The organism is Actinocorallia sp. A-T 12471, from assembly GCF_033875155.1.
Lineage (GTDB): Bacteria > Actinomycetota > Actinomycetes > Streptosporangiales > Streptosporangiaceae > Actinocorallia.
Map to the genome: position 1 here is coordinate 285,334 of NZ_JAWZTE010000008.1, position 46,188 is coordinate 331,521.

Below are 46,188 nucleotides of genomic sequence, written 5' to 3' on the forward strand. Positions count from 1 at the left end.
CCGGTCAGCTCCTCGGGAGGCGGGTTCGTGATCAGTGGTAAGCACCTCTTGTGGGTCGGCGGCGGGTTCGCCGTCATCTACGCGATGCAATCGCCGGGCGGCGCGGCCACGCTGATCAACAGCGCGGCGTCCGGCATCGCGGGCGCGGCCGGGTCGATCGCGACCTTCCTGAACGGGCTCGGCTGATGCGGCTCGTCACGCCGGGAGACTCCGCGCCCACGTCCATCACCCGGTACCTGCTGCCGCAGGAGCAGCAGGTCATCGTCGTGCGCAGGCATCCGGCGATGCTGATGACGCCAGTCCTGTTCGTGCTCGGCGGGCTCATCGTCGCGGGTCTGCTGTCCAACACGGTCAGCGGCGGCGACGACACCGGCCTCGTCGTCAGCGGGATCTGGTGGCTGTGGCTGATCCTGCTCGCGTGGTTCGTCTGGAAAGTGGCCGAATGGTCGGTCGCGTACTTCGTCATCACCAACCAGCGGATGCTGCTGTCGGGCGGACTCATCACCCGCGACGTGGCCATGATGCCGCTGTCGAAGGTGACGGACATGAAATACGAGCGCTCCCCTGCGGGAAGGCTGCTCGGCTATGGCATGTTCATCGCCGAATCGGCCGGCCAGGACCAGGCGCTGCGCAAGGTGAACTACCTGCCTTACCCCGACCACCTCTACACCGAGGTGTGCCAGATGATCTTCCCGGGCGGCAAGCCGTCGCCGCTGGAAGAGCGGCTGCGCGACATGATCGACGCCATTCCGAAGATGCGCACCGAACTCGCCGCCGCCGTCACCACCGGGACCGACGGCGACCTGGACGAACGCCGGCTCAAGCTGGAAGGCGTCCAGGCGCAGCTCGACCAGCTCGTCGCCGAGAGCGGCGAATGGCACAGGCAGGCCGCCGAGATCCACCGGCAGCTCGCCGAGCGGCTCCCGCCGGGCGAAACACCGGAACTCTGACCCGTTACGACAGTGGCCCGTACCCCTGGGGTACGGGCCACTGTCATATCCACAGGTTTGACCCGTTCCGCGACACCGATCCTGACCCGCTATGTCACAGGTGAGATACGGCGCGGCTCAAGGACCACTCCTCCGGTTACGCTGGCGAATGCACCGAGCCGGTTTATTTGCGCACCGGCGCGAAGGCACGGTGCGTACAAAACATCGGCACCCCCGCCGCGTCGAATCGCGTCGCTTCCCCCGTTGAGAGAGTCGTCATGCCGGGTCCTGGCAGTGTTGGAGAACGCGTCCGTGATCTGCGGCTGACCCGCCGCATGTCGCAGGCACAACTGGCCGGGCACGACCTTTCCGACAGCTATATCTCACTCATCGAGTCAGGCAAGCGCACGCCGACGCCCGCGGTGCTGAAGCTGCTGTCGGAACGGCTCGGCTGCACGCCGGAGTACCTGTCGGAGGGCATCGAGCCCGAGCAGCGCGCGCACATCGAGGTGCTGGCCAGGCACTGCGAACTCGCCCTGCACGCCGGACGCCCCGACGACGCCCTGCGCGGCTTCGACGACGTCATAGCCGCCGACGACAACCCCGACCTCACCCTGCGCGCGCGCTGGGGACGTGCCCGCGCGCTTGAACAGCTCGGCCGCACGACCGAGGCGATCGCCGGGTTCGAGGAGCTGCGCGAACTCGCCGAACGCGACGCGGGACGCACCAGCTGGCTTCCGTCGGTCATCGCGCTGACCCGCTGCTACCACACGGTCGGCGACCTCGGCCAGGCCGTCTCGCTGGGCGAGCGCGCGCTGGGTCGGCTCACCGGCCTCGGGCTGACCACCGGACCCGACCTCGCCGAGGTCGCGCGCGTCCTGCTGCTCGCACACCTCGACCGCGCCGACGCCGAACGGACGCGTGAGCTCACCGCACTGCTCGGCGACGACCGCGACGTCGCCGAGGCGTACTACGACGCGAGCCGCCGCGCGCTCGGCGAAAGCGCGCTCGGGGACGCCATCTACCTCGCCGAACAGGCGCTGTCGGCCGCCGCGACCCATGGGCGGGACACCTCGCGGGCCCGTCTACGGGTCGCCGGAGCGCGCGCGCTGGTGCGCGGCGACGGGCAGGACAACCTGCGCGCGCTTGAACTGCTCACCTTGGCCGCGCCCGATCTGCACGGAGACGAAGCGACAGTCTGCGTCATCGAGTCGGCGCGCGCGCTCGTCAGGCTCGGGCGGCTTGACGAGGCCGTCGGGCGGCTCAGGGAGACGCTCGCTTCGCTGCCCGGGCAGCTCGATCCGATCGCCGTCCAGGCCCAGCTCGTCCTGGCCTCGGCGCAGCTCGCGCAGCACGACGTCCAGGGCGCGCTCGGGGTGCTGCGGACCACGGCCGCGCAGCTCGAGCGGCTGCCCGCGTCGCGGCACACCGCGTCGCTGTCGCGCGAGCTCGGCGACCTGTTCGACGCCGCGGGCGACGGCGGTGCGGCCACCAACGCCTACCGGCGCGCGCTGGAGTCCGTCGGGCTGCGGCCGACGCAGCGGACCACCCAGTTCGCCGAACGCTGAGGCGTTCAGCCGATCAGGCGGCCCTCGATCTCGACGTCGGGGGAGATCGCGCGCAACCGCGTCGCCAGGGCCTCGCCCGCGGCGTGCAGGCGTTCCAGCGGGTAGGGCTCAAGGCGTTCCAGCAGGAACAGGGCGTCGCGCGTGTCGTCGGTGATGCGGGTGCGCGCGCACTGCCGCCAGTTCCAGCGGCGGCACGTGACGCCGATGTCGTCGCGCCACACGACCTCGCCCGCCACGGGCGGCTCGTCCTCGCCGAACGTCTCCGTGCCTTCGGCGACGGTCAGGACCGCGGCGCCCGCGTAGTGGTCGAGGTCCTCGCCGCCGATCGGGAGCGCGTACTCGACGCTGACGGCGTTGTAGGCGTCGACGACACGGCTGATGGACGGCAGCTTGTCGGCGCGGCGCAGCAGCGCGTCCACCGAAGGACGGGTTCGGTTGGGTTTCGCGCCGAACGCCCGGTATGCCGCACGCCATGCGACGACGTGTGGATCGTCCGGGTCCGCCTCGCGGGCCGCCGCGGCGAGCCAACCGTGCGACTGCGCGTCGCCCGGGCCGTTGGCGAGGCCGCGCGCCGTCATCGCGAGCACGGCGAAGTCCGGACGCAGCGCGCGGACCTGGTCGGTGACGACGATCTTCTCGAGCATCAGCTCAGTATGCCGCGCTGAGCGCGCCCGTCGCCGACTCGCGCCGGTGCGCCGCGTCCTCCGGCACGCCCACGTCGAACCACACGCGGGTGCCGTCCGGGTCGCGGGTGATGCCCCAGCGCGACGCGCACGCGTCGAGCAGCTCGCTGCCCCTCCCCTCGGTCGACTCCGCGCCCACCCGGCAGAAGCACGGGACGGTCTGCGCGCCCGCGTCGGCGACGACCACGCGCGCCCACGTGTCGGTGCGGCTGACCGTCACCGTGAAGAAACCGCCGGGGCCTCCGCTTCCGGTGTGCTCCACCGCGTTCGTCACCGTCTCGCTCACCAGCAGGATCGCGTCCTCCCGTCCGGCGTGCTCCTCACCCAGCGCGCGGCCCACAAAACGGCGGGCCCGACGCACCTGGTCGGCCCTGCCTGGGAAACGCACGCTGCTCACCTGTGCGGCCATACTTGCCCCCACTCGAACTACGGCGAGTAATCACCCGATGTCCGATGGTCTCGTCAAGGACCGGGCTACGCAACCGATTCCGTCGTTTCCCCAGGCCACAGGCGCGCCCTTCGGTGGCGTCGGGGGGCGCTTGTTGGTGACTTTCGGTGATCGTCGGGGCTAGGCGAGGGCGTTGAGGGCGGCGATCTGCTCTGGCGTCAGCTCGAGTTCGGCGGCGGCGAGGTTGGCGGCGAGGTGCTCGGGATCGGCCGTGCCGGGGGTCGGGAGGAGCACCGGCGAGCGGTGCAGCAGCCACGCGAGCGCGACCTGGGCGGGCGTCGCCTCGCAGGCGCGGGCGACCTCGGCGACGCGCTCGTCGGAGGCGGCTTTTCTGGGGGAATCGCCCGCGCAGGGCAGGAACGCGATCGCGCGCTCCTCGCACAGCTCGAGCAGGGCGGTCGCGGAACGGTCGAACATGTGGAAACGCTGCCGGACCGAGACGATCTCGGTGATCTCCAACGCGGCGCGCAACTGCGCCGCGCTGACGCCGTCGAGGCCGATGTGCCGGATCTTGCCCTCCTCGCGCAGCTCGACCAGCGCGCCGAGCTGCTCGGTGAGCGGGACCTGGGGGTCGATGCGGCCGAGGGTGAACAGGTCGATCGTGTCGAGGCGCAGGCGTTCTAGGCTCGCCTCGCAGTCGGCGCGCAGGGCCTGCGGCCTGCCGTCGATGTGCCACTCGGTCGCCGACGTGCGCGCGACGCCGCCCTTCGTCGCGACGATCAGGCCCAGCGGATACGGGTGCAGCGCCTCGGCGACGATCTCCTCGGCGAGCCCCGGGCCGAAATCGCCCGCGGTGTCGATGAGGTCGACGCCCGCCTCGACCGCGCTTTGGAGCAGCCGGACGGCGTCGGCGCGCTCGCCGCGCGGGCCCCAGTGGCCGTCGCCGACGAACCGGGCGGTGCCGAAACCGAGCCGGTGCACCGGAAGATCACGGCCGATGAAGAACAGTCCGAACGACATGACGGCGACTTTACCCCGGTCCCCGACATCCCGCGCCGCACGAGTCAGCCCCGAGTCAGCCCAGCTCAGGCCCACCCGCCCTGCCATAACTGACAATTCGTAGCATTGACTGCTGGCTTTTTCCTTCTTTGCCCCCATATAAGCCCTACCCGGCTGCGACCACACTGGTGCTCGCGGCCGGTTCTGCCGGCAGGTGTCGGGGAGACACCGTTCCGGTGTCGTGTGGTGCGGTCACACGACACCGGAACCACCCCCGTGCGGGGTCAGGTCGAGGGCGCGCGCGACCGCCGCGACCAGCCTGCCGGCGTGGTCGGGAACGTGCCGAGGGGCCCAGTCGGCGACCAGGGCGAGAAAGTCCTTCAAGTCCCGTTCGGCCTGCTCCAGGCCGGTCGCGAGCTCCGCGACCGTCGTCTCGATCACCGGGCTGTCGTCGTGTTCGGCGTCCACAACAAGCCGCACCAGGTCTCCATCACGCTCGGCCCCGGGCGACGGATCGTGCCCGAACCAGCCGCCCACCCCTTCATCCACCACACGCGACCACTCACGCCACTCCTCAAGCCCACAACAGCACCCTGGCAGCAACACCCCGTCCCCCGAATTTCCGCCACGCGTGGGCCGGGTCTAAACGGGGTCGCCGACGAGGGCGCAGAGGTTCCCGATCCGCTGCTTCAGCAGCGGGGTGTCCGGGGTGCGCGCGTCGGCCCACTGGTCCCAGAGGCCGCCGGGGACGAGGAACGCGGCGGCCCGATCGGCGTCAAGCTGCTCGTCCAGGCACAGGAGCGAACCCATCGCCCAGAACTGGTCATACCGACATTCCGGACGGCGAAGATAGCGATCCAGGTACGCGACGAGCAGCTCGGCGTCCTCGTCCGTACCGAACAGGGTCAACGCAATGCAGTAGCCCTGCCCCGCAAAACAGAGTTCGCTCGCCAGCAGAAGCTCCCCAAGGCGCGCCCTGAAGCCCGACCGACGCCCGACACCGATCAGCCAGGCGGCGGTGAGACGCGGCCGCCAGTTCGGCTCAAGCAGAACCGCGAGCTCCCGATCACCGATCTCCCCGGCATCACGCCTGAGCTCCCCGACAAACCGCCCAACCTCCGGCCCATCCGCAAAACCACCATGCAAAAGCCGCATATACCGACTTCCCCTGGGCGGATCAGCACTCGCAACAACATACCGATCAATCAGCTCGGCCTTGGGGTCCGTCGCCATGGCCTCGTCACCCCGTTGCCATGTCTACGAAGCGGCTGTAGTGACCCTGGAAGGCGACGGTTACGGTGGCGGTGGGGCCGTTGCGGTGTTTGGCGACGATGAGGTCGGCTTCGCCGGCGCGGGGGGACTCCTTCTCGTAGGCGTCCTCACGGTGCAGCAGGATCACCATGTCGGCGTCCTGCTCGATGGACCCGGACTCGCGGAGGTCGGAGACCATGGGGCGTTTGTCGGTGCGCTGTTCGGGGCCTCGGTTGAGCTGGGAGAGGGCGATGACGGGGACCTGGAGTTCCTTGGCGAGGAGCTTGAGGGAGCGGGAGAACTCCGAGACCTCCACCTGGCGGCTTTCGACGCGTTTGCCGGAGGACATCAGCTGGAGGTAGTCGATGACGACGAGGCGCAGGTCGTGCTGCTGCTTGAGGCGGCGGCACTTGGCGCGGATCTCCATCATCGACATGTTCGGGGAGTCGTCGATGAACAGGGGGGCCTCGGCGACCTCGCTCATGCGGCGGGCAAGACGGGTCCAGTCGTCGTCGTTCATCGTGCCGGAGCGCATCGCGTGCAGGGCGACGCGGGCCTCGGCCGACAGCAGACGCATCGTGATCTCGTTGCGGCCCATTTCCAGGCTGAAGAACGCCGAGGTGAGGCCGTGCTTGATGGACGCGGCGCGCACGAAGTCGAGGGCGAGGGTCGAGTTGTGCGTCGCGACCATGCGGGGGCCCGCGAGGTAGAGGCGGTCGGCGGCATCCACCTGCACGCACTTGACGGGACGTGAGGCGACCCAGCGTACGGCGACGATCCAGCGCGCGCTGGGCGCGTCCGCGCGGAGCTCCTTGTGGGCGCGCTGCTTGACGGGGTCGCGGAAGACCTCTTCGTCGCACGCGAACGCGATCCCGCCCTCGGGGGTCTTCGTGCAGGAGTAGGCGAGGCTCGCAAGGAGTTCCACGACGCCTTCGGCGAGGCGCGCGGGCAGGGGCGGCAGCGTGATCGTGCCGTCGGGTGCGGGGGTCGCGGCGGCGTCGAGGAGACCGGCGAGCAGGGCGCTGCGCTGGGCGAGTGAGGCGCGCAGGTATCCGGCGGGGATCTCCCCTTCGGACGGCCGCTCGTCGGGGATATCCCCAGCCTGTGGATGGTCGGCGAGGTCGCCCTCGACGCGCATCTCCACCTCGGCGGACAACGCCGCGCCCGTGACGGCGGCGGCGAGGCGCGCGCCGAACGCATAGGGCGGGACCGCGAGCCGCGCGGGCGGCAGCCGCAACGGCTCGTGCAGGGCGACCGCGTGATTGGGCGCGCCCTCGGGGGTGCGTACCTCGGACGCGATCGCCTCAGTCGTCACCACGGCCCGCGTGCCTGCGGCGTCGCGGGTCGTCCACAGGTGCGCGGCGTCGGCGACGATCCGCGCGCCGTCATCGAACTCGACCTCGTAACAGGGACGGTCCGCCATCACCTCGCTGACCGCCATGACGGTGACGGGACCGCCGTCGGAGCCGAGCAGCAGATCGCCCGGCGCGACCGCGCGCATGGTGGTCCATCCCGACGGGGTGGGCAGCGGGGTGTCGAGATCGAGCGCCTTGCCCATCGCGGGACGCGCCGCGATGACGACCATCTGGCCCGCGTGCAGGCCGTTGGTGAGGGCGTCGAGATCGGTGAAGCCGGTGGGGACGCCGACCATCGAGCCGTCGCGGCTGCCGATCGCCTCGATCTCATCGAGCGCGCCGGGCATGATGTCGCTGAGCTGGAGGTAGTCCTCGCCGGAGCGCTTGTCGGCGATCGCGTAGACCTCGGCCTGTGCCTGGTCGAGCAGATCGTCGGCGTCGGCGCCCGCGGAGTAGCCGAGCTGCACGATGCGGGTACCGGCCTCGACGAGGCGGCGCAGCACCGAGCGTTCCTGGACGATCTTCGCGTAGTACCCGGCGTTGGCGGCGGTGGGCACCGAGTTGATGAGCGTGAACAGATACGGCGCGCCGCCCGTGCGGGTGTGCTCGCCGCGCTTGGTGAGCTCGGCCCCGACGGTGACGGCGTCGGCCGGTTCGCCGCGCCCGTAGAGGTCGAGGATGACGTCGTAGATGACCTGGTGGGCGGGGCGGTAGAAATCGGTGGAGCGCAGCTCCTCGACCACGTCGGAGATGGCGTCCGGCGCGAGCATCATGCCGCCGAGCACGCACTGCTCGGCGTTGAGGTCGTGCGGTGGGACCCGCTCGAACTCCGACTCCTGCCTGGGGATCTCGGCGATGCTCACCCCGCAACACCTCCGCTCTCCAGGGCAGACCCGCCCCACTGTTCTAACCCGGCCGTCTGACATTCTCGGACTGAAGTCGGCGGACTCCAACCCGAGCCTGTGGATAACCCTGTGGACGACCTGTGCAGAGACCCCGCCAGCCTGTGGATAACCTGTGGACAACTTGGGGACAACCGCGTTGCCAGATCACGAAATGAGGCCCTGAGCTGCGGAAACACGATCCACACCCTGTGGACGGTGAAATCCGTCGAGAAAACATCGACGGGGAGATCCTGCGGCTCGCCATACCGGCCTTTTTCGCCCTCGTCGCCGAGCCGCTGTTCCTGCTGTCCGACGCCATGATCGTGGGACGGCTCGGCACCGCGCAACAGGCCGGGCTGACCGTCGCGGGGCAGGCGATGTCGACCGTCGTCGGCTGCTGCGTGTTCCTCGCCTACGCCACGACCGCCGCCGTGGCGCGTCAGGTGGGCGCGGGACGGCTCCGTGCCGCGACGCGGCAGGGCGTCGACGGGATCTGGCTCGCGCTCCTGCTCGGCGCGCTCATCGTCGTCGTCGGCCTGCCTACGAGCGACGCGATCGTCGGATTCCTCGGCGGGAACTCCTACGCGACCGAATATCTGCGGGTCGCCCTTCTCGGCGCGCCCGGCATGCTCATAGTCCTCGCCGGGACGGGCATCCTGCGCGGCCTGCAGAACGGGCGCTTCCCCCTCGTCGTCTCCGTCGCGATGTTCGCGGCGAACCTCGTGCTGAACGTGCTGTTCGTGCTCGTGCTCGAGTGGGGCATCGCGGGGTCGGCTTGGGGCACCGTCGCGGCGCAGACCGGGGGCGGACTCGTCTACCTGTACGCAGTCGCGTCCTTGGCGCGGCGTCACGGCTCCGGGTTGCGGCCCGACCTTCGCGGGCTGCGTACGGCGGCCGCCTCCGGCTTCGCGCTCGTCATCCGTACGGTGACGCTCCAGGCAACGCTCGTCATGTCCACCCGTGCGGCCGCGCACCAGGGCACGGATGCAGCGGCCGCGTACGGGATCAGCTCGCGCGTGTGGCTGCTGTCTTCGTTCCTGCTCGACGCCGTCGCCATCGCGGGGCAGTCGCTGCTGGGACGTCATCTGGGGGCCGGTGAAGTCGAGCGCGCGCGTGCCGTCACGCGGCGGATGCTGTGGTGGGGGCTCGGCGCGGCGTGCGCGTTCGGCGCGCTGCTGCTGGCCACCCGTACGTTGATCCCGCCTCTGTTCGACGCCTCCCCCGGCGTAGCCTCCCTGCTGACCAGCGCGCTTGTGGTCGTCGCGCTCATCCAGCCGCTCGGCGGGCTCGTCTTCGTCCTCGACGGCGTGCTCATCGGCGCGGGCGACATGCGCTACCTCGCCTGGGCGGGTGTGGCGACCCTCGCCGCGTTCGTTCCCGCGGTGTGGCTGGCCGCCGATCACGGCATCGTCGCACTGTGGCTCTCCCTCGGCTGGTGGATGCTGGCCAGGCTCGTCACGCTTGGCCTGCGCGCACGCTCCGGGCGCTGGCTCGTGACGGGCGCGGTGCGATAAGGACTGCCCCCGACTCCCGGTTCGAAAACATGCTCGAATTGTCAGTGGGGCACGCTAGACTTCGAACATGCGTTCACCACACGGGGAGAGGCTGGCCCGGCTCAGCCAGGCGATCGACGAGCTGTCGGCGCACGGTCTCGCCGGCCTGCCTCCGGATCTGCTCGCCGAGCGGGTCGAGCACATCTTCACACTGGTGGAAGGCATTGACCCCGAGTCCGCCCGGCGGCGCACCCGTCGGGCCGTCATCGAGAACTGAGGGAGGGCGTCACAGGTCGGTGGAGGCGGGGGCGACCCACAGGCCGCCCTGGAGCAGCAGCGTGAGGACGAGGAACAGCAGCGAGAGGTAGCCGACGACCAGCCCGGCCAGCGCGAGGCCGCGGCCGCGTTCGTCGCGCCTGGCGATCTGGCGGAGGGCGAGGTGGCCGAAGACCACGGCGAGCAGGCTGCCGAGCCAGCACGCCCACAGCAGTCCGCAGACCAGGGCGGCGACGGCGTAGGGGTTCATGCGGCGCATCGGGCAAGTCTCCCCGAGCCGCGCGCGCCGGACCAGACCCGCGCGCGGACGGGCATCGGGCGGATCTGTCGGAAACGGACGAGGCCCGCATCCTCGCGGATACGGGCCTCGTGCGGCTTGCGCGGAGCGTCAGGCGACGTTCAGGTTGACCGTGCCGCTGATCTCCGGGTGGAGGCGGACGGTGACCTGGTGCGCGCCCACGGTCTTGATCGGGTTGCCGATCTCGATGCGGCGCTTGTCGAGGTCAGGGCCACCGGCGGCCTTGACGGCCTCGGCGATGTCCCCGGCGGTCACGGCGCCGAACAGGCGGCCGCTCTTGCCGGACTGGGCCTTGACGACGACCTTGAGGCCCTTGAGGGAGTCGGCGACTTCCTTGGCCTGGTCGAGCGTCGCGATCTCGCGGGCGGCACGCGCCTTCTTGATCACGGCGATCTGCTTCTCGGCGCCCTTGGTCCACTGGATCGCGAACTGGCGCGGGACGAGGTAGTTGCGGCCGTAGCCGTCCTTGACCTCGACGACGTCGCCCGGCGCACCGAGGCCGGCCACCTGCTGGGTGAGGATGAGCTTCATGATGTTCGTCCCCTTCCTAGCGAGCGGTCGAGGTGTACGGGAGCAGCGCCATCTCGCGCGCGTTCTTGATCGCCGTGGCGACGTCACGCTGGTGCTGGGTGCAGTTACCCGTCACCCGGCGAGCACGGATCTTGCCGCGGTCGGAGATGAACTTCCGCAGAAGGGTCGTGTCCTTGTAGTCCACGTAGGAGATCTTCTCCTGGCAGAACAGACAGACCTTCTTCTTCGGCTTGCGGGGCGGTGGCTTGGCCATCGTGGTGCTCCTAGGATGCAGAGCCCTGCGTTACGCAGGAATGGACATTTTGGACAGATTACTTGTTAGAACGGGGGCTCGTCGGAGTAGCCGCCGCCGGACGGGGCGCTGGTGGCCCACGGGTCGTCTGCGGGCTGGCCGCCGCCCTGGCCGCCGGAGGAGTAGTTCCCCCCGCCGCCCTGGTAGCCGCCGCCGCCACCCTGCTGGTAGCCGCCGCCTTGGCCGCCACCGGAGTAGCCGCCTCCGCCGCCGAAGGAACCGCCGCCCTGACGGGAGGTCTTGGTCACCTTGGCCGAGGCGTTCTTCAGGGAGGGGCCGACCTCGTCCGCCTCGATCTCGTAGACGGTGCGCTTCTCGCCCTCGCGCGTCTCGTAGGAACGCTGCTTGAGGCGTCCCTGCACGATGACGCGCATGCCGCGCTGGAGGCTCTCGGCGCAGTTCTCCGCCGCCTGACGCCAGACGTTGACCGTGAGGAAGAGGCTCTCGCCGTCCTTCCACTCGTTGGTCGCCTTGTCCAGGAAACGCGGCGTGGACGCGACCCGGAAGGACGCGACGGCCTGCCCGGACGCGGTGAACCGCAGGTTCGGGTCCTCGACGAGATTGCCGACGAGGGTGATCGTGGTGTCGCCTGCTGCCATGGGTTAACGCTCCCGCCTGGAGTGTGGGGCCGGTCGCCGGAGGACTAGTGGACCTCGGGACGCAGAACCTTGGTGCGCAGCACCGACTCGCTCAGGTTGAGCTGGCGGTCCAGCTCCTTGACCAGCGCGGGCTCAGCGGTGAGGTCGACGACCGCGTAGATGCCTTCGGACTTCTTCTGGATGTCGTACGACAGACGCCGACGACCCCAGACGTCGACCTTCTCAACCGAACCGCCGCCGGTCTTGACGACGTTCAGGAACTGGTCGACCGTGGGGGTGATCGCGCGCTCGTCGAGCGACGGGTCGAGGATCACCATGACTTCGTAGCGACGCATGAGGTCCCTACCTCCTCTGGACTGATGCGGTCACGGCGTGTCCGTGACAGGAGGGCTAGCTGCCTGCCCCGTCCGTGCCCTGCGCACAGTACGGGACCGGACCACACTACCAGCGCGTCACAGGTCGTCATGCCGCGTTGGCACGCCGCCTGTCCAGCTCGGCCATGAGGTCGAACATCCGGGCGCGCATGCGTGCCGTCTGGGTCGTCAAGGTGGACAGCTCGTCGATCAGGGCGTGGTCGTCGAGCTGGGCGAACTCGCTGACCCGCTGCTCGGCTGGGCTGTGCGCCTCATCACTGGGTGCCGGGGTCCGCTGTGCTGGGTTCCTCACTGTCCATCCTCCTCCCTATCGAAGTCGTGTTCGACTCTAGCCGCTGCGGGTGACAAAACGGGGTCCAAGCTGTGGACTCGCCGATAATCTGACTCGTATGCGCATCGGAGCCCACGTCAGAGCAGTCGATCCGATCGAGGCGGCGGCCGAGGTCGGGGCCGAGGTCGTCCAGATCTTCATCGGCGATCCGCAGAGCTTCAAGGCGCCCGTCGCGCCCGAGGGGCTCGCCGAGGCGGTGGCCGCGTCGGACGTCGAGGTGTTCGTGCACGCGCCCTACCGGATCAACGTCGCCACCACCAACAACCGGATCCGCATCCCCAGCCGCAAGCTGCTCCAGCAGCACCTGCACGCGGCCGCGGGGATCGGGGCCAAGGGGCTGATCGTGCACGGCGGCCACCTCGGCGAGGACGACGACCCGCAGGTCGGGTTCGACAACTGGCGCAAGGTGTTCGAGCGTCTGGAATGCCCGATCCCCGTCCTCATCGAGAACACCGCGGGCGGCGGCAACGCGATGGCGCGGCGGTTCGACAGGATCGCCCAGCTCTGGGACACCCTCGACGGCGTCGAGGGGTTCGCCGAGAACGTCGGCTTCTGTCTTGACACCTGCCACGCGCACGCGGGCGGCGAGGCCCTGGTCGACGCCGTTAGCCGGATCAAGGCGATCACCGGCCGGATCGACCTCGTGCACTGCAACGACAGCCGCGACGCGTTCGACTCGGGCGCCGACAGGCACGCCAACCTGCGCAAGGGGCAGATCGACCCCGAGCTGATCCTCGCGGTCTGCCGGGAGGCCGCCGCCCCGATCGTCGTCGAGACGCCGGGGGACGGACAGGCCGAGGACATCGCCTGGCTGCGGGAGTCCCTGTAGCGCGCTAGGAGTCGAGTTGGGGCAGGTCGGGCAGGTCGTCCGGCCCGGCCGGGAGCAGGACGAACATCGGGGTGTCGCTCTCGGCCCAGGCGTCGACGGCGTCGGCGAAGACGTCGAGGGCCGTGGTGAAGGCGTCGGGGTCGGCGGCGTTCAGGTCGCGCCAGCCCGGCCAGACGATCAGGTAGCCGGACCGCGCGGGCAGCCACTCCATGTCGGTGAGCAGGTCGTAGAAGGCGTCCCAGCTCTCGGCGTTGTAGTACTCGGGGAACTCCAGGACCTCGCCCGCGCGCTCCAGGAACGCGTCCTTGCCTTCGGCCGGGCCGAGGCCGAACACCTCCCACCCGGCGTCTTCCGCGGCGATGAGCCACGGCGGCATCTCCACGTCGGAATGCCCGCCGCCCATGGCGAGCGGAAGCGCGAGCCGCCCTTCGGCGGTTCTCTTGGGGGCCGCCGGAGAAGGCGCCTTGCGCACCGTCCGGAACAGCTCCTCCTGGTCGATCTCCCAACGGTAGACGCCGGGCGTCCCATGGCCGGCGATCACGTCTTCGAGCCCCTGCATGCCTTCCTCAGCCGGTGATCCGCAGGAATGTGCGGTAGTGGTCGGGCGAGTAGTAGCGCTCTCCGCCCTCGCCCACGATGATCCGTCTCGGGCCCCTGCCTTCGCGGCCGGGGGTGGCGACGGTGAACTCGCGATAGTACCCGCGTGGGTTGGCCGGGAGGAGCCGCTCCCGGTTGAGGAACACCGAACCGTCCCTGCGGTAGGGGAACGGGCCGCCCGCCGCGATGAGCGTCAGGGTCTTCTGGGCGGCCTTGGGGAGGTCCGCGAAGGCGATCGACGGGTACGCGGTGGTCTCCACCGCCGTCCGTACCGTGGCCGAGTGGGTCCCGCAGGCGGGAGCGGTCAGCGCCAGGAGCACGGGCAGGACCACGCGCATCGCCTTGATCACGTTGCGTGATCCTAGGGCGGCGGTCGGGTCAGACGCCGAAACCCCAGTTCAGCAGGCGGGTGGCGTCGGTGAAACGGCGTCCGGGGGTGGGCGATCCGAGGACCACGCCTATCTGGGTCTTCTTACCGCGCTCGGCGGCGAACAGAAGGCAGTAGCCCGCCTTGGACGTGTATCCCGTCTTGATGCCCAGGCCGCCCTTGTACTTGCCGATGAGGGTGTTGGTGTTCTTCCACGTGTAGGAACGGCCGTTGAGGCTGCGGACCGTCACCTTCTTGGTGGCGATGACCTTCTTGAGCGTCGGGAAGCGCAGCGCGTAACGGCCCAGCTTCACCTGCTCGGCGGCGGTCGAGTACGTCGAGTACTGCGACGGGTAGGGCAGGCCGTCGAAGTTGGCGTACTTGGTGTTCTTCAGGCCGAGGCGCTTGGCCTCGCGGTTCATCTTCTTGACGAACGCGTCGTAGCCGGGGCCGTAGGTGTCGGCGAGCGCGGCGGCGGCGTCGGCTCCCGACTCGAGCATGGTGCCGTACATGAGATCGCGGACCTTGACGCGGTCGCCGACGATGAGCCTCGCCTCGGTCGCGCCCCACTTGTCGCCGTATGTGGTGTATTTCCGCTTGATCTTGACGGGCCGGTCGAGGTTCTTCTCCTCGCGGAGCACAACGACGACCGTCATCACCTTGGCGAGGCTCGCGATGGGACGTCTCGCCGTGGCGTTGGACTTCCAGATCGTCTTGCCGTTGAGGCTGAGCAGGCCCGCCGCGGCCTTGACCGTCGGCGGTTTCGGGCCGGCGGCAGAGGCCGGAGCGGCGGGGACGGCGACGAGGGCGGTTCCCACGGCCACGGAGACGATCAGCTTGCGCACGGCGCTCCCGGATCATGCGTTTTGGGGGACGGTCGACCACCCTGTCAGTCGGCACTGACGTCACGCAAACCACACCTGCCCCGAAAATAGTTATCCACAGATTTGATCGCTGTCCGTTATAGGGCAATTGCGGAGTGCATGATTCAGGCATGACACAGACGAGCTTGTTTCAGAACCCGCACAGCCGGTACGCGTTCGTGAGCCTCGCCGGGGGCATGCGCCGGATCGACCTTCTCGCGCCCGAGGGCGTCCTCAGGCTGCGGACCGCGGCGTGTCTGTGGGGGCTTGAGCTGCCCCGGATGCCCGTCGAGGCCGTGCCGTTGGAGGCGGCGCTTCCCGATCCGCGCGGCGCGCCCATGCCGTCGCGTGACGTCACGGAGAAGGACGGGCGGCTTCTCACGTCGCTCGAGCGGACGGTGTTCGACTGCGCGCGGGAGCTCGCGCGTTATGACGCGCTGGCGGTCGTCGACCAGGGGCTGGCCCGGGGCGTCAGGAGGGAGGCGCTCGCCGCGCGGGCCCGTCGGGCGCGCGGTCCCGGGGCGAGGCAGGCCGTGGCCGTCATCGCGATGGGCGACGCGGGGGCGGAGTCGCCGGGCGAGTCGCTGGTGCGCGGGGTCGTCGTGGACGCCGGGTTCCCGCGCCCGTCATGCCAGGTGCCCGCCCTCCCGACGCGCTACCGGGTCGACCTCGGCCACGCCGGATACCGCTGCGCCCTCGAGTACGACGGGGACGCCTTCCACAGCGGCCGCGTCAACCGGGCCCGCGACGCGGTCCGGCACGCCGCCCTCGCGGCCGCGGGCTGGCGCGTCCTGCCCGTCAACGGCGAGTTCCGGCGCGACCCCGCGCCCTTACCTGGACGCCTGGCTCACCATGCTCCAGAACGCGGGCTGGACCCCCACCCCGGCCCACCTCGCCCGCATCGCCACCCGCATCACCCGCCTGCGCCGCCGAGCGCCCCGCCGTTAGCCGGGCAGGTGGGACGGGCGATGGGGGTCAGCCGGTCCATTGGCCCTGGGTGAAGGAGGCGGTGAAGGCGGCCATGAGCGGGAGGGAGATGGCCAGGTAGAGGCCGAGGAGCCAGCGGTGGCGGGCGAAGAGGTGGCCCAGCAGGATCCAGAGAGGGAACCACAGGAGGGTGGCGCGGCCTATGGAGAGGTAGAAGCTCGAGGTCATGAAGGCGGCGAGCTGGGTGCCGACGTAGACGGTCTCCGGCCACTGGCGCCGGTAGACGAGCCAGATGACGAGGGCGACGCCGACCGCGGCGGCGGCGATCTCGACGCGGAAGGCGTTCGTCCACTCGGACTGGATCTCGAACGCGTTGTACCAGGTCGTCTTGAACGACTCCCACGGCATGACGGTCTGCCGGTTCCAGCCCTTCTCCTGGGCGTGCTGCCAGGCCATCATGTCGCCGGTCCGGTACCACTGGTAGCCCATGTACGCCGCGATCGAGGCGAACGGGGCCGCCAGCAGCGGAAGCTTGCGCCAGTTCCGCGCCTTGGCGCCGTGCTCGCCGACGAAGAACTCGACGACGAGCGCGAGCGCGAGGAACAGGCCGGTGATGCGGACGACCGACGCGGCGGCGGCCAGGAGCGCGGCGTACTCCCAGCGTCCCTTCTTGGCGAGCAGCCAGGCGGGGAGGGCGAGCGCGAGGAACAGCGCCTCGGAGTACGCGGCGAACAGGAACACCGCGCACGGGCTCGTGATGATCGCCAGCACGGCGAGGAACCCGGGATGCCCCCACCAGCTCTCGGTCCTCGCCAGCGTCCCCGTACCCGGCCCCCTGCCGATCCGCTCGGCCGTCCCCACGACGGCTCTCCCCCCAGCCCGCCGCGTACTACCCCCAACAGCCCCAAACCCCCCCGAACCCCTCTCAAAGGAGGCAATCCCCGACACACCAGACCCATTCCCAACCCCAGACGCCCACCCGGCCCCAGCGGCGCGCCCGTCCCTAGCGGCGTGCCCGGCTTCAGAGACCCGTCCGGCCCCAGAAGCGTGCCCGGCCTCGGAGACGTGACCGGTGCCGGAGCCGGACGCCCACCCGGCCTCGGAGACCTGGCCTGACCCGGACGTGCGCCCGGCCTCAGCGGCCTGGCCGGTGCCGGAAGCGTGCCCGGACTGAGCGGCCTGGCCGGTGCCGGAAGCGTGCCCGGACTGAGCGGCCTGGCCGGTGCCGGAAGCGTGCCCGGACTGAGCGGACTGGTCGGGGCCGGACGTGCGCCCGGCCTCAGCGGCCTGGTCGGGGCCGGAGGCGTGCCCGGACTGGGCGGCCTGGTCGGGGCCGGAGCCGTTGGCGGACTCGGAGCCGCGGTCGCCGGGGTCGAACGAGGACCAGGCCGCCGCGCCGCCGCCCCCGGAGCCGCGCGCGGACTCTGACGCCCGCCCGGGCCCGGAGACCTGGCCTGGGCCAGAGGCGTGGCCGGACTCGGAGGCGTGCCCGGACTCGGAGGCGTGGCCGGGGCCGGAGCCGGAGGCGTGCCCGGAGCCGGAGGCGTGCCCGGAGCCGAAGGCTTGGCCGGGGCCAGAGGCGTGGCCGGAGCCGGAGGCGTAGCTGGACTCGGAGGCGTGGCCGGGCCCGGAGACCTGGCCGGGGGCGGGGGCGGGGCCGGAGGCGTGTGCGGGGCCGGGGGCCTGGCGGGGGCCGGAGGCGTAGCTGGACTCGGCGTCGGGGCTGGGGTCGGGGGCGTCTCCGGAGTTGGGGGCTTCGCTGGGGTGGGGTGGCGAGGGGGGTGAGGTGTCGTCGGGTTGGGTGGGGGCGGAGGTCCTGGCGGATTTTGTGGGGTGGGGGGTGCCGTTTGAGGGGTGGGTGGTGGAGGAGGCGGGGGTGGCGGGATTTGGTGGGGTGGGGGGCTTGGTGGGCTTGGGGGGGTGGGGGGTGGGGAGGGTGGGGGGGGTTAGGCGGGAGAGGGTTGTGGCGACTATGGGGCCGGCGAGGAGGGAGATGAGGAGGCCGGCGGCTCGGTAGTCGGAGACGATGAGGCCGACGAAGCGGATGGCGAGGGGGTAGCCGGGGAAGAAGGCGGGCCAGCTTTCCGGGTCGTAGACGCCGGAGGGGCCGCCGCTGTAGCCGTAGGTCGCCAGCCACCAGAAGCGGTCGGCGTCCCAGCGGTTCCAGCGGGTCAGGTAGTCGGGCCAGGCGCCGTCGTGCGGGATCACGCGGATCACGACGATCGAGAACCAGGCGACCGCCAGGGCCGCGCACAGCCACGCGCCCGCCGCAGCGCGGTCGCTCCGCCGAGGGATCAGCCTCTTCATACTGAGGCGTTCTACCACGCTCGCCCTGTGCCCCCGGTAAGCGCCTCCAACACCCCCACCCGTCCCCCTCCGGCTCGGGTGGGGAAAGGGAAAGCCCCGGCCGGGTGGCCGGGGCTTTGTGGGGCTAGGGGGAGGAGCGGTAGCCCTGGTTGTTGTTCTGGTGGTTGGGGACGTTGGGGTCGTAGTCGTTGGGATCCTGGTCCGCGGGGACGCCGTCGCCGTCGTTGTCGGGCTGGCCGTTGGGGTCGCCGTCGCCGTTGTCGTCGTTGTGGCCGCAGGTCGGGTAGTCGTTGTGGGTCATGCAGAACCAGTCCGGCGGGTTGTCCTCGGTGCCCGCGGGCGGCTTGTCGGGGTTGCACGCCGGCGGGAGTTGGCCGATGTTGCAGCCGGGCAGGTTCTGGGGGTTGTCACCCTGGTGGCCGTCGCCCTCACACTGGTTGGTGATCTGCTCCATGAAGCCGCACTTCTCGGTCTTCGTCGGCTTCGGCTTCTGCGTGTCCCACTTCTTCATCTCGCCGGTGTAGGTGGGCGTCGTGAACTGGACGATGCCCTCACCAGCCAGGGCCTTGTCCATGAACGCCTTCCAGATCCGCGCCGGGTAGTGGCCACCGTAGGCGTAGCTCGTGGAGGGGAAGTAGGTCTCCATCGACTTGCTCTTCTGGTGGTAGACCGTCGCGGCGGCAGCGTACTGCGGGGTGTAGCCCGCGAACCAGGTGGCGGCGCCGCCGTCGGTGGTTCCGGTCTTGCCCGCGGCGGGCTGGCCGTTGGCGAGCCGCGCCTCCTTGCCGGTGCCGCTGACGACGACCGCCTTCATCGCCTCGGTGGCCTGGGCCGCCTGGTCCTCGGTGAGCACCTGCTTGCCCGTCTTGTTCCAGGGCAGCTTGACTTCGACCTCTTTGCCGTCCACATTGTGCGTGATCTTGGAGATGATGTGCGGGGTGACCGCGGTGCCGCCGTTGGCGAACGCCGCGTAACCCGCCGCCTGGTACATCGCCGGGATGTTGGAGACACCGAGCGGAAGGCTCGCGATCTTCGCGTCCATGCCCTCGGTCGGGATGCCGAAGTCCTTGGACGTCTCGATCACCTTGTCGAGGCCGACCTTGAGACCGAGCCTGACGAAAGAGGAGTTGATGGACTGCTCGGTCGCCTTGACGAGGGTGATCGCCTGGCCCAGACCGTGCGGCGCACGCATCCAGTAGCCGTTCGGCGCGCCGTTGCACGCTGCCTCGTTGCGCGCGCCAGCGATCACGTCACCGGTCGTGGCGTCGAGGCAGAGGGGGCTGCGGCCCTCGATGAGGGACTTGACGTTGTAGCCCTCCCGCAACGCCGTCGCCAGCACGTACGGCTTGAACGACGAGCCGATCTGCGGGCGGTCGACCAGGGCCGCGTTGGGCAGGCCGCGTTCGGGGTTGCCGCCGTAGAACGCGACGATCGCGCCGTCCTTCGGGTCCACCACGGCGAGGCCGGACCGGATCGTCTTCTGCGCCTTCTTGCTGATCTCGGCGTCGGGCCCGTACTTCTTGACGGCTTCCTCGGCGTAGTCCATCAGCTTCGGGTCGAGGCTCGTGTAGATCTTGTAGCCGCCGGTCGTGGTGACTTCGGTCTCGTTGAAGTCGGGGATCATCGCGAGTTCGGCGAGCACCCGGTCGATGATGTAGGTCTGCTGGTTGTCGCCCTTGGGGGCCGAGGTCTTCTTCGACCTGGGGAACTTCATCTTGTCGCGTTCGGCCTGGCTGAGCCAGCCTTCGCCGACCATGCCGTTGAGGACGTAGTTCCAGCGGTCCTGGAGGGCCTTGTAGCAGGGGGCGTTCTCGTCGCCGTCGGTCGGGTAGCCGCAGAAGTAGCCGGGCTGCTGGATCATCGCGGCGAGGACCGCGCCCTCGGCGATGGAGAGCTTGTTGACGGGCTTCCAGAAGTACGCCTTGGACGCCGCCTGGATGCCGCTGGAGTTACGGCCGAACGGGATCGTGTTGAGATAGTTCTCCATGATCTCGTCCTTGGAGTACTTCCCCTCCAGCTTGAGGGCGGTGAAGATCTCCTTGACCTTGCGGGTGATGCTGCGGTCGGTGCTGAGGGTGTTGAGCCGGTTGCGCGCGAGCTGCTGGGTGATGGTCGAGCCGCCCTCGACGCTGCCGCCGGTCACCGTGCGGAAGACGGCGCGGGACATGCCCTTGATGGAGATGCCGGGGTCGGTCTCGAAGCTGCGCTGCTCAGCGGCCATGACGGCCTGGCGCACATGCAGCGGGACGACGTCGAGCTTCACGTCCTCGCGGTTGGCGGCCATGTTGAACATGACCTTCTCTTTGCCTTTTTTGCCCGCCCAGTAGACCGAGGTGCGCTGCTTGGTGGAGTCGAGGTTCGCGTCTTCGGTGAGGTCGGGGGTCGGGGTCGAGACGTAGCCGACGGCGAACAGGCCGATCGACGCGACGAGCCCGACGCCGCAGACCGCCGCGACGATCTTCCAGCTCGGGATGAACCTCTTCCAGCCCTCCTTGGGCTTCTTGCCGCGCTTGCCGCCTTTGCCGCCCTTGTCGTCGTCGACGTCGACGCCGGGCGGGTTGTCGACGTGGATCGGGCCGCCGTCGAGCATGGTGACGGCGGGGTCGCCGTGCTGGAAGTCGTCGTAACCGTTCTGCTGGGCGGCGTAAGGCTGGTCGTCGTAGCCCTGCGCGCCGTAGGCCGGGTCCGCGTAGGTCTGGTCGCCGTACCCGTACTGGTCGTACCCCTGCTGGTCGTAGCCCTGGTCGTACCCCTGGCCGCCGACGGCGGACGCGTCGAAGGTGGTGTGGTCCTCGTACCCGCCCTGACCCGCGTAAGGCTGCTGTGCGTACCCGCCCTGGTCGCCGTAACCGCTCTGGTCGTACCCGCCCTGGCCGTAGTCGTCGTACGCGCCGTACTGGGGCGGTGGCGCGGAGTTGCCGTACTGGGACTCGCGGTAGATCTGTTCACGCCCCTGGGGGGGCGCTGGCCGGAACCAGTCGTCCTCCGGCAGGTCCCCTGAGGGGCCACCGGATCCATACGGCGGAGTACTCACACGACCTCTTCAGCTGGGGTGCGAGGCCGGGGGACCCCGCACAACGGCACTGCCGGGGCCGGTCTGGCGGGGGGCAAAGCCCAGCAGCGTCAGGTGTCTAACGCGTCATCGTACCGACGGGGTCCAGTCCGCCGGTGCGGTATGGCCCACACCGTTCCTTCACTGTTGCGAGGAATGCTGCTGCTTGCGGAGTTGGTTAACACTACGTATCTTTGCGATGTATCGAAGCGATACATTCATACGATACATCTGGCTGAGCTACCGCGGAGGGGACGCATGGGCGGCAAGAAGGGCGGCGTGTTGGAACTCGCCGTGCTCGGCCTGCTCCACGAGTCCCCTATGCACGGGTATGAGCTGCGCAAGCGGCTCAACACCCTGCTCGGCATGTTCCGCGCGTTCTCCTACGGCACCCTCTATCCCTGCCTCAAGCAGCTCCTCGCACAGGGGCTGATCACCGAGGACGAGGACGAGCAGCCGCCGGCGACGCTGCAGAGCAAGCGGGCCAAGATCGTCTACAAGCTGACCGCCGAAGGCAAGGAGCATCTGCAGAAGCTCCTCACCGAGGCGGGCCCCGCGGCGTGGGAGGACGAAGGGTTCGGCGTGCATTTCGCCTTCTTCGGCCAGACCCGCGCCGACGTGCGGCTGCGCATCCTGGAGGGCAGGCGCAGTCGGCTCGAGGAGCGTCTGGAGCAGGTGCGCACCGCGTTCACCCGCACCAGGGAACGGGTCGACAGCTACACGCTTGAACTCCAGAACCACGGGCTCGAGTCCGTCGAGCGCGAGGTCCGGTGGCTGAACGAGCTTATCGGGCGTGAGCACGCCAAGGCGGCCGACGAGCGGCAGCGGGCAGACGAGACAGATGTACCTGACGTAAACGACAAAGACGCTCCCCGTCAGGGGACGTCTCCCTCATAAGAGCCTGGGGATCTCCCCCAGACCCGGTGAGATAGAGAAAAGGAGCAACCGGATGGGTTCGGTGCGCGTAGCCATCGTTGGAGTGGGCAACTGCGCCTCTTCGCTCGTCCAGGGTGTCGAGTTCTACAAGGACGCGGCACCTGATCAGCGGGTCCCCGGGCTGATGCACGTTCAGTTCGGCGACTACCACGTGGGCGACGTGGAGTTCGTGGCGGCGTTCGACGTTGACGCCAAGAAGGTCGGGCAGGACCTCGCGCACGCCATCCACGCCAGCGAGAACAACACGATCAGGTTCGCCGAGGTCCCGCCGACCGGCGTGACCGTGCAGCGCGGCCCGACCTTCGACGGTCTCGGCGAGTACTACCTCGACACCATCGAGGAGTCCGACGCCGAGCCGGTGGACGTCGTCCAGGCGCTGAAGGACGCGAACGTGGACGTCCTCGTCTCCTACCTCCCGGTGGGTTCGGAGGACGCCGACCGCTTCTACGCGCAGGCCGCGATCGACGCCAAGGTGGCGTTCGTCAACGCGCTGCCGGTGTTCATCGCGTCCGACCCCGAGTGGGCGCAGAAGTTCACCGACGCGGGCGTCCCGATCGTCGGCGACGACATCAAGTCGCAGGTCGGCGCGACGATCACGCACCGCGTGATGGCGAAGCTGTTCGAGGACCGCGGCGTCGAGCTGCTGCGCACGTACCAGCTCAACTTCGGCGGCAACATGGACTTCATGAACATGCTGGAGCGCAAGCGCCTGCAGTCCAAGAAGATCTCCAAGACGCAGTCGGTCACGTCGCAGATCCCGCACGAGATGGCCAAGGCCGACGTGCACATCGGCCCGTCGGACCACGTGCCGTGGCTGGACGACCGCAAGTGGGCGTACGTGCGGCTGGAAGGCAAGTCCTTCGGCGACACGCCGCTCAACCTGGAGTACAAGCTCGAGGTGTGGGACTCCCCCAACTCCGCGGGCGTCATCATCGACGCGGTCCGCGCGGCGAAGATCGCCAAGGACCGGGGCATCGGCGGCCCGATCCTGTCGGCGAGCTCGTACTTCATGAAGTCCCCGCCGGAGCAGTACAACGACGACGAGGCCCGTCTCGCCGTCGAGGCGTTCATCCGCGGTGACGTCGAGCGCTGACCCCGCTCGTCCTCAGGGACACGTCAGGGCCCGGCAGGCACTACGCCTGCCGGGCCTCGTCGTTGTTCAGGACCGGCGTAGCGCGACCCCGATGACGAGTGCGGCAAGCGCGCACACGGCGGCGTTGACGCCCACGGCGGTACGGACTGCCTCGGCGAGCCCGTCGTCGAGGCGGGTGGCCAGGACTGCGGCGAGGAGCGGCGTGCCGAGTGCGATGCCGATCTGCTGGCTCTGCGTGACGAGTCCGGAGGCGAGTCCGTGGTCCTCGGCGGGCAGGCCCGACGTGGCGGTGGCGGTGTAGCCGACGATCGCGACGAGGTTGGCGACGCCGCCCACGAACGCGAGGAGCAGCAGCGGGGCGAGCGCGTCGGGGAAGAGCGCGATGGGCGCGGTCGCGACGGCCTGGGCGGCGAGGCCGAGGACGATCGCGCGGCGCGGCCCGACCCGTCCGATGACGCGCGGGGCGGCGAGCCCCCCGACGACGGTGCCCGCGCCGAGCACCCCGAAGGCCGCGCCGGCCGCGAGGGGGCTGAGGCCGAGGACGTCCTGGAAGTGGAGGGTCAGGACGAAGACGAGCGAGGTCTCGGTGGCGAACGCGAGGAGTCCCGCGGCGTTGCCCCACGCGACGGTCTTGCGGCGCAGCATCTTGAGCGGGACGAGCGGCTGCGGGGCGCGGCGTTCGACCACGGCGAAGACCGCGAGGAGGACCGCGGCGAGGAGGAGTCCTCCCCAAGCGCGCTGGTCGGTCCAGCCTTGTTCGCCGGCCTGGGACGCGCCGAAGACGAGGGCGACAAGTGCGAGCGTCACGAGGACGGCTCCGGCGGCGTCGAGGCGGGGCCGTCTGTCGGCCTTGCTCTCGGTGAGGACGGCGGGGGCGACGGCGAGCACCGCGACGGCGACGACCACGTTGACGAAGAACGCCCACCGCCAGCTCAGCGCCCCGGTGAGGAGGCCGCCGAGCAGCGCGCCCGCGGTGAAGCCCCCGGCCATGAGCGCGCCGTTGAGGCCGAGGACGCGGTCGCGCGCCGGGCCCTCGGCGAACCCGGAGGTGAGCAGGGACAGCGCTGACGGCGTCACCATGGCCGTCGCGACGCCCTGGGCGGCCCGGGCGGCGAGCAGGAGGGCGGGGCCGTCGGCGAGGCCCCCCGCGAGGGACGACACGCCGAGCAGCGCCATGCCCGCGAGGAACAGCCTCCGGCGGCCGACGACGTCGGCGAGCCTGCCGAAGAAGAGGCTGAAGCCCGCCGCGCACAGCGCGAACGCGGTCGCGATCCACGGCAGCCGCGCGGTGGACAGGCCGACGTCGCGGCCGATGACGGGCAGCGCGACGTTGAGGATGGAGAAGTCGACGGCGAGGGTGAACCCGGCGGTCAGCAGGACGGTGACGGCGACGCGCTCACGTCCCGTCATCCGCGCCGGGGAAGGTGCGGTCGTTACGGTCATGGCGGTCACTTTCCGGCGATCCGGAAGGGACAGCCATCCCCCCGCGTTGCCTACCTATCGCAGGGTCAGGCAGAACCCGGCGAACGCCGCGAGGATGGACTTATGACCGATCTCGGGAGTTATCTCAGGGCGCGGCGGGCGGCGATCACGCCGGAGCTCGCGGGGGTGCGCAGCTACGGGGCGCGGAGGGTGCCCGGGCTGCGGCGGGAGGAGCTGGCGCGGCTCGCGGGGGTCTCCGTCGCGTACTACACGCGGTTGGAGCAGGGGCAGTCGGCGAACGCGTCGGATTCGGTCATCGCGTCACTGGCCAGGGCGCTGCGGCTCGATGACGACGAGCGCGCGCATCTGTTCGCGCTGGCCCGTCCCGCCCCGGTCCGGCGCACCCCTCCCCCGGTGGAGGAGGCGACGCCGTCGGCGGTGCGGCTGCTCGCGGCGATGCACGACGTGCCCGCGCTGCTGCTCGGCCGCCGCAACGACGTCCTCGCCTGGAACCGGCTCGGGCACCTGCTGCTCGCCGGGCACCTCGACCCCACCGCGCCCGAGCGGCCCGCCGACCGGCCGAACCTGACCCGGATGCTGTTCCTCGACGCGCACACCCGCGACCTGCACCGCGACTGGGCGGCCGAGGCGGCGCTGGCCGTCGCGTCCCTGCGTTACGTGGCCGCCGAGCACCCCGACGACCCGCTTCTTGCCTCGCTCATCGGCGACCTGTCCATCAACAGCCCCGAGTTCGCCACCTTGTGGCCGCAGCACACCGTCCGCCTGTGCACGGGTGGGACCCGCCTCCTCCACCACCCGGAGGTCGGCCCCCTTGACCTCGACTTCACCCTCCTCCACCTCCCCGACGCCCCCGGCCACCGCCTGATGACCCACACCCCCCAAACCCCCTCCTCCACAACCGCCCTGACCCTCCTGAACCACCCCTAACCCCTCACCCCGCAGTCCCTTCGGGACTGCGGGAAAAAGAGGCCCCCGGCCCCGACCAGGAAACGCCCTCCCGTCGCCGGAACGCGGTCCCGCAGGACCGCGAGCACAAGGGGACGCGGTCCGGCGGGAGAACGCGGTCCCGAAGGGCTGCGGGCGAGACGAGAGGGTGCGGTCCCGAAGGGGGACTCGGAGGGACGCGGTCCCGAGAGGGTGCGGAGGCACGCGGTCCCGAAGGGGTGTGGGCTTGGGCTTGTCGGCTTGTTGTGGTGGGGGTTAGGGGGTTAGGGATTGGTGGGTTAGGGAGAGGCGGGCGGCGACTTGGCGGAGGATGGCGGCGGGGTCTTCGATGTCGGGGGGGACTAGGACCTGGACTGCCGGGTCGGCGGTGTTGACGAGGGTGCCGAGGGGGGTGCGGGTGTGGAGGGTGAAGGTCTGGGTGGGGTGGGCGGTGAGGTGGGCGGCGGCTTGGGGGTAGGAGGGGGCGAGGACCAGGACGCCGTGGGGGACCAGATGCGGGGTGGGGCCGACGCCATCTGGGCGATGGCCGCGCGTTCCCGTTGGACGGACTCCGGCGGCGGCGGGTGCGGGCCCCTTGTACAGGCCATCTTGTGGAGCATCTCGCGCTGCACGGGTTCGGGGCGGCCGAGCGGCACTACAACGGGATGGTCGGCCCGGTGACGACGACGTTCGTCAAGCAGGGCGAGCCGGAGGAGGTCGTCCGGTTCCTCAAGGGGGTGTGCGCGGCGCTGCGCGACCTGCCGACGGGCCGGATCGAGGCCGAGAAGCAGGTGCTGCGGGCCGAGGCGGAGAACCGCTCGGACGGGCCCGTCGACCTCCTCGCCTGGCGTTACGGGCCCGCAGGGGTCGGGATGCTCGGGTACGGCGAGCTCGGCGTGCCGCAGCAGACCCCGCAGTCGCTCGCGGGGTGGGCGGCGCACTGGTTCACGCGCGGGAACGCCGCGCTGGCGCTGGCCGGGCCGGTGCCCGACGGCCTCACGCTCGACCTGCCGGAGGGGCCGCGCCGCCCGCTGTCGCCGGTGGCGTCGGCGCTGCCGTGGCTGCCCGCTTCGATGCCGTCGGCGCTGCGCGGGGTCGCGCTGCACACCGTGGTCGAGCGCGGTCCGGCCACGACGCTGTACCGGGAGGTCCTGGCGCGGCGGCTGCACCAGGCGCTCCGGCTCGACCGGGCGATCAGCTACTCCTCGTCGGTCGATCTCCTCGCCCGGTACGCCGACAGCGCGGAACTGCTCGTGGCCGCCGACGGGCTCGCCGACCGGCTGACCGAGCTGAACGGCGCGTTCCTCGCCGAGATCGAGCGGATCGCCGCGGTGCCCGTCGGGGCCGAGGAGCTGGAACGGGCCAGGGCCGCCGTCGCCGAGACCCTTGAGGGGCCCGACGCGGGCCTCTCCCTCGCGGTCGGCGCGGCGACCGACACGCTGCTCGGCGCGCCCGTCCTGACGGCCGAGGCGGTCGTCGAGGGGCTTGCCGGGGTCACGGCCGACGACGTGCTGCGGGTCGCGCGGCAGGCGCGTGACGGCGCGCTCGTCACGCGGCCCCCGCAGGACGGCGTCGCGCACGCGCGGTATGTGGAGGCTCCCGGGACGTCGACGTTCGGGGTCGAGGGGCGGGTCTTCGAGGCGTGGCAGGGCCGCAGGTTCCTCACCGTGGGGCCGTCGGGGGTGACCGAGTCGCAGGGTCCGTCGATGGCGACCGTGCTGTTCGCGCAGTGCCGTGGCCTGCTGGTGTGGCCGGACGGGGCGCGGCGGCTGATCGGCCCCGACGGCGTCACCGTGCACGTCGAGCCCGGCCTGTTCCGGGACGCCGCCGAGCTCATCGCGCTGCTCGACCGGGCGGTCCCCGCCTCCGTGGTCGTGCGGATGCCGGCGCGGGACCGGACGCCGCAGGCGGAGGCCGCGGACCCGCCCCTGCACCTCGGCGTGCCGAAACGCAAGCTGAAGGGCAGGCAGTGGGTCCGGGAGCGGCTGCCCTGGGTCGCCGCGCACCTCGCCCGTCCGATGACGCCCGATCCCGAGCTGTACGCGGTGCTCGCGAAGGTCCGCCGCGGGCAGGTGGAGCTGGGGCTTCCGCTGCTCGCGGCCACCCGGACCGATCCCGAGACGCGCCTGAACCGGCTCGGCCTCCTGTCGGACGCGGTGCACGCCCGCGCGCTCGACGGGCTGCGCGCGGCCCGCCCGGACGACCCCGACGTGCTGCTGTGGGCGGGGAACGCCAGGATCTATGACGCCTGGGAGATCCGCGGCGACAGAGGGGCCGCGCATGTCGGGGCCGACAAGTTCACCAGCTTCTGGACGGTCCTGGCGGGCGCGGCGGAACCGCTGCTGCGCGCGGCGGCCCTGCTGCCGCACGACCCCGCCCCCTGGGCCTGCCTCCAGATGTACGGGCTCGGCATGCAGCTCGACCGTCCCGTCCTCGACTCGTACTGGACGGAGATCACGCGGCGGCATCCCGCGCTGTGGATCGGGCACTACAACCGGGTACAGGTGCTGGCGCGCAAGTGGCAGGGCTCGGCGGTCGAGGTGCTGGCGTTCGCCGAGGAGGCCGCCGCGCGCGCCGTCCCGGGTGGCCCGCTGACGGCGATGGTCGCGGCCGCGCACCTGGAGAACGCGATCGACTGCGACGAGGGCTCGACGCCGTACCTCGCGCAGCCCGAGGTGCATTTCTCCCTGGCCAGGGCGGCGGCCAAGCTCGACGCCGCCGCGTTCCCGCATCCGCGGCGGGCGTGGGCGCACCAGCTGTTCGGCGGGGCGTTCCACCGCGCGGGCGACCTGGAACGGGCGCGGCGCCATCTGCGGCTCGCGGGGCGCACCGACGCCGACCCCCTCGCCTGGTGCTACTCCACCTACGCCCAGCGGCTGTTCCGGCTGGCCAGGGGGCACGCAGGGGTGCGGTGGCAGCGCCCCCGGAGGGTGCGTACAGTGACGGGGTGGGATTCCGGGGGCTGTGGCGGGAGCGGGGCTTCCGGCGGCTTTACGGGACCCGGCTGACGTCGCAGTTCGCCGACGGGCTCGTGCAGGTCGGACTTGCCGCTTATGTACTGGCCCCGGAGAACGAGGCGACGGCGGGGAAGGTCGCCGCGGCGTTCGCGGTGATGCTGCTGCCGTATTCGGTGCTCGGGCCGTTCGCCGGGGTGTTCCTCGACCGGTGGCGGCGGCAGGTGGTGCTGGTCAGGACGCCGCTGGTGCGGGCGGTCTGCGTGCTGGGGATGGCGTGGCTGATCGCGGCGCTCGACGACAGCGACCTCTATCTCGCCGCCGCGCTCGTCGTGCTGGGGGTGAACCGGTTCTTCCTGTCCGCGCTGTCGGCGGCGCTGCCGCATGTGGTGGCGGAGAAGGATCTCCTTGTCGCCAACACGGTGTCGGTGACGTCGGGGACCGTCGCGGCGTTCGCGGGGGCGGCGCTCGGGTTCGGCATCCACAGCCTGGGGACGACGGCCGTGCTCGCCGTCGCGGCCGTCCTGTACGTCGCGGCGTCGTTCGTGGCGAGGCTGCTGCCGCGTGACGGGCTCGGCCCGGACGGCACAAGCCGCGAGACGGTAAGGAACGTCGTCGTAGGGATGGTCGCGGGAGCGCGCTACATCGTCCGGCGCAGGCCCGCCGCGCGCGCGCTCGGCGCGATCGCGACGCACCGGTTCCTCTACGGGATCTGGCTGCTGATGACGCTGCTGCTGTACCGGCACCACTTCCCGTCGGGGTTCGGCGGGGTCGCGGTGATCACCACGGTCTCCGGCGGCGGGTACCTGGTCGGGGCGCTGATCACGCCGTCGGCCGCGCGGCGGTTCGGGAAGGACGCGTGGATCGCGGCGATGCTGCTCGCGGCGGGGGCGTCGCTGCTCGTCCTGGCGGTGCCGCTGCGGGAGCCGCTGTACGTCGCGGGCGGGTTCGCGCTGGGCGTCGCGGCGCAGGGCGTGAAGGTGTGCGTGGACACGATCCTGCAGGAGAGCGTCGCCGACGAGTTCCGCGGCAGGGTCTTCGCCGCCTACGACATGCTCTTCAACGCGACGTTCGTGGCCGCCGCGTGCGTCGGGGCGTTCACGCTGCCCGCCGACGGGCGGTCGCTGCCCGTCCTCGCGGGGGTGATCGCCGCCTACGCGGCGGCCGCCGTCGCGTACCGCGCGCTGACGCGCGGGGGCGTCACGGAGCCGTCCGGGTCACCGGAGCGTTGACGGCGGTGCCGGAGTAGCGGACCTGGAGCTTCCCTGGCCGTGCGGAGAAGGCGTACTTGCCCTTGGCGCCGGTCGTGGCGGTGGCGACGAGCTTCCACGCGCCTCCGGTCCACTTGTAGAGCCGCACCTTCTGTCCCGCGTACGGGCGGAATCCTCCGGTCTCGCCGAGCCTGCGCAGCACCCCGCTAACTGACCCGCCGCGCCCGTCGGGGAGGGCGGCCGAGAGCGTCGTGCGCCGTTTCACGTGAAACACGACGCGCGCGGCGCGCTTCTCCTTGCCCGCTTTGTCCCGGACGACGAGGGTGCCGCGCCACTTGCCCGGCGCGTCGAAGCGGTTGAACGACGCGGCCCCGTTCCACACCCCAGGGCCCGCGCGCCAGACGAAGTCCACGAGCACTTTCTCCCCGTCCGGGGCGACGAGTTCGAGGTCCATCCCCTGGACTGACGCGCCAGCGCCCCGCGCGGTGAAGGTGTTCCACACCCCGCGCCCCCGCTCCCCCACGACGACGGTCGACGCGGACGGCTCAAGCGTGATCGGCGCGGCGGAAGCGGGCGCGGAAACAAGGGAGGCGGCCAATGCCGCGACGGTCAGGGCCGGGACGGCGAAGCGCATGGGTCCACTCCGGGGGGATTTGAGGACTAAGTGGAGCTTTCTCGATCAAGTTAGTGCTGACAAAGCGTCTACTTATGCCGCCGCGCAGGTGAGCCGCCTCACGTCCGCCGAATAAGCGCTCGGTTACGCAGCTCAAGCTACCGACGGGTAACGCAGATCACGGCGGTAACGTGGCGGTCCATGAGGATGACCCCCGACGAACTCCTGGCCTATGACCGTGAGCACGTCTGGCACCCCTACGCGGCGATGCCCGCGGCCGTCAGCGCGCACACGGTCGCCGAGGCGCACGGGGTCGAGCTGCACCTCGAGGACGGCAGGGTGGTCATCGACGGGATGTCGTCGTGGTGGGCGGCGATCCACGGGTATGACAACCCCGCGCTGAACGCCGCGATCACCGGCCAGCTCGGCAGGATGGCGCACGTCATGTTCGGCGGCCTCACCCACCGGCCCGCCGTGGAACTCGCCGCGCGCCTTGTCGACCTGGCCCCCGACGGCCTCACGAAGGTCTTCTTCGCCGACTCCGGCTCGGTCGCCGTCGAGGTCGCGATCAAGATGGCGCTGCAGTACTGGCGCGCCCAAGGGGTGAACCGGCCAAGGCTGCTCACCGTACGCGGCGGCTACCACGGCGACACCTTCGGCGACATGGCAGTCTGCGACCCCGTGAACGGAATGCACCACCTGTTCAGTGATGTCCTGCCCGTCCACGTGTTCGCGCCCGAGCCCCCCGCAGAACCCGACCCCGCCTACCTCGACGCCCTCGCCGCGCTCGTCGCCGCGCACGCGCACGAACTCGCCGCGATCATCGCCGAGCCGATCGTGCAGGGCGCGGGCGGCATGCGCTTCTACGACCCGTCACACCTGCGCGCCCTACGCGACCTCGCCGACGAACACGGCATCCTCCTCATCCTCGACGAGATCGCCACCGGCTTCGGCCGTTCCGGCGAGTTCTGGGGGGCCGACCACGCGGGCGTCTCCCCCGACATCATGTGCGTCGGCAAGGCCCTCACCGGCGGCTACCTGACGATGGCCGCGACCCTGTGCACCGACCGCGTCGCCGAGGGCATCTCCGCGGGCGGGACCCCGCTCATGCACGGCCCGACGTTCATGGCCAACCCGCTGGCCGCGGCGGTCGCGGGAGCGTCCCTCGACCTCCTGGCGGCACGGGACTGGCGCACGGAGGTCAAGACGCTCGAAAAGGCCCTCAGCGACGGTCTGGCGGACGTACGGGGCATGCCGGGCGTCGCCGACGTCAGGGTGAAGGGCGCGATCGGCGTCGTGGAGACCACGCGGCCGGTGAACGCCGAGCAGATCCAGGACACCGTGATGGCGCACGGCGTGTGGCTGCGCCCGTTCGGCAGGCTGATCTACACGATGCCGCCCTACATCTGCACGCCGGACGAGACCGCGAAGATCACCGAGGCGATCACCGCGGCCGCGCGCACGCTGGCCTAGCCGTCGAGGACGCCCTCGTCGCGCGCCCAGGCCAGCAGGGCCTCCTTGGCCGTCTCCTTGTCCTGCGGCCCCTTGTCGAGCCGCAGGTCGAGCAGGAACTTGTAGGCGCGGCCGACCAGCGGACCCGGCTTGATCCCCAGGACCTCCTGGATCTCGACGCCGTCGAGGTCGGGCCTGATCCTGCCCAGTTCCTCCTCGTCGGCGAGCCGCGCGATCCGCTCCTCAAGGGCGTCGTAGGTGCGGGCGAGGCGCTCGGCCTTGCGGCGGTTGCGGGTCGTGCAGTCGGCGCGGGTGAGCTTGTGCAGGCGCGGCAGCAGATGCCCGGCGTCGCGGACGTACCTGCGGACCGCCGAGTCGGTCCACTCGCCCTCGCCGTACCCGTGGAAGCGCAGGTGCAGTTCCACAAGGCGCGACACGTCGGACACGACGTCCTTGGGGTACTTGAGCGCCATGAGCCGTTTTTTGGTCAGCTTCGCGCCGACGACCTCGTGATGGTGGAACGAGACCCTGCCGCCCGGCAGGTGGGCGCGGGTGCGCGGCTTGCCGATGTCGTGCAGCAGCGCGGCGAGGCGCAGGACGAGGTCGGGCCCGTCCTCCTCCTGGGCGATCGCCTGGTCGAGCACGATCAGCGAGTGCTCGTAGACGTCCTTGTGCCTGTGGTGCTCGTCAATCTCCAGCCGCAGCGCGGGAAGCTCGGGCAGCACGTGCGCGGCCAGCCCCGACGCGTCGAGGACGGCCAGGCCCGCACGCGGATACGGCCCGCACAGCAGCTTCGACAGCTCCGCCTGCACCCGCTCGGCCGAGACGATCTCGATCCGGCCGGACATCTCCTTCATCGCCGCCATCACCGCGGGGTCGACGGTGAACCCGAGCTGCGCGACGAACCGGGCGGCGCGCAGCATCCGCAGCGGGTCGTCGTTGAAGGAATCCTCGGGAAGGCCGGGCGTCCGCAGCCGCTTGGCCTTCAGGTCCTCGAGCCCCCCGAACGGGTCGACGAACTCGTTGCCGGGCAGCCGCGCCGCCATCGCGTTGACGGCGAAGTCACGCCGTCGCAGGTCCTCCACAAGGGAAGTCCCGTAAGACACCTCGGGCTTGCGCGACTTCGGGTCATAGCTCTCGCTGCGGTAGGTCGTGACCTCCATGAGGTGCTCGCCCTTGCGCAGCCCGACCGTGCCGAACTCGATCCCGATGGTCCAGACGGCGTCGGCCCAGCCGTCGATCACCTCAAGGATGCGCTCGGGCGGCGCATCGGTGGTGAAGTCGAGATCGGCCACCGGGCGGCGCAGGAGCGCGTCCCGGACCGGGCCGCCGACCAGCGCGAGCTCGTGTCCGGCCGCGGCGAAGAGCCCGCCGAGCCGCTCGGCCTCGGCGGGGATCACCCGCCCGAGCAGGGTGGCCAGGGCCTTGCGCTGTTCGTCGTTCGACACGACCGCCAAGCCTACGGGGCGATCGGGACCGCCTCCAAACCTGTTGTCGCCTGTCGCCGCACGGGACCGGTTACCGGACAAGCCCGGCCCGTCCAGACTCTCCGGGCCACTACCATCGAGCGCGTGACACCGCGGGGAACGAAGCCTCAGTGAGGAAACGGCTCACGGCTGCCCTCGGGGCAGTGATGATCATCCTGGCCGTCGGCGTCAACCCTGGCGTCGGCGCGGCCCATGCCCAGCCCCCCGCGCAGGCGCTCCGCAAGGACCCGCTGGCGATCGTGCTGGAGAACGTCACGCCGAGCGTCCTCGGGCCCAAGCACAAGACGCTGAAGGTCAAGGGCAAGATCGTCAACTCGGGCACGACGCCGATCGCGGGCGTGCAGGTCCAGGCGCTGTACGGGCAGCGGTTCACCACCCGGGCCCAGCTGGCGGAGTTCGCCGCGGGATCCGGCCAGGAGGCCGCGACGACCGTGCTCAGCTCCTCGCGCGTCTTCGACGTCCCGGCGGGCGGCACGCAGTCGTTCACCCTCACCGGCGACCCCGCGCGCCTCGCCGCGCTGTCCCGTTCCGACCTGTCGGTCTACCCCCTCGCGATCGCCGCGGGCAACGCCGACGGCCGCCTGGCGACCGCGCGCACGTTCGTCAACTACGTGCCCAAGGACGCCAAGAAGACGATCACGCCGACCAAGGTCGCGTTCGTCTGGCCGCTGATCGACGCGCCGCACCGCACCACCGACGCCGAGTTCACCGACGACGGCCTCGCCGCCTCCCTCGACCCCGACGACGCACGCAACGGCAGGCTCAACACCCTCCTGGACGCCGTCGACACCGGCGCGGGCAACCCGTCGGTCGCGCTCGCGATCGACCCGTCGCTGATCACCGACGTCGAGGCGATGCAGCGGCCGTACCAGATCGTGGAACGCGTCGACTCCCCCGCCGAGGGCCAGCCCGCCAAGCGGGTCGAGGAGAAGGAGTCGAACGGCAACGCCAAGAACTGGCTGAGCAGGCTGCGCGCCTACGTCGGCGAGGACGGCAACCAGTTCTTCCTCACCCCCTACGGCGACGTCGACACCGTCTCCCTGGTCAACAAGAAGATGGCGCAGGGCTCGACCAACCTCCTCAAGGCCGCCTACACCGACAAGAAGCTCGCGACCGACGTCCTCGACGCCGCCGAGACGTACCCGAAGCTCGCCTGGCCCGGCAACGGCACGATCAACCAGGCGACGATCGACCGGCTCGTCAGGCTCGGCGCGCAGGGCAGCAGCCAGTTCCTGCTGAGCAGCGACCAGCTCCAGGCCGTCGCGGGGCTCAGCTACACGCCGAGCGCCGCGCACACCGTCGAGACCTCCTCGGGACGGGTCAGGCCCGCCCTCGCCTTCGACGAGACCATCCAGCAGGTGATCAGCTCGAGCACCCGCTCACAGAGCGGAACGCTCGCCGCCAAGCAGCGCTACCTGGCCGAGACCGCGCTGATGACGGCCGAGGCCCCCGGGATGGGCCGGACCCTGATCGTGACGCCGGACCGGCGCTGGAACCCGTCGCCGGAGTTCGCGAAGTTCCTGCTGAACCACACCGACGCGCGCTCGGCCTGGCTGAAGCCGACGACGCTCGGCACGATCGCCCAGCCGAAGAACCGGACGGACAAGCGCCAGCTCGTCACCTACCCCGACGCCGAGGCCGAGTTCACCAGGACCTACCTCGACAGCGTCAAGGGCATGTTCAACCGGGCGACCGCGTTCGCCAATCTGTTCGAGTCCCCCGACAACGAGCTGCTGCGCGCGCCGATGCGGGCGACCGCGAACTACTGGCGGGGCGGCGGCGCACGTCGCGAGGCCGCTTACCGCTTCCTGGACTCCACCACGCGGGCCGTCGACGCCGAGGTCGGCAAGATCAACCTCGCGAGCGAGGAGGTGAAACAGATCGCCGGGTCGTCGGGGATGCTGAAGTTCACCGCCGTCAACGAGCTCACCGAGGGCCAGGTCAAGATCCAGATCGTGATCTCCTCGCTGCCCAAGGGCAGGCTCGTGTTCCCCGAGTCGGCCGACCCGCAGGTATTCACCGCGATCCGCGAGGTCGACGCCGGGCAGAAGAACACCCTCATGGTCTCGGTGAAGCTGCCGACCGGCGGCTCCATCGACAACAAGATCCCGGTGAAGGTGCGCATCCTCAACGAGGCGGGGCAGGAGATCAACTCGAGCACCGTCGACGTCAGTACGACCGGAGTCTCCGCTGTGGGGTTGTTCATCACCATTGGCGCCCTCGCCGTGCTGGTCGTCGGCGTAGGCTTCCGGGGGATGCGCGCGCGGCGGCGGCGCAAGGAGGAGGAAGCTCGTGACCACGGAGCAGCAGCCGGCTGAGCGGCGGCAGGAGGAGCCGGAAAAGGGCGGGGGCTCCAGCCTGCTGCGCTCGGGCGCGCTCATGGCGCTCGGCACGATCGCCTCCCGGATCACCGGGTTCGTCCGCAGCGCGGTGATCATCATCGCGCTGGGCAACGGCATCCTCGGCTCGATCTACAACCTCGCCAACACCATCCCGAACATCATCTACGACCTGCTGTTCGGCGGCATCCTCAGCTCGATCATCGTGCCGATGATCGTCCAGGCCAAGCGCAAGGACCGCGAGTACGGCGAGCGGTACGAGCAGCGGTTCTTCACCGCCGCGCTGCTCGGCCTCGCGGTCATCACCATCGGCGCGGTCGTCGCCGCGCCGCTGATCATGCGCGCGTACGGCGGCTCGGAGCTCCAGGGCGCGGACCTGCGCCTGGCGGTGCTGTTCGCGATGTTCTTCCTCCCGCAGATCTTCTTCTACGGGGTCGGCGCGTTCGCCGGGGCCATCCTCAACACCCGCAACTCCTTCGCCGTCCCCATGTGGGCCCCGGTGCTGAACAACGTCGTGGTGATCGCCGTCGGCGTCGCGTTCCTGGTGATCCAGGACGGCGGACCGCCCACCGCGGCCAACCTCACCGACGCCGAGTTCCTGCTCCTGGCGATCGGCACCACCGGCGGCATCGTGCTCCAGACGATCGTGCTGTGGCCCGCGCTGCGCGCCACCGGCTTCCGCTGGCGGCCCAGGCTCGACTTCCAGAAGGGCGAGCTCGGCCAGGTCGGCAAGGCCGCCGGATGGACGCTGCTGTACGTCGTGCTCATCCAGGTCGGCTTCCTGATCATCACCCGGCTGAACACCACGGCCGGATTCCAGGCCGAACAGGAAGGGCTGTCGGGCGCGTACGGCTACGCCTCCTACGCGACGGCCTACCAGTTCTTCCAGCTGCCGTACGCGATCGTCGCCGTCTCGGTGATCACCGCGCTGCTGCCCAGGATGAGCGCGCACGCCGCCGACGGCGACACCTCGGCCGTCCGCGACGACTTCTCCTCGGGCCTGCGGCTGTCGTCGGTGCTGATCGTGCCGGGCGCGGCCTACATGCTGGCGCTCGCGCCCGACATCGTGCAGGCGCTGTTCGCGCACGGCAACACGAGCTCGTCCGACGCCGCCGTCATCGGCCGGATCATGCAGGCGTTCGCGATCGCGCTGATCCCGTTCTCGATCTACCAGCTCATGCTGCGGGTCTTCTACGCGCACCGGGACACCAGGACCCCCGCGCTTGTCGCGTTCGTCACCGTCGTGGTGAACGTCGGCACCGCGCTCGCGGCGTTCAACCTGCTGCCGACCGAGGACAAGGTGGTCGGCATCGCGGGCGCGTTCGTCATCACCAACTGCGTCGGCGTGGTCGTCTGCGCGCTGCTGCTGCGCCGCCTGCTCGGCAGGATCGACGCCGGACGGATCATCGCCGCCCACGTCAAGATGCTCGCCGCGGCGGGCCCGATGGCCGCGTTCGCGGTCGGTTGCCACATCCTGATCGAGAAATGGGCCGGAACCGGACTTATCCCATCTTTGACCACATTGGTCGTCGGGGGTCTCGGTGGTGGCATCCTTTACCTGGTCGCCGCGCGGGTGCTGCGCATCCCCGAGGCCGACACGATGGTAAGGACGCTCAGCGCCCGGATTCCGGGACTGCGCTAACCCATAACCCCTACTACGATGTCAGGCACCATGGGATTCGACGATGTGCGGCGCAGTGACCGGCCGAAGATCCGGCGGGGATCGTCATGAGCACTTCAGTCATTGAACCCGGGACCCGCCTCGCCGGCCGCTACCGGCTCGAGGAGCAGGTCAGCGAGGCCGGCGGCTCCACCCTGTGGAAGGCCATCGACGAGATCCTCGCCAGGGCCGTGTGCGTCCGCACCTTCGCGCCGGACTTCCCGCGCGCGGCCGAGGTCGTCACCGCCGCGCGCAGCGCCTCACGGCTCACCGACCCCCGGCTCACCCAGGTCTTCGACGCCGACGACAGCGGCGAGCGCGCCTACGTCGTCAGCGAGTGGGTGAGCGGCGACACCCTCGAGGAGATGATCGAGAAGGACGGGCCGCTCGCGCCGGGCCGTGCCGCCCGGTTCGTCTCCGAGGCGGCCGAGGCGCTCGCGTCGGCCCACCAGGCCGGGATCTCGCATCTGTGCCTGACCGCGCGCGACCTCGTCTGGACCACCGGCGGCACCGTCAAGCTCACCGGGCTCGGTGTCGACGCCGTGCTCGCCGGGGTCAGCACCGCCGACCCCGCGCGGCTCGACGCGCTCGGCCTCGGCCAGATGCTCTACGCGGCGCTCACCGGCCAGTGGCCGGGGTCCGCGTCCGAATCGTCGCTGCCGATCGCGCCGGAGACCGACGGTGAGTTCGTCTCCCCCGGCGAGCTGCGCGCCGACCTGCCGCCCGCGGTCACCGCGATCGTCTGCCGGGCCATGGAGATCGGCGCGCCCGAGACGCCGCTGACCACGCCCGCCGAGGTCGCCGCAGCCCTCACCGAGGTTCCGCGCACGCCGCTTCCGCTGTTCGCCGGGCTGCAGAGCGGCCCGCCGCCCGCGGTGATCAACCGGACGCGTCCCGCGCCCAAGCCCGAGGCGAGGACCGTCCCCGCGCCGCGTCCCACGAACCCGCCGACGCAGCGCACCGCGCGGATGCCCGCGCCGCCGCCCGTCGCCGAACCCGAGGTCAGGAGCGTCAACCGGCCGCTGGTCGGCGGCGCGATCGCCGCCGCAGCGCTGGTGATCGCGCTGGCCATCTGGCAGTTCGCCGGCGGCGACACCGGCGGCGACGAGCCCACCCCCGGCGTCCCCACCGAGACCTCCGCGCCGCAGCAGCCCGGCTCGGGCGCGGCAAAGCTGCGGATCGCCTCGGCCGAGGGCTTCCAGCAGGTCAAACCCGGACACGCCGGGCACGAGGACAGCGCGGTCGAGCCGACCGCCCGCCTCGCCGTCGACGGCAAGTCCGGCACCTACTGGGAGACCCAGAGCTACCACGACAGCATCTTCGGCAACTACCTCGAGGGCGTCGGCATCAGGCTCACGCTGCCCGAGTCGTCAAGGATCAGCAAGATCGTCCTGAACGTGCCGGCGAGCAGCGCCGGAGCGCCCTACTCGCTGTCCATCGGCGACTCCGCCGACCGCTCGGTCCTCACCGAGACCGGCTCCGGCACCCTCGCCCCCGGCAAGAACGAGATCGCCGTGCCCTCCGACACCACAGGCAAGTACGTCATCCTCTGGTTCACCAAGGGCCCGCAGGACGGCAAGCTCAGGATCGGCGAAGCCGTCGTCTTCGGGGCGTCCTGATGGCCCTGTTCGGACGAGGCAGGGCGGCGACCGAGGGACCGGCCACCGACAAGGAACTGCTCCGCAGGCACGCCCAGGGCGACCCGCACGCCTTCGGCGAGATCGTCACCCGGCACCGCGACCGCATGTGGGCCGTGGCGCTGCGCACCCTCGGCGACCACGAGGAGGCCGCCGACGCGCTCCAGGACGCCTTCCTGTCGGCCTACCGGGCCGCGGGACGCTTCCGCGGCGACGCCGCCGTCACCACATGGCTGCACCGGATCGTCGTCAACGCGTGCCTCGACCGCGTCCGCCGCCGCTCGGCAAGGCCCACCGTCAACCTCCCCGACGCCGAGACCCTCGACGCCCTCGCCCCCAAGAACAACGACCCGACCTCCGCCCACGAGGTCGCCCTCGACGTCACCGACGCCCTGGCCCACCTGCCCTTCGAGCAGCGGGCCGCGCTCATCCTCGTCGACATGATGGGCTACTCCGTCGACGACGCGGCGTTCGTCCTCCAGGTGCCGCCGGGAACCGTCAAGAGCAGGTGCGCGCGCGGCAGGGCGAGGCTCGCGCCACATCTCCGGCATCTAAGGAACCGCAAGAGCGGCAACCGCGTCGAACCCTCGAACGTTGGTACTGACGTTCCCGCCGTTCCGCGGCAGGGTGGCTCACCAGTGCTCGAAGAAGGAGGGGGCGCGTCATGACAGGTCGGCACTACGACCTCGACGTGCTCGCGGATCTCGCCGAAGGTCTGCTCGACGACGAGACCACGACGACCGTTCGCGGCCATCTGGCGGTATGCGCGCTGTGCGCGTCCCATCAGGACGAACTCAACGAAGTGACGAGGATGCTGGCTTCCGCGCCGCGTCCCGCGCTGCCCGAGAACCTCGCGGCGAGACTCGACGCCGCCCTGCTCGCCGAGGCGACGCGCGGGGCCCCCGTCGTCGACCTCGCAGCCAGACGACGGGCCAAGATGACAAGGTTCGTCTCGGTGGCGGCCGCCGCGGTGGTGGTCTCCGGCGTGGGGGCGTTCGCCCTGGGCAACGGCGTCCTCGACGGGGCCGACAAGAAGGACATCCAGGCCCACGTGGTGCCGCCGACGTCGGAGTCGGCGGAGTCTGCGGACCCGTCGGCGGCGCCGTTCAGCCGGGTCGCGAGCGGCACCGACTACACCGCCGACGACCTCGCCGCGCTGGCCCGCAACCCGCGCCGCGTCGTCGGCAAGCCCGCAGCGCCGATGACCGAGGCGCAGCGCGGCTGCCTGGCGCGGACGGTCCCCTCCGGGAAGATCTCGTTCGTCGACATGGCCGAGTACCAGGGCGTTCCCGCGATGATCATCATCGCGGAGGGGGCGATCTACGTCACCGGGCCGAACTGTTCGGCGACCCAGGACGACCTCCTCGCGCAGAGCCCGGCGAGCTGACCCGATCCGTGCGCTGTTTCACGTGAAACAGCGCACGGGCCGGGCCGATACCGGCCGCGTCAGCCTGGGTCCCTCTGCTGGGTCAGCCGACCTCTACTGTGTTAACCGACCTCTTCGAGGAAGTCGAGCGCGATCGCCCACGCCTGCTCGGCGTAATGGGCGTCGAAGTCGGGCAGGCCGGAGTCGGTGAACAGGTGGCCGGCCCCCTGGTAGCGGAAGATCTCCACGTCCGCGCCCGCCCGCCGCATCTCCAGATACCAGGAGTTCAGCCAGTCGGACGGCTCGTACAGATCGGGGTCGGCGACGTGCAGCTGGACCGGGAGCTCGGTCTCGGCGTCCTCCGTCAGATCCGACGTCCCGTGGATCAGCAGCAGGCCCTTGGCCTTCTCGTCGGCAAGGCCGACGGTCTGGGCCAGCGCCGCGCCGAGCGAGAAACCCGCATAGACCAGGCCCTCCTCCGAGTGCGGCGCGGACGCCTTGGCCGCCCTGCTGAGCAGCTCGTCCCTGCCGATCTCTTCCATGATCGCCCGGCCCTCGGCTACGTCGTCGACGACACGGCCGCCGTAGAGGTCGGGGACATGCACGACATGTCCCGCCTCGCGTAGCCGTTCGGCTGCCTCTTCCACAGCCGGACGCAATCCGTAGACGGAGTGAAACAACATCAGTGCGGCCACATCCCTACCCTATGGGTCTATGGGGCCCTCACCCAGCAGGGAATGAGCGGGCCTTAGGATTCGTTGTCGCCCGCGAGAACGCCGAGCGGGGCGCCTTTGAGGAACAGGAGCACAAGTGAGCACGGACATCCGCAACGTGATCATCATCGGGTCCGGCCCGGCCGGATACACGGCGGCGATCTACGCGGCAAGGGCCGACCTCAAGCCCCTCGTCTTCGAAGGCTCCATCAGCGCGGGCGGCGCGCTCATGAACACCACCGACGTCGAGAACTTCCCCGGCTTCCCCGACGGGATCATGGGCCCGGACCTCATGGACAACCTGCGCAAGCAGGCCGAGCGGTTCGGCGCCGAACTCGTCACCGACGACGTCACCGAGGTCGACCTCACCGGGCACCCGAAGGTCGTCAAGGTCGGCGAGGAGTACCACTACGCCAAGGCCGTCATCATCGCGACCGGATCCGGCTACCGCGAACTCGGCCTGCCCAACGAGAAGCGGCTGTCCGGCCGCGGCGTCTCCTGGTGCGCGACCTGCGACGGCTTCTTCTTCCGCGACCAGAACATCGCGGTCGTCGGCGGCGGCGACACCGCCCTGGAAGAGGCGATCTTCCTCACCAAGTTCGCGAACGTGACGGTCGTGCACCGCCGCGACACGCTGCGCGCGTCCAAGATCATGCAGGAGCGGGCGCTGTCGAACGAGCGCATCACGTTCCTGTGGGACAGCGAGGTCATCGACGTCCTCGGCGAGAACAAGGTCGACGGCGTCCGTGTCCGCAACGTCAAGAACGGCGAAGAGGGCACCCTCGACGTCACCGGCCTGTTCATCGCGATCGGCCACGACCCGCGCAGCGAACTGTTCAAGGACCAGCTCGACGCCGACGCCGACGGCTACCTCAAGGTCGAGCACCCGACCACAAGGACCAAGCTCGCCGGGGTTTTCGCCTGCGGCGACGTGGTGGACCATGTTTACCGCCAGGCCATCACGGCCGCGGCGAGCGGCTGCTCGGCCGCCATCGACGCCGAGCGCTACCTTCAGGAGGGCTGAACCATGCAGGCAGTGACCGACAACAGCTTCGAGGCCGAGGTTCTGAAGAGCGACAAGCCCGTCCTCGTGGACTTCTGGGCCGAGTGGTGCGGACCGTGCCGGATGGTCGCCCCGATCCTCGAGGAGATCTCCAAGGAGCACGCCGAGAAGATCTCCATCGTCAAGCTGAACATCGACGAGAACCCCAACGTCACCCGTGACTACGGGATCATGCAGATCCCGACGATGTTCGTCTACAAGGACGGCGAGGTCGTCAAGCAGATCATGGGCGCGAAGCCGAAGGCCGCGCTGCTGCGGGAACTCGCCGACTTCCTGTAAGCGACAGAACGCCGAAGGCCCGCACGCGTGACGCGTGCGGGCCTTTCTGTTCGGGTCAGGTTTGGTCGGGTCAGGGGAGCGGGGCGACCACCGGGGGTGCGGGAGCGGCGGCCGGGACCTCGAACTCGCACCAGCCGGTCCAGCCCGTCGCGGCGACGTCGTCGACCGCGCGCAGCCGCCAGCTGTAGATCCCGGGCGCGGCGAAGGGGGCCGCGCCGGCGGAGAACGCGAACGTGCGCTTCTCGTTCGGGTCGGAGAACTGCCAGCCAGACAGCACGTTGACGAGCGCGGCCGTCGTGCCCGCCGTCGCCGCCTTCCACTGCGCCTCAACCCGGACGAAACCACCGTCGGGGTCGGACGTGGTGCCGGCGAACTGACCCGTCGCCGCGGCGGTCTGGGGGCGTCCCGCGCCCGCGCCGCACGCGATCGGACCCGCGGCACCTGCGGGGGTGAACGAACCGGCCTCGACGGGCGTCGGGAGGTTCGCGCCCGGGTCCGCGCCGACGCCGCCGCCACCGTCACTGCTCGCGCGGATGACGAGGCGCGCCTTGTTCGTGAACTTCACGAACCCCTTGGCGGACTTCTCGTTCGCGGCCGACAGCCGGAGCGTGATCGTGTCGCCGCCCTTCTCCAGGATCGCGGCGGCCGCCTTGGTGATCGTCAGCTCGAGCGCCTTCGACTTGCACTTGGCCTTCACGCTGCCGAGCTTCTTCAGCGTCTTCGGCTGCTTCTTCCACGTCGTCTTCTTGCTGATCCCGGCCGTCAGGTGGACGTTCATCTTCGGCGTCCCGCCCTTGCGGCACGGGTTCGGCGACGACACCGGGACGACGAGCTTCACCGAGTGGAGGTTGTCCTCGTAGTAGGCGTCCGCGAGCGTCATCCGGAAGTAGGCGCGGTTCACCGACCCGGCGGTCTTCCCGACGGGCGCGGTCGTCTTCTTGTTGTAGAACGCCTTCTTCGGCTGCTTGCTCGACACGCGCGCCCAGACGAGCTTGTTGCCGTTCGCCGCCCTCGCCGTCGCGGGCGCCTTCGGTTCGTCGGGTCCGGAGGGCAGCGCCTGGACGGCGGGAACCTGGAACGCGGTCACGGCAAGCGTCACCGAGGCGGCGGCGGCGAGGAGACGTGCTTTCACGAAGGGGGGCCTCTCGGGTGGCACACGGGGGATGGTGCGCGAGCCTAGCGGTCCGCGACCCGACGCGCCACGGAGTCCGTCACCCCGCTCCGTGGCCACTCGGACACAGCCTGCCCGATATGTACCGTTCATCCCGTACGTCCCGAAAAAAACGAGGCTCTGAGATGGCCTCAGACGGGACGCAAGGCACCTTCTGGGGTCATGGACCCAAGGAGACGCTCAAGGGCCACCTCGACGTCCTCACGCCACGACAGGGCCGATCGCAGATCGAGCCTCAGCCGCGGAAAGCGATGATGCGGACGAATCGTTTTAAATCCGACAGCGAGCAGGTACTCGGCCGGGACCATGCACCCGCCGTCCTCCGCCTTCAAATCGCCGAACGCCTCGATCGCCTTCACCCCACGACGCGTCAGATCCTTCGCCACACCCTGCACCAGCATCCGGCCGAGCCCGCCGCCCGCGAACTCCGGAACGATGTGCGCGTTCATGAGGAGCACCGCGTCGGCCGAGACCGGGCTCGTCGGGAAAGCCACCGAGCGCGGTACATAAAGCGGCGGAGCGTACTGCACAAAACCCGCCGGGACATTGTCGACATAAACCAGCTTGCCGCAGCTGCCCCACTCGAGAAGCGTCGCCGACACCCACGCTTCCTTCTCCAGCCCCGGGTCGCCGACCGCGTCGGCCCGCTCCCGGCTCACCGGATCCAACTCCCAGAACACACACGTCCGACACCGCCGCGGCAGGTCATCGAGGTTGTCGAGCGTGATGTTCACTACGCGACGTGACACCGGCCCCGCACCTCTCCCTCGGTGACTGGTTCGTTCGAGCCACGCCGAGACCCCCCGAAGGCCAACCGGAATAGCCCATCCGGCATCGTATCCAATACCGCCCGGCGGGAACCTCAGCCCGTGCCGTACGGTGGGGTATCGGCCATCGCGCCCATTCAGGAGGCAGAAAATGGAGACCACACGCAGCGACTCGCATCTCGACCGTTACGCCGCCCGTGCCCAGGGCATGGTGGCGTCGGAGATCCGAGCTCTGTTCGCCGTGGCCTCCCGCCCCGAGATCGTCTCACTCGCCGGCGGCATGCCGTTCGTCAACGCACTCCCCCTCGACGACGTCGGCGCGATGCTGCAGCACCTCATCGCCACCAAGGGCGGCGAAGCACTCCAGTACGGATCGGCCCAGGGCGACCCCGAACTGCGCGAACGCATCTGCGACGTCATGGCGCTGGAAGGCATCACCGCCTCGCCCGAGGATGTCACCGTCACCGTCGGGTCCCAGCAGGCGCTCGACCTCCTCACCAAGATCTTCGTTGATCCCGGTGACGTCGTCCTTGCGGAGTCCCCGTCATACGTGGGGGCGCTGGGGACGTTCGCGGCCTACCAGGCCGAGGTCGTCCACATCCCGATGGACGGGTACGGCATCATCCCCGAGGCGCTGCGCGAGACCCTCGTCCGGCTGCGCGCGGAGAAGCGGCGCGTGAAGTTCCTCTACACCGTGCCGACCTTCCAGAACCCCGCGGGCGTCACCCTGTCCGCGCCGCGCCGCGCCCAGCTCCTCGCCCTCGCCGAGGAGTTCGACCTCCTCATCATCGAGGACAACCCGTACGGGCTGCTGTCCTTCGACGCCCCGCCGCCCCGGCCGCTGCGCGCGGATGAGGCCGAACGCGTCATCTACCTCGGCTCGTTCTCCAAGACGTTCTCCAGCGGCATGCGCGTCGGCTGGGCGCTCGCCCCGCACGCCGTCCGGGCGAAACTCGTCCTCGCCGCCGAGTCGGCGATCCTGTCGCACAGCAACCTCACCCAGCTCGCCGTCCGCGAGTTCCTCGCCACCCACCCGTGGCGCGACCAGGTCAAGTCCTTCGTCGAGCTGTACCGCGAACGCCGCGACACCATGCTCGCCGCCCTCGCGGAGACCATGCCCGAGGGCACCACGTGGACCCGTCCGGCGGGCGGCTTCTTCGTCTGGCTGACCCTCCCCGAGGGCCTCGACTCCAAGGCCATGTCCCCCCTTGCCCTCGCCAACCGCGTCGCCTACGTCCCCGGCACCGGCTTCTACTCCGACGGCACCGGCCACCGCCACCTCCGCATCTCCTACTGCTACCCAGAACCCGCCCGCATCCGCGAAGGCGTCCACCGCCTCGCCACCGTAATCCACCAAGAACAATCCCTAAGAACCACCTTCTCCTAACCCACCCCTCCCCCCTTCCCCACTGCCCCGGCCCCCAGCCGGGGCAGCCCCTTTTCCGCCCCCCTTCATCCGGCCAGGGCAGACCCTTCCCCGCCCCCCGCCTGACCCCGGCTCCCTCCCACCCCACCCCACCCCCACCCCTCGGACCCCGGGGGGACCTCCCAGCCGCGCAGCCCAACCTGCCACCCCCACCCCCCCAACGGCAGCCACTCCACACCGCACCGTCACGCACGCCACCGCGCTCGTGGGCCTCCCCACACCCCAGCCGCCCCCACACCCCACCACACCACTCCCACCCCCAACCAGCGGCAGCGGCAGCGGCAGCGGCAGCGGCAGCGGCAGCGGCAGAATCACAGCCCCGCCATCCAGTTTCACGTGAAACAAACCCCGCCCCCACCCAACCAACCCAACGACCCAGCCACCCAATCCCCCACCCATCCCCACCACCCCTACGCGGGCAGCGGGCAGCGGGCAGCGGGCAGCGGGCAGCGGGCAGCGGG

43 protein-coding genes and 1 pseudogene are annotated in these 46,188 nt (G+C 70.4%); 21 read left to right on the plus strand and 23 right to left on the minus strand.

Translation table 11 applies throughout. From position 1 onward, the window contains the following. Positions 1–27: 27 nt before the first annotated feature. From R9X44_RS23165 to R9X44_RS23175, 3 genes and pseudogenes are all read left to right on the plus strand, one after another. The gene (locus R9X44_RS23165; RefSeq protein WP_319816351.1) at positions 28–186 is read left to right on the plus strand and encodes a hypothetical protein; all 159 of its coding nucleotides are present in this window, start codon (positions 28–30) and stop codon (positions 184–186) included. Further along, positions 186–695, plus strand: a pseudogene (locus tag R9X44_RS23170) (PH domain-containing protein); the annotation flags it as partial. The gene R9X44_RS23165 and the pseudogene R9X44_RS23170, both read left to right, overlap by 1 nt. Before the next feature lie 512 nt (positions 696–1,207). Continuing rightward, positions 1,208–2,497, plus strand: a complete 1,290-nt coding sequence (locus R9X44_RS23175; RefSeq protein ID WP_319816352.1) for a helix-turn-helix domain-containing protein — start codon at positions 1,208–1,210, stop codon at positions 2,495–2,497. 5 nt (positions 2,498–2,502) lie between these two features. Here the strand turns inward: R9X44_RS23175 and R9X44_RS23180 are convergent, their stop codons facing one another. From R9X44_RS23180 to dnaB, 6 genes are all read right to left on the minus strand, one after another. After that, the gene (locus tag R9X44_RS23180; RefSeq protein ID WP_319816353.1) at positions 2,503–3,141 is read right to left on the minus strand and encodes a B3/4 domain-containing protein; all 639 of its coding nucleotides are present in this window, start codon (positions 3,139–3,141) and stop codon (positions 2,503–2,505) included. A gap of 4 nt (positions 3,142–3,145) precedes the next feature. Further along, positions 3,146–3,577: an ATP-binding protein gene (locus tag R9X44_RS23185; protein ID WP_319816354.1), complete on the minus strand. Its 432-nt coding sequence runs from the start codon at positions 3,575–3,577 to the stop codon at positions 3,146–3,148. A gap of 171 nt (positions 3,578–3,748) precedes the next feature. Next, the gene (locus tag R9X44_RS23190) at positions 3,749–4,588 is read right to left on the minus strand and encodes an aldo/keto reductase (protein ID WP_319816355.1); all 840 of its coding nucleotides are present in this window, start codon (positions 4,586–4,588) and stop codon (positions 3,749–3,751) included. 231 nt (positions 4,589–4,819) lie between these two features. Beyond that, positions 4,820–5,047: a hypothetical protein gene (locus R9X44_RS23195; protein ID WP_319816356.1), complete on the minus strand. Its 228-nt coding sequence runs from the start codon at positions 5,045–5,047 to the stop codon at positions 4,820–4,822. A 162-nt stretch (positions 5,048–5,209) separates the two neighbouring features. Further along, entirely contained in the window at positions 5,210–5,800 is a 591-nt protein-coding gene (locus R9X44_RS23200; protein ID WP_319816357.1) for a DUF6000 family protein, read from the minus strand. 7 nt (positions 5,801–5,807) lie between these two features. After that, on the minus strand, positions 5,808–8,036 hold the full coding sequence (gene dnaB, locus R9X44_RS23205) for a replicative DNA helicase (protein ID WP_319816358.1): 2,229 nt from the start codon (positions 8,034–8,036) through the stop codon (positions 5,808–5,810). A 230-nt stretch (positions 8,037–8,266) separates the two neighbouring features. Between dnaB and R9X44_RS23210 the strand changes: the two genes are divergently transcribed. Then, positions 8,267–9,571: an MATE family efflux transporter gene (locus R9X44_RS23210; RefSeq protein WP_319816359.1), complete on the plus strand. Its 1,305-nt coding sequence runs from the start codon at positions 8,267–8,269 to the stop codon at positions 9,569–9,571. A 67-nt stretch (positions 9,572–9,638) separates the two neighbouring features. Beyond that, positions 9,639–9,827, plus strand: a complete 189-nt coding sequence (locus R9X44_RS23215) for a hypothetical protein (RefSeq protein WP_123669664.1) — start codon at positions 9,639–9,641, stop codon at positions 9,825–9,827. A gap of 9 nt (positions 9,828–9,836) precedes the next feature. Here the strand turns inward: R9X44_RS23215 and R9X44_RS23220 are convergent, their stop codons facing one another. The 6 genes from R9X44_RS23220 to R9X44_RS23245 all read right to left on the minus strand — a co-directional run bounded on the left by R9X44_RS23220 (position 9,837) and on the right by R9X44_RS23245 (position 12,212). Further along, positions 9,837–10,085: a DUF4190 domain-containing protein gene (locus R9X44_RS23220; protein WP_319816360.1), complete on the minus strand. Its 249-nt coding sequence runs from the start codon at positions 10,083–10,085 to the stop codon at positions 9,837–9,839. A 129-nt stretch (positions 10,086–10,214) separates the two neighbouring features. Further along, positions 10,215–10,655 (minus strand): 50S ribosomal protein L9, encoded by a 441-nt coding sequence (rplI, locus tag R9X44_RS23225; protein WP_319816361.1) that lies wholly within the window; start codon positions 10,653–10,655, stop codon positions 10,215–10,217. 16 nt (positions 10,656–10,671) lie between these two features. Further along, positions 10,672–10,908, minus strand: coding sequence for a 30S ribosomal protein S18 (gene rpsR, locus R9X44_RS23230; protein ID WP_123669662.1), 237 nt, complete (start codon positions 10,906–10,908; stop codon positions 10,672–10,674). Positions 10,909–10,973: 65 nt separating this feature from the next. Next, positions 10,974–11,546 (minus strand): single-stranded DNA-binding protein, encoded by a 573-nt coding sequence (locus tag R9X44_RS23235; protein ID WP_319816362.1) that lies wholly within the window; start codon positions 11,544–11,546, stop codon positions 10,974–10,976. A gap of 44 nt (positions 11,547–11,590) precedes the next feature. Beyond that, entirely contained in the window at positions 11,591–11,881 is a 291-nt protein-coding gene (gene rpsF / locus R9X44_RS23240) for a 30S ribosomal protein S6 (RefSeq protein ID WP_123669660.1), read from the minus strand. Between the two features lie 127 nt (positions 11,882–12,008). Beyond that, on the minus strand, positions 12,009–12,212 hold the full coding sequence (locus R9X44_RS23245) for a hypothetical protein (protein WP_319816363.1): 204 nt from the start codon (positions 12,210–12,212) through the stop codon (positions 12,009–12,011). 97 nt (positions 12,213–12,309) lie between these two features. Here R9X44_RS23245 and R9X44_RS23250 point away from each other — a divergent pair, with 97 nt between their 5' ends. Beyond that, positions 12,310–13,080 (plus strand): deoxyribonuclease IV, encoded by a 771-nt coding sequence (locus R9X44_RS23250; RefSeq protein WP_319816364.1) that lies wholly within the window; start codon positions 12,310–12,312, stop codon positions 13,078–13,080. A 4-nt stretch (positions 13,081–13,084) separates the two neighbouring features. Here the strand turns inward: R9X44_RS23250 and R9X44_RS23255 are convergent, their stop codons facing one another. From R9X44_RS23255 to R9X44_RS23265, 3 genes are read right to left on the minus strand one after another with little or no spacing between them, the layout of a single operon-like run. Next, the gene (locus tag R9X44_RS23255) at positions 13,085–13,639 is read right to left on the minus strand and encodes a barstar family protein (protein WP_319816365.1); all 555 of its coding nucleotides are present in this window, start codon (positions 13,637–13,639) and stop codon (positions 13,085–13,087) included. A 7-nt stretch (positions 13,640–13,646) separates the two neighbouring features. Beyond that, positions 13,647–14,027: a ribonuclease domain-containing protein gene (locus R9X44_RS23260; RefSeq protein WP_319816366.1), complete on the minus strand. Its 381-nt coding sequence runs from the start codon at positions 14,025–14,027 to the stop codon at positions 13,647–13,649. Between the two features lie 28 nt (positions 14,028–14,055). Continuing rightward, on the minus strand, positions 14,056–14,889 hold the full coding sequence (locus R9X44_RS23265; protein ID WP_319816367.1) for a D-alanyl-D-alanine carboxypeptidase family protein: 834 nt from the start codon (positions 14,887–14,889) through the stop codon (positions 14,056–14,058). A 149-nt stretch (positions 14,890–15,038) separates the two neighbouring features. On the opposite strand from R9X44_RS23265, the gene R9X44_RS23270 reads away from it, so the two are divergent. Further along, positions 15,039–15,908: a hypothetical protein gene (locus R9X44_RS23270; RefSeq protein ID WP_319816368.1), complete on the plus strand. Its 870-nt coding sequence runs from the start codon at positions 15,039–15,041 to the stop codon at positions 15,906–15,908. On the opposite strand, the gene R9X44_RS23275 is transcribed toward R9X44_RS23270, so the two are convergent. Together R9X44_RS23275 and R9X44_RS23280 are read right to left on the minus strand one after the other, a co-directional pair. Further along, positions 15,883–16,695: a hypothetical protein gene (locus R9X44_RS23275; RefSeq protein WP_319816369.1), complete on the minus strand. Its 813-nt coding sequence runs from the start codon at positions 16,693–16,695 to the stop codon at positions 15,883–15,885. The two genes, R9X44_RS23270 and R9X44_RS23275, sit on opposite strands and share 26 nt — an antisense overlap. Before the next feature lie 1,570 nt (positions 16,696–18,265). Further along, complete coding sequence (locus tag R9X44_RS23280; protein WP_319816370.1) at positions 18,266–21,175, minus strand: transglycosylase domain-containing protein; 2,910 nt, start codon at positions 21,173–21,175, stop codon at positions 18,266–18,268. Between the two features lie 276 nt (positions 21,176–21,451). Here R9X44_RS23280 and R9X44_RS23285 point away from each other — a divergent pair, with 276 nt between their 5' ends. Beyond that, a complete protein-coding gene (locus R9X44_RS23285; protein ID WP_319816371.1) occupies positions 21,452–22,090 on the plus strand; it encodes a PadR family transcriptional regulator in 639 nt (212 codons plus the stop codon). Positions 22,091–22,142: 52 nt separating this feature from the next. Next, complete coding sequence (locus R9X44_RS23290) at positions 22,143–23,222, plus strand: inositol-3-phosphate synthase (RefSeq protein WP_319816372.1); 1,080 nt, start codon at positions 22,143–22,145, stop codon at positions 23,220–23,222. Positions 23,223–23,288: 66 nt separating this feature from the next. Here R9X44_RS23290 and R9X44_RS23295 read toward each other — a convergent pair whose 3' ends face one another. Next, a complete protein-coding gene (locus R9X44_RS23295; protein ID WP_319816373.1) occupies positions 23,289–24,674 on the minus strand; it encodes an MFS transporter in 1,386 nt (461 codons plus the stop codon). Between the two features lie 93 nt (positions 24,675–24,767). On the opposite strand from R9X44_RS23295, the gene R9X44_RS23300 reads away from it, so the two are divergent. The 3 genes from R9X44_RS23300 (at position 24,768) to R9X44_RS23310 (ending at position 29,775) form a co-directional block, all read left to right on the plus strand. Next, entirely contained in the window at positions 24,768–25,592 is an 825-nt protein-coding gene (locus R9X44_RS23300) for a helix-turn-helix transcriptional regulator (RefSeq protein WP_319816374.1), read from the plus strand. A gap of 608 nt (positions 25,593–26,200) precedes the next feature. Next, positions 26,201–28,597, plus strand: a complete 2,397-nt coding sequence (locus R9X44_RS23305; RefSeq protein WP_319816375.1) for a hypothetical protein — start codon at positions 26,201–26,203, stop codon at positions 28,595–28,597. After that, the gene (locus tag R9X44_RS23310; RefSeq protein WP_319816376.1) at positions 28,537–29,775 is read left to right on the plus strand and encodes an MFS transporter; all 1,239 of its coding nucleotides are present in this window, start codon (positions 28,537–28,539) and stop codon (positions 29,773–29,775) included. Before R9X44_RS23305 ends, R9X44_RS23310 begins: the two co-directional genes overlap by 61 nt. Here R9X44_RS23310 and R9X44_RS23315 read toward each other — a convergent pair. After that, positions 29,744–30,388, minus strand: a complete 645-nt coding sequence (locus tag R9X44_RS23315; RefSeq protein WP_319816377.1) for a hypothetical protein — start codon at positions 30,386–30,388, stop codon at positions 29,744–29,746. The genes R9X44_RS23310 and R9X44_RS23315 overlap by 32 nt on opposite strands. Before the next feature lie 180 nt (positions 30,389–30,568). Between R9X44_RS23315 and R9X44_RS23320 the strand changes: the two genes are divergently transcribed. Next, the gene (locus R9X44_RS23320; RefSeq protein ID WP_319816378.1) at positions 30,569–31,840 is read left to right on the plus strand and encodes an adenosylmethionine--8-amino-7-oxononanoate transaminase; all 1,272 of its coding nucleotides are present in this window, start codon (positions 30,569–30,571) and stop codon (positions 31,838–31,840) included. Here the strand turns inward: R9X44_RS23320 and R9X44_RS23325 are convergent. Further along, the gene (locus R9X44_RS23325; RefSeq protein WP_413774976.1) at positions 31,837–33,219 is read right to left on the minus strand and encodes a CCA tRNA nucleotidyltransferase; all 1,383 of its coding nucleotides are present in this window, start codon (positions 33,217–33,219) and stop codon (positions 31,837–31,839) included. The genes R9X44_RS23320 and R9X44_RS23325 overlap by 4 nt on opposite strands. Positions 33,220–33,416: 197 nt before the next feature. Here R9X44_RS23325 and R9X44_RS23330 point away from each other — a divergent pair, with 197 nt between their 5' ends. From R9X44_RS23330 to R9X44_RS23350, 5 genes are all read left to right on the plus strand, one after another. After that, positions 33,417–35,624 (plus strand): DUF6049 family protein, encoded by a 2,208-nt coding sequence (locus R9X44_RS23330; RefSeq protein ID WP_319816380.1) that lies wholly within the window; start codon positions 33,417–33,419, stop codon positions 35,622–35,624. Continuing rightward, entirely contained in the window at positions 35,599–37,287 is a 1,689-nt protein-coding gene (gene murJ / locus R9X44_RS23335) for a murein biosynthesis integral membrane protein MurJ (protein WP_319816381.1), read from the plus strand. The genes R9X44_RS23330 and murJ overlap by 26 nt, the downstream gene beginning before the upstream one ends. A gap of 86 nt (positions 37,288–37,373) precedes the next feature. Continuing rightward, a complete protein-coding gene (locus R9X44_RS23340; protein ID WP_319816382.1) occupies positions 37,374–38,924 on the plus strand; it encodes an AMP-binding protein in 1,551 nt (516 codons plus the stop codon). Continuing rightward, positions 38,924–39,610: an RNA polymerase sigma factor SigM gene (gene sigM / locus R9X44_RS23345; protein ID WP_319816383.1), complete on the plus strand. Its 687-nt coding sequence runs from the start codon at positions 38,924–38,926 to the stop codon at positions 39,608–39,610. The genes R9X44_RS23340 and sigM overlap by 1 nt, the downstream gene beginning before the upstream one ends. Next, entirely contained in the window at positions 39,607–40,329 is a 723-nt protein-coding gene (locus tag R9X44_RS23350; protein WP_319816384.1) for a hypothetical protein, read from the plus strand. Before sigM ends, R9X44_RS23350 begins: the two co-directional genes overlap by 4 nt. 101 nt (positions 40,330–40,430) lie before the next feature. On the opposite strand, the gene R9X44_RS23355 is transcribed toward R9X44_RS23350, so the two are convergent. Further along, a complete protein-coding gene (locus tag R9X44_RS23355; protein ID WP_319816395.1) occupies positions 40,431–40,991 on the minus strand; it encodes a dienelactone hydrolase family protein in 561 nt (186 codons plus the stop codon). Between the two features lie 127 nt (positions 40,992–41,118). On the opposite strand from R9X44_RS23355, the gene trxB reads away from it, so the two are divergent. Together trxB and trxA are read left to right on the plus strand one after the other, a co-directional pair. Then, entirely contained in the window at positions 41,119–42,045 is a 927-nt protein-coding gene (gene trxB, locus R9X44_RS23360; protein WP_319816385.1) for a thioredoxin-disulfide reductase, read from the plus strand. Positions 42,046–42,048: 3 nt separating this feature from the next. Further along, positions 42,049–42,363: a thioredoxin gene (trxA, locus tag R9X44_RS23365; protein ID WP_319816386.1), complete on the plus strand. Its 315-nt coding sequence runs from the start codon at positions 42,049–42,051 to the stop codon at positions 42,361–42,363. Positions 42,364–42,433: 70 nt separating this feature from the next. Here trxA and R9X44_RS23370 read toward each other — a convergent pair whose 3' ends face one another. Both R9X44_RS23370 and R9X44_RS23375 read right to left on the minus strand, forming a co-directional pair. Further along, positions 42,434–43,495, minus strand: a complete 1,062-nt coding sequence (locus tag R9X44_RS23370; RefSeq protein ID WP_319816387.1) for a hypothetical protein — start codon at positions 43,493–43,495, stop codon at positions 42,434–42,436. A 170-nt stretch (positions 43,496–43,665) separates the two neighbouring features. Beyond that, positions 43,666–44,283, minus strand: coding sequence for a GNAT family N-acetyltransferase (locus R9X44_RS23375; RefSeq protein ID WP_319816388.1), 618 nt, complete (start codon positions 44,281–44,283; stop codon positions 43,666–43,668). Positions 44,284–44,452: 169 nt separating this feature from the next. On the opposite strand from R9X44_RS23375, the gene R9X44_RS23380 reads away from it, so the two are divergent. Further along, entirely contained in the window at positions 44,453–45,688 is a 1,236-nt protein-coding gene (locus tag R9X44_RS23380) for a PLP-dependent aminotransferase family protein (RefSeq protein WP_319816389.1), read from the plus strand. Positions 45,689–46,188 lie beyond the last annotated feature (500 nt).

What these genes read in the sequence shown, in the direction of transcription:
- R9X44_RS23175 (WP_319816352.1), top strand. Translation starts at nt 1,208, where the DNA reads ATGCCGGGTCCTGGCAGTGTTGGAGAACGCGTCCGTGATCTGCGGCTG.
- R9X44_RS23180 (WP_319816353.1), bottom strand. Translation starts at nt 3,141, where the DNA reads ATGCTCGAGAAGATCGTCGTCACCGACCAGGTCCGCGCGCTGCGTCCG.
- R9X44_RS23190 (WP_319816355.1), bottom strand. Translation starts at nt 4,588, where the DNA reads ATGTCGTTCGGACTGTTCTTCATCGGCCGTGATCTTCCGGTGCACCGG.
- R9X44_RS23200 (WP_319816357.1), bottom strand. Translation starts at nt 5,800, where the DNA reads ATGGCGACGGACCCCAAGGCCGAGCTGATTGATCGGTATGTTGTTGCG.
- R9X44_RS23215 (WP_123669664.1), top strand. Translation starts at nt 9,639, where the DNA reads ATGCGTTCACCACACGGGGAGAGGCTGGCCCGGCTCAGCCAGGCGATC.
- R9X44_RS23220 (WP_319816360.1), bottom strand. Translation starts at nt 10,085, where the DNA reads ATGCGCCGCATGAACCCCTACGCCGTCGCCGCCCTGGTCTGCGGACTG.
- rplI (WP_319816361.1), bottom strand. Translation starts at nt 10,655, where the DNA reads ATGAAGCTCATCCTCACCCAGCAGGTGGCCGGCCTCGGTGCGCCGGGC.
- rpsR (WP_123669662.1), bottom strand. Translation starts at nt 10,908, where the DNA reads ATGGCCAAGCCACCGCCCCGCAAGCCGAAGAAGAAGGTCTGTCTGTTC.
- R9X44_RS23235 (WP_319816362.1), bottom strand. Translation starts at nt 11,546, where the DNA reads ATGGCAGCAGGCGACACCACGATCACCCTCGTCGGCAATCTCGTCGAG.
- rpsF (WP_123669660.1), bottom strand. Translation starts at nt 11,881, where the DNA reads ATGCGTCGCTACGAAGTCATGGTGATCCTCGACCCGTCGCTCGACGAG.
- R9X44_RS23250 (WP_319816364.1), top strand. Translation starts at nt 12,310, where the DNA reads ATGCGCATCGGAGCCCACGTCAGAGCAGTCGATCCGATCGAGGCGGCG.
- R9X44_RS23255 (WP_319816365.1), bottom strand. Translation starts at nt 13,639, where the DNA reads ATGCAGGGGCTCGAAGACGTGATCGCCGGCCATGGGACGCCCGGCGTC.
- R9X44_RS23270 (WP_319816368.1), top strand. Translation starts at nt 15,039, where the DNA reads ATGACACAGACGAGCTTGTTTCAGAACCCGCACAGCCGGTACGCGTTC.
- R9X44_RS23285 (WP_319816371.1), top strand. Translation starts at nt 21,452, where the DNA reads ATGGGCGGCAAGAAGGGCGGCGTGTTGGAACTCGCCGTGCTCGGCCTG.
- R9X44_RS23290 (WP_319816372.1), top strand. Translation starts at nt 22,143, where the DNA reads ATGGGTTCGGTGCGCGTAGCCATCGTTGGAGTGGGCAACTGCGCCTCT.
- R9X44_RS23300 (WP_319816374.1), top strand. Translation starts at nt 24,768, where the DNA reads ATGACCGATCTCGGGAGTTATCTCAGGGCGCGGCGGGCGGCGATCACG.
- R9X44_RS23315 (WP_319816377.1), bottom strand. Translation starts at nt 30,388, where the DNA reads ATGCGCTTCGCCGTCCCGGCCCTGACCGTCGCGGCATTGGCCGCCTCC.
- R9X44_RS23320 (WP_319816378.1), top strand. Translation starts at nt 30,569, where the DNA reads ATGAGGATGACCCCCGACGAACTCCTGGCCTATGACCGTGAGCACGTC.
- R9X44_RS23340 (WP_319816382.1), top strand. Translation starts at nt 37,374, where the DNA reads ATGAGCACTTCAGTCATTGAACCCGGGACCCGCCTCGCCGGCCGCTAC.
- sigM (WP_319816383.1), top strand. Translation starts at nt 38,924, where the DNA reads ATGGCCCTGTTCGGACGAGGCAGGGCGGCGACCGAGGGACCGGCCACC.
- R9X44_RS23350 (WP_319816384.1), top strand. Translation starts at nt 39,607, where the DNA reads ATGACAGGTCGGCACTACGACCTCGACGTGCTCGCGGATCTCGCCGAA.
- R9X44_RS23355 (WP_319816395.1), bottom strand. Translation starts at nt 40,991, where the DNA reads ATGTTGTTTCACTCCGTCTACGGATTGCGTCCGGCTGTGGAAGAGGCA.
- trxA (WP_319816386.1), top strand. Translation starts at nt 42,049, where the DNA reads ATGCAGGCAGTGACCGACAACAGCTTCGAGGCCGAGGTTCTGAAGAGC.
- R9X44_RS23380 (WP_319816389.1), top strand. Translation starts at nt 44,453, where the DNA reads ATGGAGACCACACGCAGCGACTCGCATCTCGACCGTTACGCCGCCCGT.